At 63.6% G+C, this 53,750-nt stretch carries 61 protein-coding genes (1 of these 61 running past the window's edge); 36 read left to right on the top strand and 25 right to left on the bottom strand.

Annotation, left to right across the window (positions count from 1 at the left end; translation table 11 throughout):
* Together GOX53_RS15850 and GOX53_RS15845 are read left to right on the top strand one after the other, a co-directional pair.
* On the top strand, positions 1 to 3,143 hold the 3' portion of the coding sequence (locus GOX53_RS15850) for a chromosome segregation SMC family protein (protein ID WP_171177989.1). The gene continues 313 nt to the left of window position 1, outside the view; 3,143 of the gene's 3,456 nt are visible here — the last part of the coding sequence; the start codon falls outside the window, past its left edge; the stop codon is at positions 3,141 to 3,143.
* A 156-nt stretch (positions 3,144 to 3,299) separates the two neighbouring features.
* Positions 3,300 to 3,659 (top strand): hypothetical protein, encoded by a 360-nt coding sequence (locus GOX53_RS15845; protein ID WP_171177987.1) that lies wholly within the window; start codon positions 3,300 to 3,302, stop codon positions 3,657 to 3,659.
* A gap of 130 nt (positions 3,660 to 3,789) precedes the next feature.
* Here GOX53_RS15845 and GOX53_RS15840 read toward each other — a convergent pair whose 3' ends face one another.
* From GOX53_RS15840 to GOX53_RS15830, 3 genes are read right to left on the bottom strand one after another with little or no spacing between them, the layout of a single operon-like run.
* Positions 3,790 to 4,962, bottom strand: a complete 1,173-nt coding sequence (locus GOX53_RS15840; protein WP_171177985.1) for a lytic murein transglycosylase — start codon at positions 4,960 to 4,962, stop codon at positions 3,790 to 3,792.
* Positions 4,963 to 4,987: 25 nt separating this feature from the next.
* On the bottom strand, positions 4,988 to 5,908 hold the full coding sequence (gene cbiB, locus GOX53_RS15835; RefSeq protein WP_171177984.1) for an adenosylcobinamide-phosphate synthase CbiB: 921 nt from the start codon (positions 5,906 to 5,908) through the stop codon (positions 4,988 to 4,990).
* Entirely contained in the window at positions 5,905 to 6,882 is a 978-nt protein-coding gene (locus GOX53_RS15830) for a threonine-phosphate decarboxylase (protein WP_254446587.1), read from the bottom strand. The genes cbiB and GOX53_RS15830 overlap by 4 nt, the downstream gene beginning before the upstream one ends.
* Positions 6,883 to 7,075: 193 nt before the next feature.
* Here GOX53_RS15830 and GOX53_RS15825 point away from each other — a divergent pair, with 193 nt between their 5' ends.
* Complete coding sequence (locus GOX53_RS15825; RefSeq protein ID WP_171177982.1) at positions 7,076 to 7,462, top strand: response regulator transcription factor; 387 nt, start codon at positions 7,076 to 7,078, stop codon at positions 7,460 to 7,462.
* Here GOX53_RS15825 and GOX53_RS15820 read toward each other — a convergent pair.
* The gene (locus GOX53_RS15820) at positions 7,420 to 8,409 is read right to left on the bottom strand and encodes a glutathione S-transferase family protein (RefSeq protein WP_171177981.1); all 990 of its coding nucleotides are present in this window, start codon (positions 8,407 to 8,409) and stop codon (positions 7,420 to 7,422) included. The genes GOX53_RS15825 and GOX53_RS15820 overlap by 43 nt on opposite strands.
* A 215-nt stretch (positions 8,410 to 8,624) precedes the next feature.
* Between GOX53_RS15820 and GOX53_RS15815 the strand changes: the two genes are divergently transcribed.
* A complete protein-coding gene (locus tag GOX53_RS15815) occupies positions 8,625 to 8,975 on the top strand; it encodes a hypothetical protein (RefSeq protein ID WP_171177979.1) in 351 nt (116 codons plus the stop codon).
* Between the two features lie 111 nt (positions 8,976 to 9,086).
* Here the strand turns inward: GOX53_RS15815 and GOX53_RS15810 are convergent, their stop codons facing one another.
* Both GOX53_RS15810 and GOX53_RS15805 read right to left on the bottom strand, forming a co-directional pair.
* Positions 9,087 to 9,614: a murein L,D-transpeptidase family protein gene (locus tag GOX53_RS15810; RefSeq protein ID WP_171177977.1), complete on the bottom strand. Its 528-nt coding sequence runs from the start codon at positions 9,612 to 9,614 to the stop codon at positions 9,087 to 9,089.
* Positions 9,615 to 9,618: 4 nt separating this feature from the next.
* Positions 9,619 to 10,791, bottom strand: coding sequence for a MalY/PatB family protein (locus GOX53_RS15805; protein WP_171177975.1), 1,173 nt, complete (start codon positions 10,789 to 10,791; stop codon positions 9,619 to 9,621).
* 98 nt (positions 10,792 to 10,889) lie between these two features.
* Here GOX53_RS15805 and def (GOX53_RS15800) point away from each other — a divergent pair, with 98 nt between their 5' ends.
* Genes def (GOX53_RS15800) through GOX53_RS15775 form a run of 6 tightly spaced genes read left to right on the top strand, consistent with a single transcriptional unit; the run spans position 10,890 to position 13,851 of the window.
* Positions 10,890 to 11,408 (top strand): peptide deformylase, encoded by a 519-nt coding sequence (gene def, locus GOX53_RS15800; RefSeq protein WP_171177973.1) that lies wholly within the window; start codon positions 10,890 to 10,892, stop codon positions 11,406 to 11,408.
* Positions 11,405 to 11,902 carry a peptide deformylase gene (gene def, locus GOX53_RS15795; RefSeq protein ID WP_171177971.1) on the top strand — a complete coding sequence of 166 codons (498 nt, stop codon included), beginning with the start codon at positions 11,405 to 11,407 and terminating at the stop codon, positions 11,900 to 11,902. The genes def (GOX53_RS15800) and def (GOX53_RS15795) overlap by 4 nt, the downstream gene beginning before the upstream one ends.
* The gene (def, locus tag GOX53_RS15790; protein ID WP_171177970.1) at positions 11,899 to 12,393 is read left to right on the top strand and encodes a peptide deformylase; all 495 of its coding nucleotides are present in this window, start codon (positions 11,899 to 11,901) and stop codon (positions 12,391 to 12,393) included. The genes def (GOX53_RS15795) and def (GOX53_RS15790) overlap by 4 nt, the downstream gene beginning before the upstream one ends.
* Positions 12,394 to 12,453: 60 nt before the next feature.
* Complete coding sequence (gene fmt, locus GOX53_RS15785; RefSeq protein ID WP_171177968.1) at positions 12,454 to 13,359, top strand: methionyl-tRNA formyltransferase; 906 nt, start codon at positions 12,454 to 12,456, stop codon at positions 13,357 to 13,359.
* A 14-nt stretch (positions 13,360 to 13,373) separates the two neighbouring features.
* On the top strand, positions 13,374 to 13,610 hold the full coding sequence (locus GOX53_RS15780) for a hypothetical protein (protein WP_171177966.1): 237 nt from the start codon (positions 13,374 to 13,376) through the stop codon (positions 13,608 to 13,610).
* Position 13,611: 1 nt separating this feature from the next.
* Positions 13,612 to 13,851: a GlsB/YeaQ/YmgE family stress response membrane protein gene (locus GOX53_RS15775; protein WP_171177965.1), complete on the top strand. Its 240-nt coding sequence runs from the start codon at positions 13,612 to 13,614 to the stop codon at positions 13,849 to 13,851.
* A 2-nt stretch (positions 13,852 to 13,853) separates the two neighbouring features.
* Here the strand turns inward: GOX53_RS15775 and GOX53_RS15770 are convergent, their stop codons facing one another.
* The 5 genes from GOX53_RS15770 to GOX53_RS15750 all read right to left on the bottom strand — a co-directional run bounded on the left by GOX53_RS15770 (position 13,854) and on the right by GOX53_RS15750 (position 17,273).
* The gene (locus GOX53_RS15770; protein ID WP_171177963.1) at positions 13,854 to 14,483 is read right to left on the bottom strand and encodes a trimeric intracellular cation channel family protein; all 630 of its coding nucleotides are present in this window, start codon (positions 14,481 to 14,483) and stop codon (positions 13,854 to 13,856) included.
* A complete protein-coding gene (rnhA, locus tag GOX53_RS15765) occupies positions 14,480 to 14,947 on the bottom strand; it encodes a ribonuclease HI (RefSeq protein WP_171177961.1) in 468 nt (155 codons plus the stop codon). Before rnhA ends, GOX53_RS15770 begins: the two co-directional genes overlap by 4 nt.
* Entirely contained in the window at positions 14,940 to 15,533 is a 594-nt protein-coding gene (locus GOX53_RS15760; RefSeq protein WP_171177959.1) for a bifunctional 2-polyprenyl-6-hydroxyphenol methylase/3-demethylubiquinol 3-O-methyltransferase UbiG, read from the bottom strand. The genes rnhA and GOX53_RS15760 overlap by 8 nt, the downstream gene beginning before the upstream one ends.
* A complete protein-coding gene (ispH, locus tag GOX53_RS15755) occupies positions 15,530 to 16,480 on the bottom strand; it encodes a 4-hydroxy-3-methylbut-2-enyl diphosphate reductase (RefSeq protein WP_171177958.1) in 951 nt (316 codons plus the stop codon). Before ispH ends, GOX53_RS15760 begins: the two co-directional genes overlap by 4 nt.
* 217 nt (positions 16,481 to 16,697) lie before the next feature.
* Positions 16,698 to 17,273, bottom strand: coding sequence for an NYN domain-containing protein (locus GOX53_RS15750; RefSeq protein WP_171177957.1), 576 nt, complete (start codon positions 17,271 to 17,273; stop codon positions 16,698 to 16,700).
* Positions 17,274 to 17,410: 137 nt separating this feature from the next.
* On the opposite strand from GOX53_RS15750, the gene folK reads away from it, so the two are divergent.
* The 11 genes from folK to rnc all read left to right on the top strand — a co-directional run bounded on the left by folK (position 17,411) and on the right by rnc (position 26,293).
* Positions 17,411 to 17,980, top strand: a complete 570-nt coding sequence (gene folK / locus GOX53_RS15745; protein ID WP_171177956.1) for a 2-amino-4-hydroxy-6-hydroxymethyldihydropteridine diphosphokinase — start codon at positions 17,411 to 17,413, stop codon at positions 17,978 to 17,980.
* 93 nt (positions 17,981 to 18,073) lie between these two features.
* A complete protein-coding gene (gene rpoZ / locus GOX53_RS15740; RefSeq protein WP_171177955.1) occupies positions 18,074 to 18,427 on the top strand; it encodes a DNA-directed RNA polymerase subunit omega in 354 nt (117 codons plus the stop codon).
* Between the two features lie 26 nt (positions 18,428 to 18,453).
* Complete coding sequence (locus GOX53_RS15735) at positions 18,454 to 20,586, top strand: bifunctional (p)ppGpp synthetase/guanosine-3',5'-bis(diphosphate) 3'-pyrophosphohydrolase (RefSeq protein WP_171177954.1); 2,133 nt, start codon at positions 18,454 to 18,456, stop codon at positions 20,584 to 20,586.
* A gap of 31 nt (positions 20,587 to 20,617) precedes the next feature.
* Entirely contained in the window at positions 20,618 to 21,316 is a 699-nt protein-coding gene (locus GOX53_RS15730; protein ID WP_171177953.1) for a DUF2062 domain-containing protein, read from the top strand.
* Positions 21,309 to 22,055 (top strand): pyridoxine 5'-phosphate synthase, encoded by a 747-nt coding sequence (locus tag GOX53_RS15725; RefSeq protein WP_171177952.1) that lies wholly within the window; start codon positions 21,309 to 21,311, stop codon positions 22,053 to 22,055. The genes GOX53_RS15730 and GOX53_RS15725 overlap by 8 nt, the downstream gene beginning before the upstream one ends.
* A gap of 39 nt (positions 22,056 to 22,094) precedes the next feature.
* Positions 22,095 to 22,529 carry an ABZJ_00895 family protein gene (locus GOX53_RS15720; protein ID WP_171177951.1) on the top strand — a complete coding sequence of 145 codons (435 nt, stop codon included), beginning with the start codon at positions 22,095 to 22,097 and terminating at the stop codon, positions 22,527 to 22,529.
* Positions 22,530 to 22,628: 99 nt separating this feature from the next.
* Positions 22,629 to 23,249, top strand: coding sequence for a LysE family transporter (locus tag GOX53_RS15715; RefSeq protein ID WP_171177950.1), 621 nt, complete (start codon positions 22,629 to 22,631; stop codon positions 23,247 to 23,249).
* 108 nt (positions 23,250 to 23,357) lie between these two features.
* Positions 23,358 to 24,185 carry a hypothetical protein gene (locus GOX53_RS15710; protein WP_171177948.1) on the top strand — a complete coding sequence of 276 codons (828 nt, stop codon included), beginning with the start codon at positions 23,358 to 23,360 and terminating at the stop codon, positions 24,183 to 24,185.
* A gap of 109 nt (positions 24,186 to 24,294) precedes the next feature.
* The gene (gene acpS, locus GOX53_RS15705; RefSeq protein ID WP_171177947.1) at positions 24,295 to 24,708 is read left to right on the top strand and encodes a holo-ACP synthase; all 414 of its coding nucleotides are present in this window, start codon (positions 24,295 to 24,297) and stop codon (positions 24,706 to 24,708) included.
* 74 nt (positions 24,709 to 24,782) lie between these two features.
* Complete coding sequence (gene lepB, locus GOX53_RS15700) at positions 24,783 to 25,619, top strand: signal peptidase I (RefSeq protein WP_171177945.1); 837 nt, start codon at positions 24,783 to 24,785, stop codon at positions 25,617 to 25,619.
* A complete protein-coding gene (gene rnc / locus GOX53_RS15695; protein WP_171177943.1) occupies positions 25,616 to 26,293 on the top strand; it encodes a ribonuclease III in 678 nt (225 codons plus the stop codon). Before lepB ends, rnc begins: the two co-directional genes overlap by 4 nt.
* A 92-nt stretch (positions 26,294 to 26,385) precedes the next feature.
* On the opposite strand, the gene GOX53_RS15690 is transcribed toward rnc, so the two are convergent.
* Positions 26,386 to 27,768: a multicopper oxidase family protein gene (locus tag GOX53_RS15690; RefSeq protein ID WP_171177941.1), complete on the bottom strand. Its 1,383-nt coding sequence runs from the start codon at positions 27,766 to 27,768 to the stop codon at positions 26,386 to 26,388.
* Between the two features lie 177 nt (positions 27,769 to 27,945).
* Here GOX53_RS15690 and era point away from each other — a divergent pair, with 177 nt between their 5' ends.
* The 3 genes from era to recO all read left to right on the top strand — a co-directional run bounded on the left by era (position 27,946) and on the right by recO (position 30,566).
* On the top strand, positions 27,946 to 28,854 hold the full coding sequence (era, locus tag GOX53_RS15685) for a GTPase Era (protein ID WP_171177939.1): 909 nt from the start codon (positions 27,946 to 27,948) through the stop codon (positions 28,852 to 28,854).
* The gene (locus tag GOX53_RS15680; RefSeq protein ID WP_171177937.1) at positions 28,851 to 29,180 is read left to right on the top strand and encodes a DUF1491 family protein; all 330 of its coding nucleotides are present in this window, start codon (positions 28,851 to 28,853) and stop codon (positions 29,178 to 29,180) included. Before era ends, GOX53_RS15680 begins: the two co-directional genes overlap by 4 nt.
* A gap of 660 nt (positions 29,181 to 29,840) precedes the next feature.
* Positions 29,841 to 30,566 carry a DNA repair protein RecO gene (gene recO / locus GOX53_RS15675; RefSeq protein WP_171177935.1) on the top strand — a complete coding sequence of 242 codons (726 nt, stop codon included), beginning with the start codon at positions 29,841 to 29,843 and terminating at the stop codon, positions 30,564 to 30,566.
* Here the strand turns inward: recO and GOX53_RS15670 are convergent.
* The 3 genes from GOX53_RS15670 to GOX53_RS15660 all read right to left on the bottom strand — a co-directional run bounded on the left by GOX53_RS15670 (position 30,550) and on the right by GOX53_RS15660 (position 33,852).
* Positions 30,550 to 30,942 (bottom strand): META domain-containing protein, encoded by a 393-nt coding sequence (locus tag GOX53_RS15670; RefSeq protein WP_171177933.1) that lies wholly within the window; start codon positions 30,940 to 30,942, stop codon positions 30,550 to 30,552. The genes recO and GOX53_RS15670 overlap by 17 nt on opposite strands.
* Entirely contained in the window at positions 30,942 to 31,796 is an 855-nt protein-coding gene (locus GOX53_RS15665; protein WP_171177931.1) for an SDR family NAD(P)-dependent oxidoreductase, read from the bottom strand. The genes GOX53_RS15670 and GOX53_RS15665 overlap by 1 nt, the downstream gene beginning before the upstream one ends.
* A 364-nt stretch (positions 31,797 to 32,160) precedes the next feature.
* On the bottom strand, positions 32,161 to 33,852 hold the full coding sequence (locus tag GOX53_RS15660; protein WP_171177929.1) for an acyl-CoA dehydrogenase family protein: 1,692 nt from the start codon (positions 33,850 to 33,852) through the stop codon (positions 32,161 to 32,163).
* A gap of 143 nt (positions 33,853 to 33,995) precedes the next feature.
* Between GOX53_RS15660 and GOX53_RS15655 the strand changes: the two genes are divergently transcribed.
* On the top strand, positions 33,996 to 34,760 hold the full coding sequence (locus GOX53_RS15655) for a sulfite exporter TauE/SafE family protein (protein ID WP_171177927.1): 765 nt from the start codon (positions 33,996 to 33,998) through the stop codon (positions 34,758 to 34,760).
* A gap of 4 nt (positions 34,761 to 34,764) precedes the next feature.
* Here the strand turns inward: GOX53_RS15655 and GOX53_RS15650 are convergent, their stop codons facing one another.
* The 3 genes from GOX53_RS15650 to GOX53_RS15640 all read right to left on the bottom strand — a co-directional run bounded on the left by GOX53_RS15650 (position 34,765) and on the right by GOX53_RS15640 (position 37,615).
* A complete protein-coding gene (locus tag GOX53_RS15650) occupies positions 34,765 to 35,307 on the bottom strand; it encodes a hypothetical protein (RefSeq protein WP_171177925.1) in 543 nt (180 codons plus the stop codon).
* Positions 35,308 to 35,336: 29 nt separating this feature from the next.
* Complete coding sequence (locus GOX53_RS15645; protein WP_171177922.1) at positions 35,337 to 35,630, bottom strand: hypothetical protein; 294 nt, start codon at positions 35,628 to 35,630, stop codon at positions 35,337 to 35,339.
* 386 nt (positions 35,631 to 36,016) lie between these two features.
* The gene (locus GOX53_RS15640) at positions 36,017 to 37,615 is read right to left on the bottom strand and encodes a phosphoenolpyruvate carboxykinase (RefSeq protein ID WP_171177921.1); all 1,599 of its coding nucleotides are present in this window, start codon (positions 37,613 to 37,615) and stop codon (positions 36,017 to 36,019) included.
* A 348-nt stretch (positions 37,616 to 37,963) separates the two neighbouring features.
* Between GOX53_RS15640 and GOX53_RS15635 the strand changes: the two genes are divergently transcribed.
* The 7 genes from GOX53_RS15635 to GOX53_RS15605 are packed head-to-tail and all read left to right on the top strand — an operon-like array spanning position 37,964 to position 43,370.
* Positions 37,964 to 38,668 carry a response regulator transcription factor gene (locus tag GOX53_RS15635; RefSeq protein WP_171177920.1) on the top strand — a complete coding sequence of 235 codons (705 nt, stop codon included), beginning with the start codon at positions 37,964 to 37,966 and terminating at the stop codon, positions 38,666 to 38,668.
* Positions 38,669 to 38,704: 36 nt separating this feature from the next.
* Positions 38,705 to 40,414 carry a sensor histidine kinase gene (locus GOX53_RS15630; RefSeq protein WP_171177919.1) on the top strand — a complete coding sequence of 570 codons (1,710 nt, stop codon included), beginning with the start codon at positions 38,705 to 38,707 and terminating at the stop codon, positions 40,412 to 40,414.
* Positions 40,415 to 40,465: 51 nt separating this feature from the next.
* Positions 40,466 to 40,888, top strand: coding sequence for an HPr kinase/phosphorylase (locus tag GOX53_RS15625; RefSeq protein ID WP_371810327.1), 423 nt, complete (start codon positions 40,466 to 40,468; stop codon positions 40,886 to 40,888).
* A complete protein-coding gene (gene rapZ / locus GOX53_RS15620; protein ID WP_171177918.1) occupies positions 40,885 to 41,766 on the top strand; it encodes an RNase adapter RapZ in 882 nt (293 codons plus the stop codon). Before GOX53_RS15625 ends, rapZ begins: the two co-directional genes overlap by 4 nt.
* Positions 41,763 to 42,155, top strand: coding sequence for a PTS sugar transporter subunit IIA (locus tag GOX53_RS15615; protein ID WP_171177917.1), 393 nt, complete (start codon positions 41,763 to 41,765; stop codon positions 42,153 to 42,155). The genes rapZ and GOX53_RS15615 overlap by 4 nt, the downstream gene beginning before the upstream one ends.
* 17 nt (positions 42,156 to 42,172) lie before the next feature.
* The gene (locus tag GOX53_RS15610; protein ID WP_171178198.1) at positions 42,173 to 42,442 is read left to right on the top strand and encodes an HPr family phosphocarrier protein; all 270 of its coding nucleotides are present in this window, start codon (positions 42,173 to 42,175) and stop codon (positions 42,440 to 42,442) included.
* A 40-nt stretch (positions 42,443 to 42,482) separates the two neighbouring features.
* Complete coding sequence (locus tag GOX53_RS15605; protein WP_171177916.1) at positions 42,483 to 43,370, top strand: lysophospholipid acyltransferase family protein; 888 nt, start codon at positions 42,483 to 42,485, stop codon at positions 43,368 to 43,370.
* Between the two features lie 136 nt (positions 43,371 to 43,506).
* Here the strand turns inward: GOX53_RS15605 and GOX53_RS15600 are convergent, their stop codons facing one another.
* On the bottom strand, positions 43,507 to 44,382 hold the full coding sequence (locus GOX53_RS15600; RefSeq protein ID WP_171177915.1) for a 3-hydroxybutyryl-CoA dehydrogenase: 876 nt from the start codon (positions 44,380 to 44,382) through the stop codon (positions 43,507 to 43,509).
* A 154-nt stretch (positions 44,383 to 44,536) separates the two neighbouring features.
* On the opposite strand from GOX53_RS15600, the gene GOX53_RS15595 reads away from it, so the two are divergent.
* Positions 44,537 to 45,364 carry a DUF6473 family protein gene (locus GOX53_RS15595; RefSeq protein WP_254446586.1) on the top strand — a complete coding sequence of 276 codons (828 nt, stop codon included), beginning with the start codon at positions 44,537 to 44,539 and terminating at the stop codon, positions 45,362 to 45,364.
* Between the two features lie 66 nt (positions 45,365 to 45,430).
* On the opposite strand, the gene GOX53_RS15590 is transcribed toward GOX53_RS15595, so the two are convergent.
* Both GOX53_RS15590 and GOX53_RS15585 read right to left on the bottom strand, forming a co-directional pair.
* Positions 45,431 to 46,357 carry an electron transfer flavoprotein subunit alpha/FixB family protein gene (locus tag GOX53_RS15590; RefSeq protein ID WP_171177913.1) on the bottom strand — a complete coding sequence of 309 codons (927 nt, stop codon included), beginning with the start codon at positions 46,355 to 46,357 and terminating at the stop codon, positions 45,431 to 45,433.
* Positions 46,357 to 47,115, bottom strand: a complete 759-nt coding sequence (locus GOX53_RS15585) for an electron transfer flavoprotein subunit beta/FixA family protein (protein WP_171177911.1) — start codon at positions 47,113 to 47,115, stop codon at positions 46,357 to 46,359. Before GOX53_RS15585 ends, GOX53_RS15590 begins: the two co-directional genes overlap by 1 nt.
* Positions 47,116 to 47,323: 208 nt before the next feature.
* Here GOX53_RS15585 and GOX53_RS15580 point away from each other — a divergent pair, with 208 nt between their 5' ends.
* Positions 47,324 to 47,695, top strand: coding sequence for a VOC family protein (locus GOX53_RS15580; protein ID WP_171177909.1), 372 nt, complete (start codon positions 47,324 to 47,326; stop codon positions 47,693 to 47,695).
* Positions 47,696 to 47,841: 146 nt separating this feature from the next.
* Here the strand turns inward: GOX53_RS15580 and GOX53_RS15575 are convergent, their stop codons facing one another.
* The 4 genes from GOX53_RS15575 to GOX53_RS15560 form a co-directional block, all read right to left on the bottom strand.
* Complete coding sequence (locus GOX53_RS15575) at positions 47,842 to 48,414, bottom strand: cob(I)yrinic acid a,c-diamide adenosyltransferase (protein ID WP_171177907.1); 573 nt, start codon at positions 48,412 to 48,414, stop codon at positions 47,842 to 47,844.
* 3 nt (positions 48,415 to 48,417) lie between these two features.
* Positions 48,418 to 48,618 (bottom strand): twin transmembrane helix small protein, encoded by a 201-nt coding sequence (locus GOX53_RS15570; protein WP_171177905.1) that lies wholly within the window; start codon positions 48,616 to 48,618, stop codon positions 48,418 to 48,420.
* Between the two features lie 91 nt (positions 48,619 to 48,709).
* The gene (locus tag GOX53_RS15565) at positions 48,710 to 49,537 is read right to left on the bottom strand and encodes an SDR family NAD(P)-dependent oxidoreductase (RefSeq protein WP_171177903.1); all 828 of its coding nucleotides are present in this window, start codon (positions 49,535 to 49,537) and stop codon (positions 48,710 to 48,712) included.
* Between the two features lie 69 nt (positions 49,538 to 49,606).
* The gene (locus GOX53_RS15560; RefSeq protein ID WP_254446585.1) at positions 49,607 to 50,239 is read right to left on the bottom strand and encodes an SH3 domain-containing protein; all 633 of its coding nucleotides are present in this window, start codon (positions 50,237 to 50,239) and stop codon (positions 49,607 to 49,609) included.
* Positions 50,240 to 50,440: 201 nt separating this feature from the next.
* On the opposite strand from GOX53_RS15560, the gene GOX53_RS15555 reads away from it, so the two are divergent.
* Positions 50,441 to 52,786, top strand: coding sequence for a DNA topoisomerase IV subunit A (locus tag GOX53_RS15555; RefSeq protein WP_171177901.1), 2,346 nt, complete (start codon positions 50,441 to 50,443; stop codon positions 52,784 to 52,786).
* 203 nt (positions 52,787 to 52,989) lie between these two features.
* Positions 52,990 to 53,586: a hypothetical protein gene (locus tag GOX53_RS15550; RefSeq protein WP_171177899.1), complete on the top strand. Its 597-nt coding sequence runs from the start codon at positions 52,990 to 52,992 to the stop codon at positions 53,584 to 53,586.
* Positions 53,587 to 53,750 lie beyond the last annotated feature (164 nt).

Raw genomic sequence — 53,750 nt, 5'->3', positions numbered from 1 at the left:
GGCGGATCACCCGCGACGTGGGCAGCGCCTACAAGACCAACGGCAAGGATGTGCGGGCCCGCGACATCCAGATGCTGTTTGCCGACGCCTCGACCGGGGCGCATTCCCCGGCGCTGGTGCGGCAGGGGCAGATTGCCGAACTGATCAACGCCAAACCCAAGGCGCGCCGCCGTATTCTGGAAGAGGCGGCGGGGATCTCGGGCCTCTATCAGCGGCGGCACGAGGCCGAACTGAAACTCAAGGGCACCGAAACCAACCTGACCCGCGTCGATGACGTGCTGGAACAGCTGGGTGCGCAACTGGCGCAACTGGCCCGGCAGGCCCGTCAGGCGGCACGCTATCGCGAGATCGGCGAACAACTGCGGCAGGCCGAAGGCATGCTGCTCTACCGCCGCTGGAAAGAGGCCGACATGGCCCGCCAGCTGGCCGAGGACAAGCTGCGCGAGCGCATCACCGAAGCCTCCCGCGCCGAGGCCGAGGCGCGTCAGGCCGAGGCGCTGCGTATCAAGGCGGACGAAACCCTGCCACCGCTGCGTGAGGAAGAGGCCATTGCGGCAGCGGTGCTGCAGCGCCTGCAGGTGCAGCGCGATGCGCTCGACGATCAGGAGGCGCGCGCGCGCCAGACCATCACCACGCTCACGGCCCGGATCGAACAGCTGGGCCGCGATATCGACCGCGAGACCGGGCTGAACCGGGACGCCGGCGAGACCATCGAGCGGCTGGAATGGGAGGCGCGCGAGCTGGCCAAGGCCGCCGAAGGCCATGACGACCGGCTGGCCGAGGCCGCCGAGATCTCCCATGACGCGGCTGGGGTGCTGCGCGACCGTGAAGAGCACCTGTCGCAGGTCACCGAGGATGTGGCGCGGCTGGTCGCCCGGCACCAGTCGGCGCAGCGTCTGGTCGAAGACAACCGCAAGACGCTGGCCCGGTCCGAGGGTGAAGAGGAAAAGGCCCGCACCGCCGTGGACGAGGCCCGCAGCACCGTGACCCGTGCGGGCGAGGCGTTCGAGGTGGCGCAGGAGGCCGAGGAAGAGGCCCGCGAAGCCGCCGAAGCCGCCGAAGAGGCGCTGGCCGCCGCCGACGAGCTGCGCAACGATACGCAGGCGCGCGAGGCCGAGGCGCGGGCACAGCGCTCGGAGGCCGAGGGCGAGTTGGGCGCGCTCCGCGCCGAGACGACGGCGCTGGCCAAGCTGGTCGAGCGCGACACCGCCGAGGGCGGGCAGGTGCTGGATCTGATGCGGGTCGAGCCGGGCTTTGAAAAGGCACTGGGCGCCGCGCTGGCCGATGATCTGCGGGCGCCGCTGGTCGAAGGGGATGGCCCCTCGGGCTGGATACAGGTGCCTGGCTATGACGCGGATCAACCCTTGCCCGAGGGCGCGAACCCGCTGGCGCTGCATGTGTCGGGTCCTGACCGCCTGAGCCGCCGGATCGCCCAGATCGGCGTGGTCGAGGCGGATGATGGCGCGCGCTTGCAGGCGCAGTTGGAACCGGGGCAGCGGCTGGTGTCGCGGTCCGGTGATCTCTGGCGCTGGGACGGGTTCCGCGCCTGGGCCGAGGACGCGCCGAGCGCCGCCGCGCTGCGGCTGGAACAGCTCAACCGGCTTGAGGCGCTCAAGCAGGAACTGGCGCAGGCCGAAGCGCAGGCCGACGGCGCCCGCGCCGCGCATGAGGCGCTGTCGCAGCAGCTTGCGGATGTGACCGGAGCCGACCGACGCGCCCGCGAGGCCCGCCGTGCCGCCGATCAGAGCGTGGCCGAGACTGCGCGCGCACTCAGCCGGGCCGAGGCGGATCGTAACTTGGCGCAGGGCAGGCTGGAAACCTTGTCCTTGGCGGTCGAGCGCCACAAGGAAGACGCCATGGCCGCCCGAGTGCAGCTGCGCGAGGCCGAGGGCGCACTGGCCGGCCTTGGCGATCTCGACAATGCCCGCGCGCAGGCCGAGGACATCAAGCAAACCGTCGAGGCGGCGCGGATCACCATGCTGACCCACCGTTCGTCCCATGACGAGTTGCGGCGCGAGGGCGAGGCGCGGACCCGCCGCTCGCAGGAGGTAACCAAGGATCTGAGCGGCTGGCGGCACCGGCTTGAAACCGCAGGCAAGCGGATCTCGGAACTGGCCGAGCGCAAGGCATCCTCGCAGGAGGAACTGACCGAAGCGATGGCAGTGCCGGGCGAGATTGCTGAGTCCCGCGAGGAGCTGAACGAACAGGTCGAGGCCGCCGAGGCCCGCCGCGCCGAGGCCGCCGACCATCTGGCCGAGGCCGAGACCGGGCAGCGCGCGGCTATTCTCGCTGAGCGGGAAGCCGAGCGCGTGGCCTCAGAGGCGCGCGAGGCGCGTGCTGCCGCCGAGGCGCGCACCGAAGCGGCCCGCGAAAGCGTGGTGGCTGCCGCCGAACGGATCGCCGAAGATCAGCAGCTTACGCCCAACCAACTCCTGAACCAGCTCGACGTGGATCCCGACCGGATGCCCGCCGCCGATGCGCTGGAGGCCGAGGTCAACCGGCACAAACGCCAGCGCGACGCGATGGGCGCCGTCAACCTGCGCGCCGAAGAGGATTCGCGCGAGGTGCAGGAAGAATTCGATGCGCTGAGCTCGGAAAAGGCCGACCTGGAAGAAGCGGTGAAGGCTCTGCGCAGCGGCATCGCCAGCCTCAACCGCGAAGGGCGTGAGCGGCTGCTGACCGCATTCGAGCAGGTGAATTCGAACTTCGCCATGCTGTTCAAGCACCTCTTCGGCGGCGGGGAGGCCAATCTGGTCATGGTCGAAAGCGACGACCCGCTGGATGCGGGGCTGGAGATCATGTGCCAGCCACCGGGCAAGAAGCTCTCGACCCTCAGCCTGCTGTCGGGCGGCGAGCAGACCCTGACCGCCATGGCGCTGATCTTTGCTGTGTTCCTGGCCAATCCGGCACCGATCTGTGTGCTGGACGAGGTAGACGCGCCGCTCGATGACGCCAACGTGACCCGGTTCTGCGACCTGCTGGACGAGATGTGCCGCCAGACCGACACCCGCTTCCTGATCATCACTCACCACGCGGTGACGATGGCGCGGATGGATCGGCTGTTCGGCGTGACCATGCAGGAACAGGGCGTCAGCCAACTGGTCTCGGTCGACCTCAAGAAAGCCGAGGCGATGGTGGCCTAAAGCGCAACCCGAAAAGTGGGAACCGGTTTTCGGATCAAACTACGCGGTACCAAAAATGGACAGAGCGGTACCTTCGATGCAGATCTATCTGTCGCCGCTCCACCCTCTCACCGCAACGTGACTGCATGTTTTCCGTGTCTCAGCTAGGCTCGGCCCATGCGACGCTACCTGATCCCCGCCCTGTGCCTTGCAACGCCTCTTGCCGCAGCCGATTGGTCCCTTCGTCAAGACGACGTACCGCTCAGCCGCGCCGAGTTGGAGGCGCTCGAAGGGCGGACCTTGACGTTCTACGATGACGGCCAGTCCAGATACCTGGCCGATGGCGCCTATACCTACACCTACTCGGCCAAGAACGGGGGCGGGACCGCCTTCGGCACCTATCGCATTGCCGAGGATGGCAGCATATGCACCGAGTTCCAAAACGGGTTCAGCCGCTGCGATCTCTATGTGCACAGCGGCGAACGGCTGATCCTGATCAACGAAAAGGGTGAACGTTTTCCGGTGCGGCCGGAGTGACGGGAAAAGCCGCTTGCAAGCGGCTTAAGCGGTTTCGAAACCGCTTGAAACAAGGCGTTTCGAAACGCCTTGTCAGCGGTGGCGACCGCAGCGCGATGTGTTAGATCGCGGATTTCCGGATATCTCGTGCCTAGAGACGGTTGAGCAGTTCCGCGGTCGGCCACGCATCCGCAGGCAGACCCAGCCGCACTTGTTCCGCCTGCACGGCGGCACGGGTTCCGGCGCCGAGGATGCCGTCGATCTTGCCCACATCGTGCCCGCGCGCTTGCAGTTTGCTTTGCAGCTGTTTCATCTGTTGCCCCGATAGTCCCTGCGCCGGGCGGCCCGCGTCATAGACCTGTGCCCCTTCCAGCCGGGTGGCGAAATAGGCGGCGGTCAGCACGTAGACAAAGCTCTGGTTCCACTCGAAATACACATTGAAATTCGGATAGGCGAGGAAAGCCGGGCCTGTATGCCCTTGCGGCAGGATCAGCGAGGCCTGCATCTCGCCCGACGGCAGATCGCCAGCGCGGGGACGCACTCCCATCCCCTGCCATTCCGAAACCGTCAGGCTGCGGGCCGGGCCGGAAAGAGACCAGTCCAGCGCGTCCGGCACTACTACTTCCTGAAGCCAGGGCTGACCTGCCTGCCAGCCCAGCCCGGACAGCATCTTGGCACCGGACATCAGGGCATCGGGGGCCGAGCTTTTCAGCGACACCTTGCCGTCGCCATCCGCGTCCACCCCGTTTTCCAGAATGTCGCGGGGCAGCATCTGCACCATGCCGATCTCGCCCGCCCAGGCGCCGGTCGTGCGCGCGGGATCGAAACCGCCCTGCTCGTACAGCTCCAGCGCGGCAAAGATCTGGGGCCGGAACAGCTCGGGCCTGCGGCAGTCATGGGCCAGCGTCACCAGCGCGTTGCGGGTGTTGAAGTCGCCCTGAAACGCGCCGTAATCGGTCTCAAACGCCCAAAAGGCCAGCAGCACACCGCGCGAGATGCCGTATTCCGCTTCGATCCGGTCAAAGACGGCGTCGTATTTCTGCGCCATCGCGCGGCCCCGGTCGATCCGGTTCTGTGAGATCAGGTGGCGGGAAAAATCGATGAACGGTTTCTGGAACACGCCCTGTGCCCGATCCGCCCTGAGCACCTTGGCGTCCTGGCTCACGCCTTTGAAAAAGGTATTAACAGCCGCCGTGTCATGACCCTTGGCAACAGCCTCGGCCTTGAGGCCCTTCACGAAACTCTGAAAGCCGCCGCCGCACTCCGCAAGGGCAGGCGAGGCGATCAGCAGGGAGGCAGCTATTTGGCAGGCAAGGCGTATCATGGTGAGCAATCCGATCTGGGAAAGGTCAAGGTATCAGTGACAGGGCCAGCCCCGCAATCACCAGCCCGAGCGTCAGGGCCCAGACCTGCCAGAGCATAGCGATAGCGCGCTCTATTTCATGCGGGCCAATGTCCTTGCGGGCCGCTTCGTTGACCCAGGCAAGGTGGCGGATCTGGCCGTGATAACTGCGCGGCCCGGCGAGGGCCACGTTCAGCGCACGGGCCATGGCGGCTTCGGGCCAGCCGGCATTGGGCGAGATATGGCGTCGCGCATCCTCGACGATGCCGCGCCAGCGGGCGAAGCTGTTCGACAGAACCATGATCATCAGGCCGGTCAGCCGCGCGGGGACCAGGTTCAGCAAGTCGTCGAGCCGGGCCGCGGCCCAGCCGAACTCGGCATATTTCTCGTTGCGATAGCCGATCATGCTGTCGGCGGTGTTGACGGTCTTATAGAGCAGCAGGCCGGGCAGACCGCCGATCAGGAACCAAAAGGCCGGGGCGATCACCCCGTCGCTCAGGTTTTCCGAGGCGCTTTCGATGGCCGACCGGGCAACCTGCGCCTCATCCATCGCGGAGGTATCGCGCGAAACGACGCGCGCGACCATCCGGCGCCCATCGGGCAGCGAAACACGCAGCGCCTCGGCCACGTTGCGCACATGGGTCACCAGTGATTTCTGAGCGAGCAGCACGGCGCAACAGAGAACCTCGACCACCGGCCCGAGCCAACCAAGAACGGTGCCGAGAACCACCGCTCCCAGACTCAGCAGCAAGGTTACCCCGACCCCCTTCAGCCGCTTGCTCGTACCCGTGTTTAGCCGCCGGTCCAATGCGCCGATGACATTGCCGATCATGACCGCCGGATGGCGGATGCGGGACCAGAGCCAGTCGGGTTCGCCCAATACTGCATCGAGCACCATCGCGACGGCGAGCATAAGCGCGGTGCTCACAGGGCGCTCTCCAGCCGGTCCCATCCTCGGGCTGGGGGCAGGCCGAGGCGCAGGAAGTGGTCGGAATAGGGAAAGACCCGGCTCCAGATATGCGCGCGTGCAAGGCGGGATTGCCACGCGGCGGCATCCTCGACACGGTAGAGGCGGAACAGGGTCGTACCGCCTGACAGCTCGGCGCCTTTCGCGGTCAGCAGACTATCCAGCCGTGCGGCATCGGCGGCCAGCCGGGTGCGGATCTGCTCGGCCCAGCCGTGATCCAGCAGCGCCTGCGTGCCGATCCGCAGGGCGGGGCCCGAGACCGCCCAAGGACCAGTCAGGTCGTTCAGCCGGGCGATGATCTCGGGCCGCGCAATGGCAAAGCCCAGCCGCAGCCCGGCGAGGCCCCAGAACTTGCCAAAGCTTTTCAGCACCACCGTTCCGGGCCGCCCGGCCAGACGGATCAGCGAGGCATCGGGCGTCACGTCGCAAAAGCTCTCGTCGATCGCCGTCAACGGGGCCGAGGCATCGGTGGCGGTCCACAGCCGGCCATCTGGATTGTTGGGATGGACCAGAACCCGCGCCTCGGCCGGGCCAGTGCTCTGCACCGACCAGCCGTGGGCCGAAAAGGCAGCGGCGTGTTCGTTGTAGGTCGGGGGCGTGATTTCGACCGTGCCTGCGGGGGCTAATGCGGGTATCCGCGCGATAAGGGCCGAGGCACCCGGTGCGGGCAGGATCGCCGCGCCTTCGGGCACCGACCAAAAGCTGCGGGCGGCGGCCACCAAAGCCTCGAACGTGCCGTGATCGGGCAGTTCTGTCCAATCGGAGTGCGCCAGATCTCCGATTGGATAGGGGTGCGGGTTTATGCCCGTGGACAGGTCGATCCACTCCGAACGGGCACCGCCAAACAGGCGCATCGCCCCGTCCAGCCCGCCGCCATGATCACGGCGCGCGCGGGGGTCGATCGAATCCATTTGCATGTCGAGCACATCGGTCATTTGCGGTCTTTTGCGGGAAGTTCCCCTTGCTTGTACACCCGCTTCCGGCGAATTTTTGCCGATAGCGTCCGCAAATCCACCTGTTTTCAAGGCGTTTGGGCCGGCGTTAACCGTTTGTTAAGCAAATAGCCGGATCACGAGACTACGGGGGACGGCACCATAAAAACGCTCACAGTGCCGAGGTTGTCGCAAAATGAAGGTTCTGATCGTAGAAAGCAACCCGGAGCTGGGCCGGGTCTGGCAGCGCCATCTGGAACGTCAGGGCGCCGAGGTCACGCTGGTCACTTCGCAGGAAGCGGCCATACTTGCCCTCTATGGCACCGCGTTCGAGATCCTGGTGCTGGACCTGGTTCTGGATCAGGGCAGCGCGCTGGCAGTTGCCGATTTCGCCAGCTACCGCCGCCCCGAGGCGCGGGTGATTTTCGTCACCAACACCACCTTCTTTTCAGACGGTTCGATCTTTGCCCACAGCTCGAACGCCTGCGCCTATGTGCAAAGCGGCACGCCGCCCGAGGATCTGGCGGCGATGGTCGAACACTACGCGGCGGGGCGCAGATCGCGTCCGTGCGGCTCTAGATAATCCAGTTCCGGGTTCACCGGGATGATCCGGTGCGGGTTGATGCTGTCATGGCTGTAGTGATAGTGGCGCACGATATGGTGCATGTTCACCGTCTGCGCGACGCCCGGCCACTGATACAGCTCGCGAGTAAAGGCCCAGAGGTTCGGATAATCGATCAGCCGCCTGCGGTTGCACTTGAAATGCAGGTGATAGACCGGGTCGAAGCGGATCAGGGTGGTAAACAGCCGCCAGTCGGCCTCGGTCACGCGCTCGCCCATCAGATAGCGGTTCTGTGACAACCGCTGTTCCAGCCAGTCCAGTGTTTCGAACAGGGGATGCACGGCGGCGTCATAAGCCTCCTGACTGGTGGCAAAACCGCATTTGTAGACACCGTTGTTGACGGTGGAATAGATGCGGGCATTCACCTCTTCGATCGCGTCGCGCATCGGCTCGGGCCAGTAATCGTCGGTATTGCCGGTGATCCCGTCGAAGGCCGCGTTGAACATACGGATGATTTCCGAGCTTTCGTTCGACACGATGGTCTCGCGCTCGGTGTCCCACAGGATCGGCACGGTCACGCGGCCGGAATAGGCAGGATCGGCCTTGGTATAGACCTGATGCGCGCGGGTCAGGCCATAAAGCCGGTCGCCGGTGGCGCCTTGGTCGTCGGTCTCGAACGTCCAGCCTTCGGTCAGCATGTCGGGATGCACGACCGAAACGCCGATATGTTCCGTCAGCCCCTTGAGCTCACGAAAGATCAGGGTGCGATGCGCCCAGGGGCAGGCAAGGCTGACGTAAAGGTGATAGCGCCCCGAGGCGGCGGTGAACCCGCCCTGTCCCGAGGGGCCGGGCGCGCCGTCCGGCGTGATCCAGTTGCGGAACTGCGCCGCCGAGCGTTTGAACGCGCCGCCGGTGGTTTTGGTGTCATACCAGGTGTCGTGCCATGTGCCGTCTACAAGCAGGCCCATTTCGGGGATCCTCCGCTAACTCGTTGGGTCAGAGAATAGGGCTTGCCCGCCCGTCTGCCCAGCGGTCGGGCCCGCGCAACATGTCTGCGTTTGCGCACAGCACCAGCGGAGGTTTCTCGCCGATCAACACACTGTTCCCACAGTGTTCACAAAAGCTTTGTTGGATTTTTGCAAAACCTGCTGCAAACTGTTTGCGTTTTAGGGGGTATGTATTGATGACGACGTTTATTACCGAAGAAATGCGCGAGGAATTGATTGCCGCGCGATTCGCAGCCTTGAAGAAAACCAGCCGCCTTCGCGTGGAAGCGGGTTCCGAATACCATCGCGTTTTGCGGGCGTGGAGCAATGGTTTCGCTGTCGAGGCTGAGACAACGCCGCGTTTGCGCGGGCTGGTCGATCTCTATGACGGGGCCAACCATCTGTGCCAGTGCCTGATCGTCGCCGCCGAAGAGGAAGACGGCGAGATGCGTTATGAATTCAAGCGCAACACCGCCGCCGCCGACAAGGCGCCGCTGGACTACTATCGCGCGCCGGATGCGCCGGTCGCGCTGTTGGGTAAGGACTAGAGCGGGTCGCGTTTGACCAAAATTGTGGACCCGAAGGCATCGGCGAGGCAGCGTTTGCGAAGCACAACGCGTTCGCCGGTGCTGGAGGATGCGATTTAACGCGACCCGCTTTTAGGGCCGAATTTCGACCGTCGTGCCGATGGGCGTCAGGCTCCAGAGGCGGGCGATCTCTTCGTTCGATACCGCGATACAACCTGCGGTCCAGTCGCCGGGCAGGGTTAGGGCGGTTATCCCGTTGGGTTGGCCGTGGATGAAGATATCCCCACCCGGATCGACGCCTGCCGCCTTGGCGCGGGCGATGTCCTCGGGCTTGGGATAGTCGATGCCCAGTGACAGGTGAAACGCGCTTTGCGGATTGCGGCGGTCGATGGTGAAGACACCCTCGGGCGTCTTGCCGTCACCCTCCCGGGCCTTGTCTCCGTCAGGCGCAAACCCCAGCGAAATATCGGTAGTCATCACCACCGCACCCTCAAGCGTGGCGGTCAGGCGGCGGGCGGATTTCTCGATCAGGATGTGATCGACCCGCTCGGCCTCCGGCGCCATGGGCGGGGCCAGAGGGCGCGGGCCATAGCGCTGCCAACCGACCCAGGCGGCCCCCGCCGCCAGGATCAGGACCAGCAGAATGGCCGTGCGGCGCATGGGCCTACTGCAGATCGCCAAAGGCCGATTTCAGCCGCGCACAGGCCTCTTCCACCCGGGCACGCTGGGTGCCCAGATTGAACCGCAGGAAGTTCTCGCCCCCGGTGCCAAAAGTGCGGCCATGGTTGGCGGCGATCCTGGCGGTCTGCTCGACGCGGTTGGTGAACTCGGCCCGCTCCATCCCGGTGCCCGAGAAATCGACCCAGGCGAGATAGGTGGACTCGAGTTTCATCGAATTCAGCCCCGGAACCTCCGCAATCGCGGCGTCAAAAAGCTGCCGATTGCCATCCAGATACGCGACCTGCGCATCCACCCACTCCGCCCCTTCCGGCGAATAGGCGGCGGCGGTGGCGAACTGCCCGACCGAGTTCGGAGCAAGGCTCAGCGCCGACATCCGTGCCCGGAACCGTGCCCGCAGATCGGGGTCGGGGATGATCACCTGCCCGGTATGCAGACCGGCGATGTTGAAGGTCTTGGAGGGCGCGGTCAGCATCAGCAGCCGGTCGGTGATCTCGGGGACCGCGTTCGGCATCGGGATATGAGTATGCCCGGAGAAAACCAGATCGTGATGGATCTCGTCCGACAGCAGCAACAGGTCATGCCGTTTGGCGAAATCGGCCACCCCCTGCAACTCGGCCTGCGACCAGACCCGCCCGCCCGGATTATGCGGCGAGCACAGGATGACCATCTTTTCCGACCCGGTCATCTGCGCATCCCAGGCGTCGAAATCCAGCTCGTACCGGCCCTCGTCGTTGATCATCTGGCACTCGACCACCTCGCGGCCCGCATTGCGGATCACCTTGGCAAAGGCGTGATAGACCGGCGTGAACAAAACGATTCCGTCGCCCGGCTGAGTATACGCGTCCAGACACATTCCCACCCCGTTGACCAGCCCGGTCGTGGTGAAGATCGCGTCGGCCTCGACCTCCCAGTTGTGGCGGGTCTTCATCCACCACTGGATCGCGCCTTTGTAGACCTCGTCGCAGTTCACATAACCAAACACCCCGTCATCGGCCAGATTGCGGATCTTGTTCAGCACCACATCCGGCGCCCGGAAATCGGTATCGGCAACCCACATCGCCAGACCGGTATCGGAGGGCACACCATAAAGGTCCTCCATCCCGTCCCACTTGTTGCAATGGGTGCCGCGGCGGTCGATGAGGTCGTCAAAGCTCATGAGGGTCTCCTGCATTCGTCGCAGCGCAAGCTAACTTGAATCCGGGCAGGCGCAAGGGGGGCGTTGCGGCGGGCGGGGCAATGGCCTAAATCAGCCCCATGAAACGCAATATCCTGATCCACCCCGATCCCCGCCTGAAAAAGGTCTGCGCGCCGGTGACCGACCTCACCGACGAGCTGCGCAAGCTGGCCGATGACATGCTGGAGACGATGTATGACGCGCCGGGCATCGGTCTGGCGGCGCCGCAGATCGGGGTGCTGGACCGGCTGATCGTGCTGGACTGCATGAAGGAAGAAGGCGATACGCCGCGCCCTCTGGTGATGTTCAACCCCGAGGTCCTCTCGGCCTCGGACGAAACCAATGTCTACGAAGAGGGCTGCCTGTCGATCCCTGACCAATATGCCGAAGTGACCCGCCCCAAAGTGGTCGAGGTCGCGTGGATGGACCGCGACGGCAACGCACAGCGCGAGACTTTTGATGGGCTCTGGTCCACCTGCGTGCAGCACGAGATCGACCACCTGAACGGCAAGCTGTTCATCGACTACCTCAAGCCGCTCAGGCGCCAGCTGATCACCCGCAAGATGCAGAAGCTCAAGCGCGAGAAGGCCCGTTTGTGAGCGCCCTGCCGATCCTGACATGGCCCGACCCCCGGCTGTCGCAGAAATGCGAGCCCGTGGCGGGCGAGGTGCCGCAGGACCTGATCCGGGACATGTTCGACACCATGTATGCCGCGCAGGGCAGGGGCCTCGCGGCGCCGCAGGTGGGTGTCATGCGGCGGTTCTTCGTGATGGATTGCGGCTGGAAACAGGGCGAGCCCGCGCCGATGGCCATGATTAATCCGGTGATCATGGCCGCCGAACGGGTGCCGGAGGTGATGGAAGAGGGCTGTCTCTCGATCCCCGGCATCATGGTCGTGGTCGAACGCCCCAAGGCGGTCACCGTGCAATGGACCGCGCCCGAGGGCGACATTCACATGGCCGATTTCGACGGGTTCGAGGCGCGCTGTATCCAGCACGAATTCGATCATCTGAACGGGGTGGTGACGCTCGATCTTCTCGACGCAGATGCCCGCCGTGCCGCCGAGGCCGAGTACATGGAGACCCAGAGATGACCGTGCGCCCCTGCCTGCCCTGGCCGGACAAACGGCTGAAAACCCGCGCCGAAGAGGTGGACGAGATCACCGACGAGATCCGCGCGATCTGGGACGACATGATCGACACGATGGAGGCGATGCCGGGCGTGGGCCTTGCCGCGCCGCAGATCGGCGTGATGCTGCGGCTGGCGGTGGTGGATGGCTCGACCGAGCGGGGCCGGGCGGTGCGGCTGGCCAACCCCGAAATCCTGCACAGCTCGATCGAGCTGCGCGAGCATGACGAGGCCAGCCCGAACCTGCCCGGCGTTTCGGCCAAAATCAAACGCCCGCGTGCGGTGACGGTGCGCTTCGTCAACGAACAGGGCATGGTGGACCGGCGCGACTTTGTGGGGATCGAGGCGACCTCCATGCAGCATCAGATCGACCATCTGAACGGGCGGATGTATTTCGACAACCTCTCGAAAGTGAAGCGCGACATGTTGCTGCGCAAGGCGAAGAAACTGGGGTAATCGGGGCGTAGGCCGGGCTTCAGCCCGGCACTCCCGGAGCGGCAAACAACGGAGCGGATGATGCGCGTAATCTTCATGGGAACGCCCGACTTCTCGGTCCCGGTGCTCGATGCGCTGGTCGAGGCCGGGCATGAGATCGCCGCCGTCTACTGCCAGCCGCCGCGCCCGGCGGGGCGGGGCAAGAAAGACCGCCCGACACCGGTCCATGCGCGGGCCGAGGCGCTGGGGCTTCAGATCCGCCGCCCGGCCTCGCTGAAATCGGAGGTGGAACAGCAGGCCTTCGCAGCACTCAACGCTGACGTGGCGGTGGTCGTGGCCTATGGGCTGATCCTGCCGCAGGCCATCCTCGACGCGCCGGCGCAGGGGTGCCTCAACATCCACGCCAGCCTGCTGCCGCGCTGGCGCGGCGCGGCACCGATCCACCGCGCGATCATGGCGGGCGATGCCGAAACCGGCGTTTGCATCATGCAAATGGAGGCGGGGCTCGACACCGGCCCCGTTCTGCTGCGGCAGGCAACGCCGATCCGGGCCGAAGAGACTACCGCGGAACTGCATGACCGTCTGTCACAGATGGGCGCAGAATTGATTGTCGAGGTGCTGTCCCGCCTGCCCGAGCTCGAAGCGCACCCGCAACCGCAGGAGGGCGTCACCTACGCCGCCAAGATCGACAAGGCCGAGGCGCGGGTGGACTGGACCCGCCCGGCGGTCGAGGTCGACCGGCAGATCCGGGGCCTGTCCCCGTTTCCCGGCGCATGGACCGAGATCAACGGCGAACGGATAAAGCTGCTGGCCTCACGGCTGGCAGAGGGGCAGGGCGCGCCGGGCCAAGTGCTGGATGACGACCTGACCGTGGCCTGTGGCAAAGGCGCGGTCGAACTCCTCCGCTTGCAACGGGCGGGCAAAGGCGCGCAGGATGGGGACGTGTTTCTGCGCGGTTGGCCCGTGCCGAAGGACACCCGGCTCTGAAAGGAAAGGTTTCGATGTTCTTGGTTCTGATGGGCACGGTGGTGATCGCAGGGATCGTCGGATACGTCTCCGAGAAAACGGGGTTCACCCATAACGGATACCTGCCGTCGATCATCATCTGCGTGGGTGGGGCCTTCCTGTTCTATTTCGCGCGGATCATGTTCGGGATCGGCTTTGGCTCACCGGGGATGAACGCCATCCTCTCCTCCATCGGCGCGCTGATCATCGTGCCGACCCATTGGAGGAAATGACATGCCCGTCGTCGCCCTTATCATCATCGGTGCCGCCGCCGGGTTTCTGGCCACAAGGCTGATGCGGATCGAGGCCGACATTCCGACCACCATGCTGATCGGCATCGTGGGTGCCCTGATCGGCGGCCTGATCCTGCGGACCCTGTTGGCGGTGATGGGGGCGCTTTCGGGCTTCGTCGGCGCGGTTCTGGGGGCGCTGCTGGTGATCTGGCTGTGGCAGACCTACATCCGCAGACGGTAGCCCTACGGCCTGTGGCGCGGCGGGCGGCTTTTGTAGACCGGCAATTGCCAGCCAAACAGCAGTGATCCCGCGCGCAGCACCCAGCAGGCCAGCGCGCCGATCCCCAGCGCAGGCAGCCCCGCCAGACCCAGCCCCGAGGCCAGCACCGCCGCAACCGCACCGACAAAGGCGCAGGAGGCATAAAGCTCGCCCTGTTTCAGAACCAGCGGCACCTCGTTGCAGACCACATCGCGCATCAGCCCGCCCAGACAGCCGGTCGCCATGCCCATCAGCACCACGACCACTGGCGGCTGGTTCAGCGCCAGTGCCGCGCCGCTCCCGGCGGCGACGGAGATCGACAGCGCGAAACTGTCCAGCCACACCAGCCAGCGATAGCGGCTTTCGACCAGATGTGCGGTGAAAAACACCAGCACCGCCGCCGCTACGGCGATCAGGATGTAGGTGGGCTGGCCGACCCAGAACACCGGGTGCCGGTCCAGCAGCAGATCCCGCACCGTGCCGCCGCCCACCGCCGTCAGGCAGGCGATGAAGGCAAAGCCCACCAGATCCAGCTGCGCCCGGCTCGCCACCAGCGCCCCGGTCAGCGCGAACACCAGAACCGAGGCATAGTCCAGCAGCGCCAGTGCGCTCACGCCTGCGCCTTCTTTGGCTTGAAGGGTTTCATCCCGGCCCGCGCCAGCTCATCCGCGCGCTCGTTCTCGGGGTGGCCCGCATGGCCCTTGACCCATTCCCAGGTCACATCATGGCGGCGCTGGGCCTCGTCCAGCCGCTGCCACAGCTCCACATTCTTGACCGGCTTCTTGTTCGAGGTCTTCCAGCCGTTCTTCTTCCAGCCAAAAATCCACCCGGTCACGCCGTTCTTTACATAGGCGCTGTCGGTGACCACGGTGATCTTGGAGGGCCGCTCCAGCGTCTCCAGCGCGTTGATGGCGGCCAGCAGCTCCATCCGGTTGTTGGTGGTCTCGGCCTCGCCGCCGTTGAGTTCACGCTCCTTGACCACGGTCTCACCGTCCTTCGCGCGCAGCAGCACGCCCCAGCCGCCGGGGCCGGGATTGCCGGAACAGGCGCCATCGGTATAGGCAAACAGCTCAGGCATGGGCGGCCACCGCGATCCAGTCAGAGACGGAGCCGTCAAGGCCCGGCCCTCTGCCGCGGCGCTGGCCGGTGATGGTGAAACCGGCCTCGGTCAGATGGGTGCGCAATTCGTCCTCGCTGTAATAGGTGTAGTAGCGGCCCAGCCGGTCGGGGCCCTCGCCGCTGCCAAGCTTCATGCCGATGAAAAAGGCGCCACCCGGTTTCAGGGCCTTGTGCAGCGCCGCCAGATGGCGGGGAAAGTCGACGCGCGGGGCATGCAGCAGGCTGAAATTGGCCCAGATGCTGTCATAGATCTGCTCACCGGCAATGTCGTCGAACACCGCCTGCCGGGCGGTCACGCCGGGGTGGCGATCCGCCAGCGCCACCATCTCGGCCGAGGCGTCCGTGGCCTCAACCACCAGCCCTGCCTGCGCCATCACCGCCGCCGAGGTGCCGGGGCCACAGCCCAGATCCAGCACCCGCCCGCCCGCAGGCACGGCGGCCAGAAAGGCGCTCAGATGCGGGTCGTCGGCATTCTGATCGTCTGTCAGGGTCGCGTATTCGGCCGCGCGTTCGTCATAGACGCGGATCGTTGCGTCGTCGCTCATGCGAGTTCTCGCAACACACGCGGCACCTTGAATTCCACATTCTCGGTCGCGGTCTCGACCACCTCGACCGTGACGTCGAACCGCTCGCGGAAGGCGTCGATCACCTCGTTCACCAGCACCTCGGGCGCCGAGGCCCCTGCGGTGATGGCAACGCTGCCGATCCCCTCAAGCGCGCGCCAGTCGATATTGTCTGCCCGCTGCACCAGCTGGGCGTATTGGCACCCGGCTTTTGACGCGACCTCGACCAGACGCCGTGAATTCGACGAGTTGGGCGCCCCAACCACCAGCAGCGCGTCGGCATTCGGCGCCACGGTCTTCACCGCCTCCTGCCGGTTGGTGGTGGCGTAGCAGATATCTTCCTTATGCGGGCCGACGATCCGGGGGAACCGGTCCTGCAGCGCGGCCACGATATCCTTGGTGTCATCCACCGACAGCGTGGTCTGGGTGACAAAGGCCAGTTTGTCGGGGTCGCGCACCTCGACGGTGGCCACGTCGGCGACGGTTTCGACCAACAGCACCTCACCATCCGGCAGCTGCCCCATGGTGCCGACGGTCTCGGGATGCCCCTTGTGGCCGATCATGATCATCTGCAGCCCCGCATCGGCATGGCGCTGCGCCTCGATATGGACCTTGGATACCAGCGGGCAGGTGGCATCCACATACACCATCTCGCGGCGCGCGGCCTCGGCAGGGACGGATTTTGGCACGCCATGGGCGGAGAAGATCACCGGTCGGTCGTTGGGGCAATCCTCCAGCTCTTCGACAAACACCGCGCCCTTGTCGCGCAGCCCGTCCACCACGAATTTGTTGTGCACGATCTCATGACGCACATAGACCGGCGCGCCCCATTTCTCGAGCGCCATCTCGACGATCTTGATCGCCCGGTCCACGCCCGCGCAGAATCCGCGCGGGGCAGCAAGGTAGAGTGTCAGCGGCGGCTTGGTCATGTCGGCATCTCCTTACCCCGGACAGGTAAGGCTTTCGGGGCGATTGGTCCAGAGAGCGCGGGCCTTGTCACGCAACTGACATGCAGCCCGGTTAAACGGAGGGCGATTTCAGAACGAGCCCATAGTTAAAGAAGCGCGGTCGGAATCATCTGATCCCGACCGCGTCTTACCTTTCGGCGGCCTGCAATCCGGTCCCGATCGGGCCGGTCGGCGTCCCTTACTTTCCGCCAGCGGCGGCCAGGCTCCGGGGCTCGGCCGGGATGTCGCGCGGCGGGCGCCCGATCACTTCGCGCAGCTCTTCCAGCTCGATGAAGTTGTCGGCCTGACGACGCAGATCGTCAGAAATCATCGGCGGCTGGCTGCGGATGGTCGAAACCACCGACACGCGCACGCCCTGACGCTGGAGGCTTGCCACCAGCGGGCGGAAATCTCCGTCGCCCGAGAACAGGACGATATGATCGACACGCGGCGCCAGCTCCATGGCGTCCACGGTCAGTTCGATGTCCATATTGCCCTTGACCTTCCGACGCCCCATGCTGTCGGTGTATTCCTTCGCGGGCTTGGTCACCATGGTGAAGCCGTTGTAGTGCAGCCAATCCACCAGCGGGCGGATCGGAGAATACTCGTCGTTTTCAAGAAGCGCTGTATAGTAAAACGCCCGAAGCAGTTTTCCGCGGCGCATGAATTCCTGCCGCAACAACTTATAGTCGATGTCAAAGCCAAGAGCCTTTGCAGCGGCGTAAAGATTCGAGCCATCGATGAACAGCGCTAGCCGTTCGTCCTTATAAAACATAAAATTTTTCCTTCCGGTATGCCCCCTCCGCCGCGTCTTCCGTGAGTGAGTGATAAAAAATGGGCGGAACGGTGTACCTAATTTAGGAGAATTGTGATCTATCGCAAGTATTGTCTGTGCACAATTTGGTGGGAAAAATGACCGGAAAACCCGCAAAAGTGCTGTTGGCTGCGGGTGCCAACCTGCCTTTTGGCGAAAATTGCCCAAAGCTTACCCTACGGCATGCTGTGTTTGCGCTATCACAGGCAGACGTAGTGATTCGCGCCGTCAGCCGGTTCTTTTCCACGCCCTGCTTTCCTGCCGACGCCGGGCCGGATTATGTTAACGCGGCCTTTGAGGTCGAGACCGAGGCCGATCCCGAAACGCTCCTGCAAATGCTGCACCAGATCGAACACACGTTCGGGCGCGCGCGGGCGCAGCGCTGGGGGATGCGGACGCTGGATCTGGATGTGGTCGCCTGGCAAAACCGGGTGCTGCCGGACCGGGCCGAATATGACCGCTGGCAGAGCTTGCCGCCCGAGCGGCAGATCAAGGCCACGCCCGACCGCTTGATCCTGCCGCATCCGCGCCTTCAGGACCGTGCCTTCGTCCTCGTGCCGCTGGCGGATATCGCGCCCGACTGGCGGCATCCGGTGCTCGGCCAGACGGTACGCGAGATGCTGGCGGCGCTGCCTGACGAGGATGTGAGCGCCGTCACACCGCTCTGAATGCTGCAGTGCAGGCATTTCGCGCTTGTCAAGGCGCGGAATCACGCTTAGATAATCCCCTTCTGGACACGGTTTCATATTGGAGAGCGCCTGATGGCCCGCGTGACGGTAGAAGATTGCGTAGACAAGGTTCCGAACCGGTTTGAGCTGGTGATGCTGGCGGCACACCGCGCGCGCGAGATTTCGGCGGGCGGAGCACTGACCGTGGATCGCGACAACGACAAGAACCCGGTCGTGTCGCTGCGCGAGATCGCCGATGAAACCCAGAGCGCCGATGAACTGCGCGAGCGTCTGATCGAGGCCAACCAGACCCAGATCGAGGTCGATGAGCCCGAAGAGGATCAGATGGCCCTGCTGATGGGCGCTGAAACGGACAAGCCCGCTGACGACGACATGTCCGAAGAAAAGCTGCTGCGCGCGCTTATGGAGGCTCAGGGTCAGGGGTAACCCCTGCGCATAGGGATGCGGACCGGATGATTTCAGCAGAAGACCTAATTGCGCTGGTCCGCAACTACAATCCGAAAACCAACACAGACCGCCTCTCCCGGGCCTACGAGTTCGGCGAGCGCATGCATGACGGGCAGTTCCGTCATTCCGGTGAGCCCTACTTCACCCATCCCGTCGCCGTCGCCGCCATCCTGACCGAGCAGCGGCTGGACGACGCCACCATCATCACCGCGCTGCTGCATGACACCATCGAGGACACCAAGGCCTCATACGGGCATGTGGCCGATCTGTTCGGGGACGAGGTCGCCAAGCTGGTCGATGGTGTGACCAAGCTGACCAACCTGCAGCTCTCCAGCCGCGAGACCAAACAGGCCGAGAACTTCCGCAAGCTGTTCATGGCCATGTCCAAGGACCTGCGGGTGATTCTGGTCAAGCTCGCCGACCGCCTGCACAACATGCGCACGATCAAGGCGATGCGCCCGGAAAAGCAGGTGGTCAAGGCGCGCGAGACGATGGATATCTACGCGCCGCTCGCGGGCCGCATGGGGATGCAGTGGATGCGCGAGGAGCTGGAAGACCTCGCTTTCCGCGTGTTGAACCCCGAAGGCCGCCAGTCGATCATCCGCCGCTTCATCACCCTGCAACGCGAAACCGGCGACGTGATCCACCGCATCACCGGCGATATGCGCCACGAGTTGGAAAAGGCGGGCATCGACGCCGAGGTGTTCGGCCGCGCCAAGAAACCCTATTCGATCTGGCGCAAGATGCAGGAAAAGGATCAGGGCTTTTCCCGCCTCTCCGACATCTACGGCTTCCGCATCATCACCGGGTCCGAGGAAGACTGCTACCGCACCCTCGGCGCCATCCACCAGCGCTGGCGCGCGGTGCCCGGGCGGTTCAAGGACTATATCAGCCAGCCGAAATCGAACGGCTACCGCTCGATCCACACCACCGTGTCGGGTCGCGATGGCAAACGGGTCGAGGTGCAGATCCGCACCCGCCAGATGCATGACGTGGCCGAAACCGGCGTGGCGGCGCACTGGTCCTACCGCGACGGCGTGCGCTCGGAAAACCCCTTTGCGGTCGACCCCGCCAAATGGATCGCCAACCTGACCGAACAGTTCGACAGCGAAGAGGATCACGAGGATTTCCTCGAGGCCGTGAAGCTTGAGATGTATTCGGACCAGGTGTTCTGCTTCACGCCCAAGGGCGATGTGGTCAAGCTGCCGCGCGGGGCGACGCCGATCGACTTTGCCTATGCCATCCACACCCGCATCGGCCATGCCTGCGTGGGCGCCAAGGTGGACGGCATCCGGGTGCCGCTCTGGACCCGGCTGAAGAACGGACAGTCGGTGGATGTCATCACCGCCGACGGCCAGACCCCGCAGGTCACCTGGCTTGAGATCGCGGTCACCGGCAAGGCCCGCACCGCCATCCGCCGCGCCCTGCGCGAGGTGGACCGCGAACGCTTCATCAAACTCGGCCAGGAACTCGCCCGCGCCGGGTTCGAACATGTCGGCCGCAAGGCCACCGACAAGGCGCTCGATACCGCCGCCAAGCACCTGCGCCTCAAGAACCGGGACGAGTTGCTGGCCCGGCTCGGCAGCGCCGAGCTGACCGCGCATGACGTGGTCGAGGCGGTCTATCCCGAACTGACCAAGGACGAGGGCGACGCCATCCCAATGCGCCGCGCGGTGATCGGCCTGGAACCGGGGCAGAAGTTCGAACGCGCACCCTGCTGCCAGCCGCTGCCGGGCGAACGCATCGTCGGTATCACCTATCGCGGCAAGGGCGTGGTGGTGCATTCCATCGACTGCGACCGGCTGAGCGAGTTCGAAGATCAGCTGGAACGCTGGGTGGACCTGCACTGGCACTCGGGCACGCACCCTGCGGTCTACGGGGCCACGCTGGACATGACCATCGGCAACGATGCCGGCGTACTGGGGCGCATTTGCACATTGATCGGTGAGAAAAAGGCCAATATCTCGAATCTGGAATTCGTGGATCGGAAACCGGACTTTTACCGACTTTTGATCAATGTCGAGCTGCGCGATATCGAGCAATTGCATTCGCTCATGCTTATGTTGGAGGCGGAAAGCGACGTAGCCGCCGTCGAACGGCACAGGGAAAAAGCCCGGGCAAGCGCCGCGGCAAGCTGAAGGCCGGAAGGCAGGGAAAGGACGATCAGGAGTGGTTTTCAAGCGCCGAGACCGACGCTCGCCTGTCCAGATCGTCTGGGATTTCATCTATCCGCGTGGAGGCTGGACGCGGGCCTTTCACTACGTCAAGCACCGGGTGCGCCGCCTGCCGGATTCGCCGGAACGGATCGCGCGTGGCATCGGCGTCGGCGTGTTTGCCTCGTTCACCCCGTTCTACGGGATGCATTTCGTGGTCGCCGCGGTTCTGGCGCGGCTCTTCAACGGCAATTTGCTGTCCGCGCTCAGCGGCACGTTTTTCGGCAACCCGCTCACCTATGTGCCGATCGGCGTGGTCTGCCTGCAAACCGGGCATTTCCTGCTGGGAACCGAGTTTGACGAGGATGACACGCAGGGCCTGATGGGCAAGTTCGGCGATGCGCTGGGCGACCTCAAGGACAACTTCATCGCCCTGTTCACCGCGCGCGATGCCGACTGGCATGGGCTGGGCGTCTTCTACGACGACGTATTCTTTCCTTATCTGGTGGGCGGCATCATCCCAGGGATCGTCGCGGGCGTGGTGTGCTGCTACCTCAGCCTGCCGGTGACCCGCACCTACCAGCAGCGCCGCCGCGCCAAGATCAAGGCCAAGTTCGAAGAAATCAAACGCCTGGCCGAGGCCAAGGCTGCCGTTTCCGAAACAAAACCTCTAGGCTCGCCGCAAAGACTGGAAAAGGATTCGAGCGATGTCTGATACCCATCTGCGATTGGGCGTGAATATCGACCACGTGGCGACCGTGCGGAATGCCCGGGGCGGGGCCTATCCGGACCCGCTGCGCGCCGCCAGGATCGCCGAAGAAGCAGGCGCCGACGGGATCACCGCGCATCTGCGCGAAGACCGCCGCCACATCTCGGACGCCGATATCGACGGGTTGATGGAGGTGTTGTCCGTGCCGCTGAATTTCGAGATGGCGGCGACGGATGAGATGCAGAAAATCGCCCTGCGCCACAAGCCGCACGCGGTCTGTATCGTGCCGGAAAAGCGCGAGGAACGGACCACCGAAGGCGGGCTGGAGGTCGCGCGCGAGGAAAACCGGCTGGCCCATTTCATCGCTCCCCTGCGCGAGGCCGGATGCCGGGTATCCATCTTCATCGCCGCCGACATGAAACAGATCGAGGCCGCCCACCGCATCGGCGCCGAAGTGATCGAGTTGCACACCGGCGCCTATTGCGACGCACATTCCGAAGGCCGCCTCGAAGAGCGCGACCGCGAGCTTGAGGCCCTGCGCGAGATGTCGACATTTGCCCATTCGCTGGGGCTCGAGGTGCATGCAGGCCACGGCCTGACCTATGACACCGTACAGCCGGTCGCGGCCTTCCCCGAGGTGCGCGAGCTGAACATCGGCCACTTCCTGATCGGCGAGGCGATCTTTCGCGGCCTGACACCGGCAATTGCCGAGATGCGCCGGCTGATGGACGCGGCGCGGGCATAGGTCAAGGTATCAACAATCCAGACAATCGGAGTTCATGCCGTGGGTTCCAGCATACTCAGGTTTTCCTTCGTGTTCATCGCCACCAGCGTTGCGATTCCGATTGTGATCCTTGCGGTCCAGCTTCTGCTGGGGATCAACCTGTCCAGCTCGGCCGTCGGGTTTATCCCCTTCATGACCGCCGCGATGACCGAGGGGCAGAGATACGTCAAGGAGTTCGGCGATTTGCCCAGCAAGCGGGAAATGTGGTTGGCCGCCGTGTTGATGGGGTGGGTCGGGATGACCTTGTCTTTCATCGTGGGGGGAGTGCTTCTGGTCATATCGCCGGAGCTTTTCACCGAGATGAGGCAGCTTCCGATTGCGTTCTGGTTGTTCGGGTTTGTCATCGTTCTGATCGTGGCGATACTGATGTGTCGCGGGGCAGTTGGTGTAGGCGCCCGCTCGCAGCTCAAGCAAGTTCGGCGTGGACGGGGATAGGACAATGATGGACGAGCGTACTGGTACAACATTGCACTGCGATATCGCGCGCAAGGGAAGGGTCCTAACCGCTATCTGCCCGATCTGCGGGTGTCCTTCATGACCGACCTGCTCATCCCGCTGCCCGTCATTTTGGTGGGCTGGGCGCTGGCCGGAGGCAGCCCCGGCCCCGCGACGCTGGCCATTTCAAGCACATCGATGGCCCATGGTCGCGGCGCTGGCGTGGCCCTGGCCACCGGCGTGGTCGCCGGATCGGCGGTGTGGGGTATCGCTGCCGGGCTGGGTTTCTCCGCGCTCATGATGGCCAATGCCTGGCTGTTCGAGCTGGTCCGCATCGCCGGCGCCGGGTACCTGTTCTATCTCGCGGCCAGGTCGCTCCGCTCGGCCTGGGTCGGCGGCACGGTCACCCCGGCCGCCGCCCCGCGCCGGGCTTTCTTTGCCAAGGGGCTGACCCTGCACCTGACCAACCCCAAGGCCATCCTCGCCTGGGGCTCGATCTACGCCATCGCTCTGGCCCCGGCGGCGGGCGCCCTGTCGGTCTGGTCGCTTTTTGCCGCCCTGACCTCGGTCTCGATAACGGTGTTCATCGGATACGCGCTGCTGTTCTCGGCCCCGCCCATCGCCCGCGCCTATGCCCGCGCAAAGCGCTGGTTCGACCTGGCGTTCGGCGTTCTGTTCGGCGCTGCATCCCTCACACTGCTGACGGCGCGATTGTCGTAACCGCAGGCCCCGGCCCCTCACTTCACGGTGAAGTGAGAGCCTCCGCGTTGCCGCCGCCAGGGACCAGATGCCATCCTCGGCCCTGTTCAACAGCCGGAGGGACCTTCGATGTTTGCACGTATACTTGTTTCCCTTTTTCTTGTTGCTGCCGGAACCGCTGCCATCGCTCAGGACGCTCAGCGCGAGCTGATCCCGGTCAAGGGCGACGTCTACCTGTTCCGCAACAACTTCCACCAATCCCTGATCGTGGCCACGCCCGAGGGCACGGTCCGCGTCGACCCGATCAATGCCGAGGCGAGCGCGTGGCTCACCGAAAACCTGGGCCAGATCACCGATCAGCCGGTCACCCATCTGATCTATTCGCACAGCCATCTCGACCACGCCTCGGGTGGCAGCGTCCATGACGGCGCGCAGGTCATCGCTCACGAAAACGCGCCCGATGCCATCGACGGGGTGTCCCCGGACGTGCGCGTGGGCGACAGTCACACGCTTGAGCTGGGGGGCAAGACGCTTGAGCTGACCTATCTCGGCCCGGGCCATGGCGTGGATATGCTGGCCGTTGTCGTGCGCCCCGAAAACGTGGGCTTCATCGTCGATGTCGCAGCCCCCAGAAGGATGCCGTTCCGCACCATGCGCGGGGCAAATCTCGACCACTGGATGGAGCAGATCAAGGCCGCCATGGCGCTGGATTTCGAGATCTTTGCCCCCGGTCACGGCCCGATCGGCGTTCATGGCGATCTGGCCGATCATCTGGGTTATTTCGAGGCGCTGCGGGCCGGGGTTCTCGAAGGGCTCAATGCCGGAAAGTCGGTTGAGGAGCTTCAGGCGGAACTCACGCTCGATGCCTACAAGGACTGGGGCCAATACGGTGCCTGGCGGGCGCAGAACATCCAGGGCATGGCCAGCTACCTCACCAGCGCGGGGATCGCCAACTGACATAGCCCGGCGGCGGGTCTCTGGTTGAAACGGCCCGTCCCACCGGCATCGCCTTGCCATGCCGGGCGGTTTCGCGTTGATTGTGCGCACAGATTCCAATGGGGGCCGCATGATTTTGGGCATTGGCACCGACCTCGCCAATATCGAGCGCATTCAGGGCACGCTCGACCGCTTCGGCAACCGGTTCCGCAACCGGGTCTTCACCGACATCGAACAGCGCAAGGCCGAGCGCCGCGCCGACACGGCGGGCACCTATGCCAAGCGCTGGGCGGCAAAAGAGGCGTGTTCCAAGGCGCTGGGCACCGGGCTGCGCATGGGCATCGCGTGGAAGGATATGGCGGTCTCCAACCTGCGCACCGGCCAGCCCGTCATGCATGTCACCGGCTGGGCCGCCGAGCGTCTGGCCGAGATGACGCCCGAAGGGCATGAGGCGATCATCCACGTCACCCTGACCGACGATCACCCCTGGGCGCAGGCCTTCGTGGTGATCGAGGCGCGGCCGGTTCACGAAGGCGCCGCGTGACCTTGACTCGCCCCAACCCGCCCCGCATGTAGCACGCAACCTGACCCAAACCCGACCGAGGACTGGAGACCTGCATGGCCGAGCAAGCCAAAACCGGAAACGCCGTCTGGGAGACGATCAAGACCGTCTTCTATGCCCTGCTGATCGCGGGCGTTTTCCGCACGCTGTTCTTTCAGCCCTTCTGGATCCCGTCCGGGTCGATGAAACAGACCCTGCTGATCGGGGATTTCCTGTTCGTCAATAAGATGGCCTATGGCTATTCCTACGCCTCCTGTCCCAGCCTGATCATCCCTAGCTTCGGTCTCAATATCGATGCCGAGGATGTCTGCGGCTGGATGAAGGGCGACAACACCCGCGTTCTGGGTGGCGAGCCCGAACGCGGTGACGTGGTGGTCTTTCGCCACCCGGTCACCGGACGCGACTATATCAAGCGGCTGATCGGTCTGCCGGGCGACAAGATCCAGGTCAAGGACGGGGTGCTGCAGATCGACGGCCAGGCGGTCGAATTGCAGGATGACGGCGTCTTTGAAGAGATCGCCGCTCCGCAGGGCCCGCAGCGCCTGCGCCCGCGCTGCGAAAACGGGCCGGTCGGCACCGGCGGTGTCTGCCAGAAATCGCGCCAGATCGAGACGCTGCCCAACGGCGTCTCGCACGAAATCCTGAATATCGGCAACCAGTCCTCGGATCACACCGGCATCTACGTGGTGCCCGAGGGGCATTATTTCTTCATGGGTGACAACCGCGATAACTCTGCCGACAGCCGCCTGCCGCAGCCTGCGGGCGGGGTCGGGTTCGTGCCTTACGAGAACCTGATCGGCCGCGCCGACCGCATCATGTTCTCGTCCGCGGGCCGGTCGATGTTCTTCTTCTGGACATGGCGCGGCGATCGCTTCTTCAAGGGGGTCGAGTGAAGCTCTCGACCGAGATAAAGGCGTTTCAGCAGCGAATCGGGTACGAGTTCGCGCGCCCCGAACTGCTGATCCGCGCGCTCACCCACGGCTCGGTTTCCTCGGCCACCCGGCCCGACAACCAGCGGCTGGAGTTTCTGGGCGACCGGGTGCTGGGGCTGGTGATGGCCACGGCGCTTCTGGAGCATGACAAGAAAGCCACCGAGGGCCAGCTGGCGCCGCGTTTCAACGCGCTGGTGCGCAAGGAGACCTGCGCTGATGTGGCCCGCCAGATCGATTTGGGCGCGGTGCTCAAGCTGGGCCGGTCCGAGATGATGTCGGGCGGGCGGCGCAAGCAGGCGCTGCTGGGCGACGCGATGGAGGCGGTGATCGCCGCCGTCTACCGCGACGCCGGATTCGAGGCGGCGCGGTACATGATCCTGCGGCTCTGGGGGGACCGTATCCTCAAGGTCGAAACCGACGCCCGCGACCCCAAGACCGCGCTGCAGGAATGGGCGCAGGCGCGCGGGCAGAAGCCGCCCTCTTATGTCGAGGTATCGCGCAGCGGTCCCGACCACGCGCCGGTTTTCACCATCGCGGCGCGGCTGCAGGACGGGGTCGAGGCGCAGGCCACCGCCGGATCCAAGCGGCAGGCCGAACAGGCCGCCGCCAAGGCGCTGCTGTCCCAACTGTCCTGACATTCGAACCGGGCCAAGCCGCTTGAAAGCGGCTTAAGCGGTTTCAAACCGCTTGCAAGGCGTTTGCAAACGCCTTGTTCGCAGTGACCTGATCAGGTCACGTGAATATAGCCGGTCAGCCCGGTTTTCTGATGCTCGATCACGTGGCAGTGGAAGGCCCAGTCGCCCGGATTGTCCGCAACCAGTGCGATCTCGGCCACCTCGTCCTTGAGCAGCAACATGGTGTCCGTCAACAGCGGCGGCAGCTTGCGCAGGTTCGACCGGATCGGCACAAAGGCCAGCCCGTGCAGGTGGATCGGGTGCAGGTTGGGAGATTCGTTGCGCAGGCGCAGGACATAGCTTTTGCCCCGCTCCAGCGTGGCCAGCGGCCCCACATTATCCGCCGCGTCTCCGGCCCAGGGTGTGCGGTTGATCGACCAGAAACTGTATCCCATCGAACCGCAGAACCCATCATTTGGCGGCCCGCCCTCGGGCGTCCAGCCAAAGACGAAATCATGCACCTCGGCATTGGTCAGATCGGGCCGGGCCACCGGATTGGTGGTCAGCGGCTTCAGCTCGCGCAGGTCGCGGCCAAGGCTCTGGTCGGTGGCGCGCAGACGGGCCATGACGCGCGATCCGCGGCCCGGAAGTTCGGCCAGCAGTTCGACGCTCTGCCCCTCTGCACCCGGCGTCGCCACCGCGAAATCGACGCGCTGGCCGGGGCCCACTAGTAGAGGCTCATCCTTGCCGGGCATCGGCAGCTCGACCTCGACCGGATGACCGTCCCAGGCGATGATCCGCGCCTCTGCCCCGCCCAGATGCAGCTTGTAGATCCGGGTCGTATCGCTGTTGACCACCCGCAGGCGCACCAGCCCTCCGGCGGCGTGATCATAGCCCGGTGCGTCCAGCCAGTTGGCGGTCAGCACATTCCCGAACGTTCCGCCGCGCGCCGCCCCGCGCGCGGTGAAGGCGGGAAGGAACGTGCCCTCCTCGTCCAGCCGGAAATCGCGCAGGTTGATCACCTGTTCGCTGTCGAACCCGGGGTCCTCGGCCTCGGCAATCACCATCACCCCGGTTAGACCATGCGCCATCTGCGCCATGGTCATGCAATGCGGGTGGTACCAGTAGGTGCCCGCGTCGGGCGGGGTGAATTCATACTCGAACGTCTCGCCCTCGGCGATGGGCATCTGGGTCAGGTAGGGCACCCCGTCCATGGCGTTGTCGATGCGCATCCCGTGCCAATGCATCGCGGTGTAATCCGGCATCGTATTGCGCACGCGCAGCCGCATCGCCTCGCCCTGACGGCCATAGAGAACCGGTGGCGGCGCATCGGGGCTCAGGCTGACCATCCCCTCGGTCGGACGGTCCCGGAAGGTGAAACTGGCGGGCTGGATGACCAGCTCCTGCGCAGCCCCGGACTGCGCCCGCGTCAGACCGGCCAGCCCAAGCGCGCCGGCGGACGCTCCGCAGCCCAGCAGAAAATCGCGACGTTTCATGATGTGCCTCTTGCTGTTGAAAAGTTGGGAGGCCTGGCGGACAAGCTGGGTGCGCCCGGGGCCCGGATGCCATGACCGGGCACCGGGGCGCAACGCGCCGGATCGCCGCAATTGCCCTCTGGTCGGCGCGGGCAAACTCCTGTAGGGGACTGCATCTGCAAACAGGACCTGAACAAGATGACCACACGCGCCGGATTCATCGCTCTGATCGGAGAGCCCAATGCGGGCAAATCGACCCTGCTGAACCGCATGGTCGGGGCCAAGGTCTCGATCGTGACGCACAAGGTGCAGACCACCCGCGCCCGCATTCGCGGCGTGGCGATGGAGGGCGACGCGCAGCTGGTCTTTGTCGACACGCCGGGCCTTTTCAAACCGCGCCGCCGGCTGGACCGCGCCATGGTGGCGGCGGCCTGGGGCGGGGCGGCGGATGCCGATATCGTCGTGCTGATGGTCGAGGCCCATCGCGGCATCACCGAAGGCGTCGAACGCATCCTCGAAGGGCTGGACGAGATCGGGCAGGGCCGCACCGTCGCGCTGGCCATCAACAAGATCGACAAGGTGCAGTCCGAGGCGCTGCTGGGTCTGACCAAAGAGCTGAACGACCGCTACGACTTTGCCGAGACCTTCATGATCTCGGCCGAGCGCGGCCACGGTGCCGACGACCTGCGCACATGGCTCGCGGGCCAGCTTCCCGAGGGCCCGTGGCTCTACCCCGAGGATCAGATCGCCGATTTGCCCATGCGCATGATCGCGGCCGAGATGACTCGCGAAAAGCTGACCCTGCGCCTGCATCAGGAACTGCCCTATCAAATGACCGTCGAAACCGAGAGCTGGCAAGAGCGCAAGGACGGCTCGGCCCGGGTCGATCAGGTGATCTATGTGGTGCGCGACGGGCACAAGGGCATCGTGCTGGGCAAGCGCGGCGAGACCATCAAGGCGGTCAGCCAGGCCGCCCGCGCCGAGCTTGAGGAATTTCTGGACCGCAAGGTGCACCTGTTCCTGCAGGTCAAGGTGCGGCCCAACTGGCTGGAGGAATCCGAGCGTTATTCCGAAATGGGGCTCGACTTCAAAGACGGAAACGCATGACCCGGCTGACCGCCGATTTCTGGGTGCAGGCCTACCTGGCCCGGCTGCGGTTTCAGGAAATCCCGGCCTTTGTCGTGGCCCATGGCGACGACACGGCGGGCGCGGTGCTGGTCAAGCTCAACACGCTGGACGGACAGGCGGTCGCTTTCCAGCGCAGTTTCGACCTGATGAGCGGTGAGCGGAAATGGATCGAACTTTCCAGCGGCCCCGAGGCGGACGTGGACGCAGCCATCCAGCGCCAGCGCGGCTTTGACCCCGACCTCTGGGTGATCGAGGTCGAGGACCGGCAGGGACGGCACCTGTTGGGCGAGAGCGGGCTTGAGTAGTGGCTCAGCAAGACGAAATCGAGGATCGCGAAAAGACTTCTCCGGATGGCAGATAGGTCGTGAACTGGAAAGTTCCGCCGAGGTCGAAAAATCTCCGTGTGTTTTTGTCGCTACACAGGTCTTTTCTGACAGACTCAGTCAGTTGTTGTTCGGCTGTGCGACCAGCCTTAGTGGGTGCGGTCCGGATACGTTCTGGCACATTGACGCCGACGGCGACAGTCTTACCGTCCGTTTTCGCGTCTCGGATCGAAATTCCGTGCTGACCGACCTTGCCAACTTGCTTGTTGTATCCCGCAGTTGCCAGCGTTGCGAACGAACATAGCTCATTTCCGCCGCAGCCTTCGATTATTTCCCGGGCCTCCTCACGGCTTGGTCCTTGGGGTGTGCAAGCGGCAGCAAGTAACAAAACAAAAACTCCGGACCCAAGACGTGAAAGCATTAAACTATCTCCAAACTCTGATGCGGCTCATTTTGTTCTCGCCGCTCAGCTTGTGGTTCTGACACGACCGACGGTTGAACGAAATAGGTGTCGAACCCTAACTTGTTATGGGTTTCGCCTGTGGCATTTTTGCAGCCCGCCGACTATGCCATAAAAAGATGTGACATGATCTGCGCTACCTACGCCCGACTGGTCTAGTAAGCTGAAAGGGAACATTTCTTATGGACTGGCGCGATCACGGCATACTCTTGACCTCTCGCCGCCATGGCGAAACCGCTGCCATCATCGAGGTGTTCACTGAAGAACATGGCCGTCACGCAGGCGTGGTGCGCGGCGGCACCAGCCGCAAGATCGCCCCGATCCTGCAACCGGGCGCGCAGCTCGACGTGATCTGGCGCGCCCGGCTTGAGGAGCATATCGGCACCTTTCAGGTCGAGCCCCTGCGCTCCCGCGCGGCGGCGGCGTTTTCCGGGCGGCTGGCGCTGGCCGGGCTGAATGCGGTGGTGGCGCTGCTGTCGTTCTGCCTGCCCGAGCGTGAGCCGCATCCCGGCATCTACAAACAAACCGAGCGGCTCATGGACCTGCTGGGGCAGGACGAGATCTGGCCGCTGGCCTATCTCAACTGGGAACTGGCGCTGCTGGAGGAATTGGGCTTCGGGCTGGACCTGTCCGTCTGCGCGGTGACCGGCGCGACCGAGGGGCTGGTCCATGTCTCGCCCAGATCGGGGCGTGCGGTGACCGCCGAGGGGGCAGGTGAGTGGGCCGACCGGATGCTGCCCCTGCCGCCCTGCCTGCGCGGCAAAGGCCCCGCGCCGGATGCCGAGATCGCGCAGGGCTTCGAGACCACCGGTTACTTTCTGGACCACCGCGTCGCACCCGCACTGGGGCACCGGCCTCTGCCCGAGGCGCGGGGGCGGTTCGTGGACCTGTTCACTCGGCGGCTTTGAACACCATCTCGTTGCCCGCCTCGTTGCGCAGCACCAGAACATCGCCCGAAACCTCGGATTGCGTCATGACCATCAGCGCCGCGAAATAGGTGCCCTCGGCCTCAAGTTCGGGGCAGGCGGCACGGGTGGCGATCAGGTCCTTGACCTCGAACCACGGATAGGGCGCATCCAGCGTCCCGGAATAGCTGTTGCACGGGGCCTTGCCCGCGATCTGGCCGGGTTCGGGGAGGGTCAGGGTCACGTTGGCCCCAAGCGGTCGGCCATCGATCTCCTGCAAGGTCCAGACGCGATCCGCCGCTCCGTAGGCCGCAACGGTCTCGTCGCCGCCACACTGGAACAGCGCCATCAGCGGCAGGATCGGCAACAGGCGCAGCATCAGCCCTTGCCGCGCCCGGCGGCCTCGTATGCGGCGAACGCCTCGGCGTAGTCTGGATGCCACCGCGACAGAGGCGGGCGGTTTTCGATCACGTCCGCCGCGGCCCAGGCGGCGCGCAGGCGGTCGCGGGTCTCATCCACATCGTTGTCGGGACACAGGATATAGAAATCCCCCTCGGCCATGCGCGCGATGAAGTGATCGACGGTCTGCGCGCTGGTCCATGCTGCGGCGGGCTTTTCCGGCATGAACGCGGCGATCATGCCGGTATAGGTGAACCCGGGCACAAACAGATGAACCGAGATCGGTGCCCCGGCCTCGCGCAACTCATGGGCCAGTTGCTCGCTCAGCACCTTGATCGCCGCCTTGGTCACATTGTAGCCGGGGTTGCCGGGCGGGGTCGTGATCCCCTGTTTTGATCCGGTGTTGATCACCACTGCGGGCCGGTTCGCAGCGATCATGCGCGGCACAAACGCGTGCACACCGCGCAAAACACCCATCAGATTCACATCCAGCATCTGCTGCCAGTGTTCCATCTGGTCCCAGGCGGTGGTGCGCCGCCCGATCCCGGCATTGTTCATCAGCACTGCCACCGGCCCCATGGCAAAGGCCCGATCCGCCAGCGCCGCGATATCGGCATCGCTGGTGACATCGGTCGGAACGCCGATGACCTGTGCTCCGTCGGAGGCAGCGGCGCCGATCTCGGCCACCGCCCCGTCCAGCTGCTCTCCCGGCAGGTCCGCCAGAATCACGCTCAAACCGGCCTCGGCGAACCGCTGCGCCGCCACCCGCCCGACACCGCTGGCCGCCCCGGTGACCACCGCAACGCCGCCTTCCTTGATCGCCTGTTCATACATGGCCGAGCCTTTCCTGAATGCACTTGTTCCGGTCGAATGAGTTCTCGGTGAGTTTATCCGGATTTGCCCGGAGTGTTGAGCCCTTCGGGTCCGCACACGTGAGAGTGACCAAAGCCTGCGTGACGGGCGTGGCGGCACGACATGCATGTCGAACTGAACCCCCGGCGCGAGAATTCCCTCATCCAATTTTCGACGTCGCGATCCGCATGATAAGGCGGGTTGTGTCGGCTGGCTCCGGGCGCCTGCACGTTTCGTACAATTCGGACAACCCGCCCTCAGAACCTTGTACAAATCGCCATAACAGAAAAAGACCCGGCACATGGCCGGGTCAGTTGGGGAATGAGTCCCGAGGAAAAATTCTCTCTCAGCCGAGCAGCCGCCGCGCGATGACCTGCGCCTGAATCTCCGCTGCACCTTCGAAGATGTTGAGGATGCGGGCATCGCACAGCACGCGGGAGATCTTGTATTCCAGCGCAAAGCCGTTGCCGCCATGGATCTGCAACCCGTTGTCTGCTGCCGCCCAGGCCACACGCGCACCCAGCAGCTTCGCCATCCCGGCCTCAAGATCGCAGCGCTGGCCGTGATCCTTTTCCCAGGCCGAGAAATAGGTCAGCTGCCGCGCGATCATGATTTCGACCGCCATCATCGCCAGCTTGCCCGACACGCGCGGGAAGTTGATCAGCGCCTTACCAAACTGCTTGCGCTCTTGCGCGTACTGCATGGCGATATCCAGCGCGCATTGCGCCACGCCGATGGCGCGGGCGGCGGTCTGGATGCGGGCGGACTCGAAGGTTTCCATCAGCTGCTTGAAGCCTTTGCCCTCTTCGCCGCCCAGCAGGTTCTCGCCCTTGACGTGAAAGCTGTCAAAGCCCAGTTCGTATTCCTTCATGCCGCGATAGCCCAGCACCTCGATCTCGCCGCCGGTCATGCCGGGGGTGGGGAAGGGATCGTCGTCCGTTCCGGGCGTCTTTTCGGCAAGGAACATGGACAGGCCTCGGTGATCGCTGGTGTCCGGATTGGTCCGCGCCAGCAGGGTCATCACATGGGTCCGCGCCGCATGGGTGATCCAGGTCTTGTTGCCGGTGACCGTGTAGTCGCCGTTCGCATCCTTCACCGCGCGGGTGCGTAGCGAGCCCAGGTCCGAGCCGGTGTTGGGCTCGGTAAACACGGCGGTGGGCAGAATCTCGGCACTGGCGATCTTGGGCAGCCAGTTGGCTTTCTGCTCATCGGTGCCACCCGCGATGATCAACTCGGCGGCAATCTCGGACCGCGTGCCCAGCGAGCCCACGCCGATATAGCCGCGCGACAGCTCCTCGGACACCACGCACATCGAAGCCTTGGACAGGCCGAATCCGCCGAATTCCTCGGGGATGGTCAGGCCGAACACGCCCATCTCGGCCAGTTCCTCGATGATCTCGATCGGGATCAACTCGTCGTTCAGGTGCCAGTCATGGGCGTTCGGCTCGACCCTTTCGACCGCATAGCGGCGGAACTGGTCACGGATCATCTCCAGCTCTTCGTCCAGACCGGAGGTGCCGAACATGGTGGCACCGGCCTGCGCCTCCATCAGTTCGACCAGACGGGTGCGCGCGGCCTGGGTGTTACCGCCCTGGGTCAGCGTCATGACAGCGGGCTCCATCAGCGCGCGCATGTCGTCCTGGGACAGACCCAGATCCTGCAGGCGCACCACTTCGCCCTGGTTCATCTGGATGCCGCCGTAGATCTGCCAGAGGTATTCTCCGAACGCGATCTGCAACAGCAACTGTTCCATCTCGCCGAACTTGCCATCCGCATTCAGCGCCTCGGCCCAGCGCTGCATCTGCTGCAGCGACTGGTGGTAGGTGGCCAGCCAGGACAGGCCGTGGGCGGCGGTCTGGTTCGCCTCGATCAGCGCGCCCGAGACCCGGCCATCGGCGCTGACCGTCGCGCGCACCGCCTCGCGGGCGCGTTCGAATACCGTCTCGACCGGGGCAAGCGCCGCGCTGGTCAGGCTCAGGAGATCGGGCAAAATCACAGGCTTGGTCATCGTTGTCAGGTCCTGTCCGTCATGGGCCATGAATCACGTCCTCTCGTAGGTCGCTTGGTCATATCATTTTGCACGTGCAGCGCAACATAAATACGCAGAAACCTTGTAATTGGTTCTAAAATTACGCGGCGAATTTTGCAGTGCAGCACCGAATTCCGGTGTTAAGAAGGGGCATGACCCTGTTTTCGCTTCTTTCTCCTGTCGAGCTGGTACTGGCTTTCGCGATTGCGGTGCTGGCGGGATTGGTCAAGGGGATGGTGGGGTTTGCCATGCCGACGATCTTCATCTCGGGCCTCAGCACGGTGCTGCCACCGGACTTGGCGCTGGCCGGGCTTATCTTCCCCACGCTGATCACAAACGGCATTCAGGCCCTGCGGCAGGGCACAGCCGCCGCGATGGCGTCGATCCGGCGGTTTCGGGTGTTCTTGCTGGCGGGCTTTGTCTGCCTGCTGATCGGCGCGCAGCTTGTGGCGCGGGTTGAGGTCTCGACGTTTCTGTTTCTGATCGGTGCGCCGATGGCGGTCTTCGCCATCATCCAGCTGTTGGGCATCCGACTGCCGCTGAGCGGAGGATCATTGCGTGTCGAGGCCGGGGCCGGGGCGCTCGCCGGATTTGTGGGGGGCATGTCCGGCGTCTGGGGGCCGCCGACGGTGGCGTATCTGACCGCGCTCGAAACGCCAAAGCAGGACCAGATCCGCATTCAGGGCGTGGTCTACGGCCTGGGCGCGGTCGCGTTGGTTGCAGCGCATCTCAGTTCGGGGGTGCTGCGGGCCGAAACGGTCCCGTTTTCACTGCTGCTGATCGGCCCGGCGCTGTTGGGCATGTGGGTCGGGTTGAAACTGCAGGATCGGATCGATCAGGCCACGTTCCGCAAGGTGACGCTGATCGTGCTGCTGGTCGCTGCCCTGAACCTGTTGCGGCGCAGCCTGCTGGGCTAGCGGCTCACTCCCGCGCCCGGGCCATGCGGAACGCAAACAGCAACCCCAGCATCAGGAAGAACAGGCCGAATATGTCCCCGATCAGATAGGCGACATATTCCTCGATGGTGCTGCCAAAGGCGATATTGGTCAGGCCGGACATCAGGACCGAGATGACCACACCGGCGATCATGACGCAGCTCCAGCACGGCGTGCGGTCGGGATCAGGAAACAGATTCCAGCCCAGCAGCTTGAAGGCGTAGAACACCGCTGGCGCGGTGGAGACGGCAAAGAAGATGGCGGTAAGCCGGCTGGTCAGGAACACGTCCCACCCGCCCACATAGGCAAACACGATGAACACCCCCGGCAGCAAGGCAAACACCGCGCGCCAGCCCAACAGCCACGCGGTCAGAACCCGCACCCCGTGGGGCAGGAAAAGCAGGCTCGCCCGGCTGGGATACTCGGGAAAAAACACGTTCTGAAGCGGCATCAGCACTTCGAACGTGAACAGGAAAGCGGCGATATACGCGAGGGAGGCGAGACAGGTCTCGGAAATCCAGGCGGGCAACGGCTTACCCGTCGCGGCGCCCGAAGCGCCTAGCTTTGCGGATCATGAACGATGTACCGCCCTCTGTTCGCTGTCTCGCTCTGCGACAGATACCCCTTGTTCACCAGCGACTTGAGCGCGCGGAAAAATGTCGGGCGCGAGACGCTTTGCAACAGGGTATGCTCGATCAGACCAAAGGTCCGCACCTCGACCCCGGCCGCGGATATCTCACCGGCCGCGTAGTAAATATCGCGCTCAACCGGAGACAGGTCTTCCAGGCCCAGCGTGCGCTCCATGCTCTGCATCAGCCTGCGTAATTCCGCGAGTTTCGAGATTTCAGTCATTCCGTTACCAGTCTTTATCGAGAGCTTGGGCGCCATACCAGTGAGACCATAAAGCCGCAGGTTCGCGAGAATACTCGGAAGTATTCTGTCTCATGTTGACACATCTCTCTGATTTCATACAGTGGATTCCTTAATTAGGCTGCATCAATTGCGTGAGTGAGTGAGTAAGCATTCCGCAGCCCAAAAGCCCTTTCAGCATAAGCCCGGCGTTTCGGCGCCGGGCATTTTGTGTTTTATGTAAGCGCGGACACTATTGGGTGCTTTTCTTTCAGGCAACGGTTTTTTGACCGGCTCTTACGTCAACTTAACGCGAAAACTCCGTTACCGGCCGCAAAGAAAAACCCCCCGGCAGGGCCGGAGGGTTATCCGAACTCCAAAAGACGGGATCAGCCGATTGCGACGGCTTTGACGTCCTCGTCGATGAACGGCAGGTACTGCTCGAAATTGTCGGCAAACATCTGCACCAGCTTGGCCGCCTGCCTGTCGAACGCTTCCTGATCGTCCCAGGTCCTGCGCGGGTCCAGCAGCACTTCGGCCACACCGGGGACCGAGACCGGAACATCGAACCCGAAATTGGCGTCCTTGCGGAACTCGGCCTCGGCCAGCGACCCGTCCAGCGCGGCGGTCAACAGGGCACGGGTAGCGCGGATCGGCATCCGCGAGCCCACGCCATAGGCGCCGCCGGTCCAGCCGGTGTTGACCAGCCAGCAGGTGGCTCCGTGCTGGGCGATCTTTTCGCGCAGCAGATTGCCGTATTCCTCGGGGCGGCGTGGCATGAACGGCGCGCCGAAACAGGTCGAGAAGGTGGGCTGCGGCTCGGTGATGCCCCGCTCGGTGCCCGCCACTTTCGAGGTGAAGCCGGACAGGAAGTGATACATCGCCTGTGCCGGTGTCAGCCGCGCGATCGGGGGCAGAACGCCGAACGCATCGCAGGTCAGCATGATGATGTTCTTGGGATGCCCGCCCAGCGCCGATTTGGACGCGTTCGAGATGTATTCCAGCGGATAGGCACAGCGCATGTTCGCGGTCAGCGAGTCGTCGTTGAAATCCAGTTCCTTGGTGTCCGCGTCGAACACCATGTTCTCGATCACGGTGCCGAACTTCGACGTCGTGGCATAGATCTCGGGTTCGGCTTCCTGGCTGAGGTTGATGGTCTTGGCATAGCAGCCGCCTTCGAAATTGAAGGTGCCGCGATCCGACCAGCCATGTTCGTCATCCCCGATCAGCGTGCGCTCGGGATCGGCGGACAGCGTGGTCTTGCCGGTGCCCGACAGGCCGAAGAACACGGCGGTGTCAACCGGGTTGCCGGTGGCGTGGTTGGCCGAGCAGTGCATCGGCATGACGCCTCTTTCCGGCAACATGTAGTTGAGCAGCGTGAACACCGACTTCTTGTTCTCGCCCGCATATTCGGTGCCGCCGATCAGGATCAGCTTTTTGTCAAAGTTCAGCGCGATGACCGTCTCGGACCGGCAATCGTGCTTCTTGGGGTCCGCACGGAAACTGGGGCTGTTGATGACGGTGAAATCCGCCACGAACTCGTCCAGGTCCTCGCGGTCGGGACGGCGCAGCAGGTGGCGGATGAACAGGTTGTGCCAGGCAAACTCGGTCACCATCCGCACATTGATCGAATAGGTGGGATCGGCGCCGCCCACCAGATCTTGCACGAAGAAATCGCGGCCCTTCATGTGCTTGAGCATGTCGGCGTGAAGCGCATCGAACCCCTTGGGGCTCATCGCGGCATTGGCATCCCACCAGATTGAATCCTTTACACTGTCGGTCTTGACGATGTGCTTGTCCTTTGGCGACCTGCCAGTAAATTTTCCTGTGGAAACCAGAAACGCGCCGCCATTGCCCAGCGTGCCTTCGCCCCGCTTGAGTGCCTCTTCGATCAGCGCCGGTTCCATGAAGTTGTAATAGACATTTCCCAGACCCTCGATGCCCTGATCTTCGAGGCGGAATTGCGGGTTAACCCGTCCAGATGTCATGCGTATTCTCTCCTATGGCGGCGCCGGCCGTTAAAGGTCCGTTGGCGCTCTTGGGGCAGTTGTCCGGCAGCTAGCGGGCCGGTGAGCGTGGTCTTATCATGGTCGTTCGGGGCATGAACAGGACGGTTTGGCGCAGTTAGCGCAACCAAGCTCAGGTTTAGCGCAACCATGAAATTCGTGGTTATTCCAAGGGCATGGATTCAATTCACGGTAGGCTTCTTCTGTTGCAATCAGCGCAGCAGTTGTGGGGCGAATCGCAGATATGGATTGATTCGCAACGCTAAAAAGGCGATGAATGAAGAAAAATAAGCATTAACGTAGTAATGAGCAGCAATAGGGGCATTGCGGATGTCAAGAATTGCATTGGTGGACGATGATCGAAACATCCTGACGTCGGTTTCGATGACGCTCGAGGCCGAGGGGTTCGAGGTCGAGACCTACAATGACGGTCAGGCCGCGCTGGACGCTTTCAACAAGAAATTACCGGACATGGCGGTTCTGGACATCAAGATGCCCAGGATGGACGGCATGGATCTGTTGCAGCGTCTGCGGCAGAAAACCCAGATGCCGGTGATCTTCCTGACGTCGAAGGATGACGAGATCGACGAGGTTCTGGGCCTGCGCATGGGCGCCGACGACTATGTGAAAAAGCCGTTTTCCCAACGCCTTCTAGTCGAACGCATCCGCGCGCTTCTGCGCCGGCAGGAGGCCGGGACGGAAGATGCCGCAAACAATGGCGGCGGCGAGACAAAGGTCATGGAGCGCGGCCATCTGCGCATGGACCCGCTGCGGCACGCCGTCAGCTGGAAGGGTGTGGACGTTTCGCTGACGGTGACCGAATTCCTGCTTCTTCAGGCGCTTGCCCAGCGGCCCGGTTTCGTCAAGAGCCGCGACCAGTTGATGGATGTCGCCTATGATGATCAGGTCTATGTGGACGATCGCACCATCGACAGCCATATCAAGCGCCTGCGCAAGAAGATGCGCACGGCGGACTCTGATTTCTCGGCCATCGAGACGCTGTATGGCATAGGTTACAGGTATAACGAGGAATAACCGCCCCCCATAGGGCGGAGGTTAAAAGGGGGTCTGGTGCGCGATACCGGATCAGTGAACAACCCGCGCGACGGGGATGTCGTTCTTGGTGATGACTGGGTCATTCCTGAGGATGTGATGTCCTCCGAGCTGCAGGTGAAGCGTGCGCGGCGCAATCTGTTTGCCCTGCGCGGGTCACCGCTGGCGCGCAAGATCATCACCTTCAACCTGATCGCCCTGATCATCCTGGTCGCGGGCATCCTCTATCTCGACGATTCCCGCAAAGGCGAAGTGCTGCAGAGGGCCAGCGCCCTGGTCAGCGAAACCGAACTTGTCAGCAACGTGTTCGAGGCTCAGATCAGGGGCACGGATCCGGTCGATCTGGCCGCCAGTGTCGATCTGGATATCGAGGCCACGCTGGCCGGATTGAGCCTCAGGGACGGGGTTGAGGTCTTTGTGTTCAACCAGTCAGGCGCGCTGGCGGGATGGGCGCGCGGCAGCAGCCAGGTCCCGGAAATCTCTTCGTTCCGCCGCCCGGATGTGGGCAGAACGCTTATCAGCGACGGGCTGAACGCGGTCTGGACCGGGGTGTCTTCGGTGTTCAGCGGCTCGGCGCTCCGGTTGTCGCCAGCGCTTGCGGATCAGGTGGGCGCCTTGGTTCCGGCGGCGATAGAGCGCGGCGCTCAGGTGCAGGTGCTCAACGATGCGGTGGGCGATACCGTCATCGTGGCCGCCACACCCGTGCTGCAGGGCGACATCCCGATTGGCGTGGTCGCCATGGCCGGTCCGGCAGGTGAAATCGAAGCGCTGGCCCGGCAGGAACAGGAGCGCATTCTGCAGATGTTCATCGTCGCCCTGCTGGTTTCGGTCGGGCTGAGCCTTGTGTTGGCCTCGACAATCGCGAACCCGCTGGCCGATCTGGCCGCGGCGGCGGAGCTTGGCAATGACCGCAAGACCCAGCAGATCAATCCGGGCCGCATTCGCATCCCTGACCTGACGGCGCGCCCGGACGAAATCGGCCGCCTGAGCCGGGCACTGCGTGGCATGGTCTCGGCGCTTTACAACCGGATTGATGGGAACGAACAGTTCGCGGCGGATGTGGCGCATGAGATCAAGAACCCTCTCGCCAGTCTGCAATCGGCGGTTGGTACTCTGCGCGTGGTCAAGCGTGACGATCAGCGCGACAAGCTGCTGAACGTGATCGAACACGACGTGCGCCGCCTCGACCGGCTGGTCAGCGACATCTCGAACGCGTCGCGGCTGGATGCGGAACTGGTGAAAGAGGACGAACAAGCCTTCGACCTGCTGGAAATGCTCGGCAATCTGGGCCAGTTCCTGGGCGAGGATGCGCGGTCCAAGGGGATCGACTACATCACCGACATGCCCTCGGGACCCATCGTTATCACCGGGCTGGAGGCGCGGCTGGCGCAGGTGTTCGTCAACCTGATCACGAATGCCACCTCGTTCTGCGAGGAAGGCGATGCGATCCGCGTTTGGGTGCGGCAGCGGGCAAACCGCGTTTTGGTGGTTGTCGAAGACACCGGCCCCGGCATCCCGGACGAAGCACTGGCCAAGATTTTCAAGCGCTTTTATTCTCAGCGCCCGGCCGAGCATTTCGGGAACAATTCGGGCCTTGGTCTGGCTATCTCGAAACAAATCGTCGAAGCGCATGGCGGCGTGATCTGGGCCGAGAACATCCGCCCGACCGAAGCCGACATCACCTCGGACCCGCTGGGCGCGCGCTTCGTCGTAGGCCTGCCGGTCTGAACCGTGGGCCCGCGCGCCCTGTCCTCAGCAATCGATTGCGATACAGCCATAGTGCACGCAAGCTGCGTGTGCGTCGCGGGCAAGGGCCTGTTAATCGCCGGAGCTTCGGGAACCGGGAAATCCGCTCTGGCGCTGGCGATGATGGGCTATGGTGCCGATCTGGTCGCCGATGATCGGGTCGAGCTGAGTACGGATGGCAAGCAGGTCATGGCCCGCGCGCCCGAAGCGATAACGGGTCTGATCGAGGCGCGCGGTGTGGGCCTGTTGCGCGCCACCGCAGTTGACCCTGTGCCGCTGTCCTATGTGGTCGATCTGGACAGAACCGAAGATGCCCGCCTGCCCGAGTGGCACAAAACCCGCCTCCTGAGGCAATCTGTTCCCTTGCTTCGCGCGGTTCAGGGCCCACATTTTGCGGCGTCTCTGGTTCAACTTCTCAAGGCAGGGCGCGTCAGCCCCGAATGGCCCACCGCATGAGCACGCAACGACGCATCGTACTGGTCACCGGCCCCTCGGGCGCCGGACGTTCGACCGCGATCCACGTCCTTGAAGATCTGGGGTTCGAGGCCATCGACAACCTGCCCATGGGCCTGCTCAGCCCATTGCTCGACGCGCCCGACGCACAACGGCCAATGGCGTTGGGCATTGACGCCCGCAACCGGGATTTCTCCACCAACGGCTTTCTGGAACTGGTGGCGCATCTCAGCCGGATCGAGCATCTGGACCTGACCACGCTTTATCTTGATTGCAGCGAAGAGGTGCTGCTGCGCCGGTTCTCGGAAACCCGGCGGCGCCACCCGATGGCACAAGGCGCCAGCCCGCAGGCAGGAATCCGGCAGGAAAAGGAGTTGCTGCAGCCGATTCGCGAAGTGGCCGATACGCTGATTGACACCACCGCCCTGAACGTGCACCAGCTGCGCGAAGAGGTCGAACGCTGGTTTGCGCCCGAAGAGGGGCGGCATCTGGCGGTGTCCATCGAATCCTTTTCCTACAAGCGCGGCCTGCCGCGCGGGCTGGACATGGTGTTCGACTGCCGGTTTCTGGCCAACCCCTATTGGAAGCCCGAACTGCGCATGGCAGACGGGCGCAACCGCGACGTGGCCGAATATGTCCGCGCCGATCCGAATTATTTGCCCTTTTTCGACCGCGTGGTGGACCTGCTGCGGATGCTTCTTCCCGCCTACCGGGCCGAAGGAAAGGCGCATCTTTCGGTGGCCTTCGGGTGTACCGGCGGGCAACACCGGTCGGTGGCCCTGGCCGAGGCGGTCGCAAAGGCCCTTGCAGAGGAAGGGCAGCGGGTGTCAATTAGGCACCGCGAAGTGGAACGTCGCTCAGCTGATATGAGGCCGGATTGATCGGGATAGTGATCGTAGCGCATGGCGGGCTGGCCCAGGAATACCTGGCCGCGATGCAGCATGTTGTTGGCCAGCAGCCCGGACTGGCGGCCGTCGCCATCGAGGCGGACCATGACCGCGATGCCAAACAGCAGGAAATCTGCGCTGCCGCCGATGAGGTCGATAACGGCGACGGCGTTGTGGTTGTTACCGATCTGTTCGGAGGAAGCCCCTCGAACCTGAGTTTGCGGGCCTGCGCGCCGCCCGACCGTCGGATTCTCTACGGCGCGAATCTGCCGATGCTGATCAAGCTGGCCAAGAGCCGACATCTTCCGGTTGCAGAGGCTGTACGCTATGCCATGGAGGCGGGCAGGAAGTACATTAACGCACAGAATGTGACGCTTGAATGACACCGAACAGATTGAAAATGGTCAACCGAAGCCTGAAAATCATCAACGAGAAGGGCTTGCATGCCCGCGCCTCGGCCAAGCTCGTTGAAGTGGTCGAAGGGTTTGACGCGACGGCAGAGGTCTCGAAGGACGGGCTTTCGGCATCGGGCGACAGCATTATGGGCCTTTTGATGTTGGCAGCGTCGCGCGGAACCACTATTGACGTCGAGACGTCCGGCCCGGATGCTGAGGCGTTGGCGGAAGCGTTGGAGACTCTGGTGAACGACAAGTTCGGCGAAGGATTCTGAGCGCACCGCCACTGTGACGCGAAGAACGGGAAGACCAAGTTTGGCGGAAACCGCTCACGATAACAAGGCAGGCCCGGTGGTCGGTGACGCCGCCCCTCAGGGCGAGATTTACGACCGCCGTACGCTGACCTACGCGAATTCCTTCGATGACCGCTGGACGGCGACCGCGATCCGCACCATCGAGTGGCTGACCGGCAAGCTGACCATCCTGCGCATGGTCAACCGCTTTGAAAAGCAGAATGAGCTGTATCGCGGCCAGAAGTTCTGGGGTGGTGCGCTCAAGATCATGGGCATCGACCTGCTGACCCCGGCCGAACAGATTGCGCGCATTCCCAAAGAGGGCCCGGTCGTGGTGGTTGCCAACCACCCGCACGGCATGGTCGACGGCATGATCCTTGCCGAACTGATCGGGCGCACGCGGCAGGATTACCGCATCCTCACCCGTTCGGTTCTGACCGGCCTGGACGAGGCCGCCACGTCATTCATGATCCCGGTGCCCTTTCCGCATGATCCCGATGCCCAGCGCAAGATGGTCGACATGCGCGCCAAGGCCATGGCGCATCTGAAAGAGGGCGGCGTGGTGGCGCTGTTCCCTTCGGGTGTGGTGATGTCATCCGACAGCTGGTGGGGTCCGCCCATCGAGCGGGAATGGAACGTGTTCACGGCCCAGATGATCCGCCGCTCGCGGGCGCAGGTGGTGCCGATCTACTTCCCCGGCCGGAACTCGCGCGCCTATCAGATCGCCAATCAGCTCTCACCGATCCTGCGGCAGGGGCTGTTGCTGCACGAGATCGTACGGTCGTGCAAAAAGCCGCAGGCGCCCGTTATTGGTGATCCTGTGTCGGAGCAGGACATGGAGATGCTGGAGCGCGATCCGCGCGGCTTTATGGCCTGGCTGCGCGAACACACGCTGTCGCTGCGCAGCTGACGGGGCAGTTCCCAAATTGAGCGCCTTCGGCGCGCTCGTTTCCTGATTTGGTGCCTTTGGTTGTCGTCGGACGTCAGGGAAGGGGCCCGCATGTTGCAGGCCCGGGGATTTGCGTATTTTCAGCGAGAAGAAGCGATCAGCGCGTGGGCACCGGAACCTCGCCGCGATAGTCGTAGAAGCCGCGCTCGGTCTTGCGGCCCAGCCAGCCGGCCTCGACATATTTCGTTAGCAGCGGGCAGGGCCGGTACTTGGTGTCCGCCAGCCCGTCATGCAGCACGTTCATGATCGCCAGACACGTGTCCAGCCCGATGAAGTCGGCCAGTTCCAGCGGCCCCATCGGGTGGTTGGCGCCCAGCTTCATCGACTGGTCGATGGACTGGACACTGCCGACACCTTCGTAAAGCGTATAGACCGCCTCGTTGATCATCGGCATCAGGATGCGGTTGACGATGAAGGCCGGGAAATCCTCGGCGCTGGCGGCGGTCTTGCCCAGCTTGTCCACGACCGTTTTGCAGGCGTTATACGTGTCCTCGTCGGTGGCGATGCCACGGATCAGTTCGACCAGTTGCATCACCGGCACCGGGTTCATGAAGTGAAACCCCATGAACCGCTCGGGCCGGTCGGTGCGGCTGGCCAGGCGGGTGATCGAGATCGACGAGGTGTTCGAGGTCAGGATCGTATGCGGCAGCAGGTGCGGCTGGAGGTCTTCAAAGATCGCCTGCTTGATCGCCTCGCGCTCGGTCGCGGCCTCGATGACCAGATCGGTCTGGCCCAGTTCGGGCAGGTTCAGGGTTGTTGTGATGCGCCCCAGCGCGGTCTGCATTTGCGCGTCCGTGATCTTGCCGCGTGAGGCTTGGCGCGCCATGTTGGCCTCGATCGTCCCGATGGCCTGATCCAGGGCTTCCTGGCTGACATCGGTCAGCAGCACGTCATAGTCCGCCAGCGCCATCACATGAGCGATCCCGTTGCCCATCTGGCCTGCGCCGATCACTCCGACCTTTTGTATGTCCATTGCTTTGATGCCTTTTCTCGCGGGTTGCCGGGACATTACCGGCAGGTCGGGGGCGGCGGCAAGGGGCGGGGTCGGGTCGGATTTGCTTCAAATGCGCGCATTAGCGAAATCACAAGCATTGCGGCGGCAACATGGCGGCGAAAGGGTGCGTGACATGAGTTATTGCAAGCCGGGCCCGGACGGGCCAGAGGAGCCGGTGTGCCGTTACGGGGCGTCGAAACTGTTGTTTCGGGGGCCGAGGCGGGCGCTTGATGCGCCTTATGTCGCCTGTATCGGTGGGACGGACACCTTTGGCCGGTTCGTGGAGAATCCGTTTCCGGCGGTACTGGATGACCGGCTGGGGATGACCTGCGTCAATCTCGGCAGCGTCAGTTGCGGGTTGGAGGCGATGGCGCAGGATCCCGAACTGATGCACATGGCGCAGGAGGCCGAGCGGTGCGTGATCCAGTTAACCGGGGCGCATAACCTCTCGAACAGGCTCTACCGGGTGCATCCCCGTCGCAATGACCGGTTTCTGGAGCCGTCCGAGTTTCTGACCCGGCTCTACCCCGAGGTGGATTTTACCGAGTTCCATTTCACCCGACACTTGTTGGCCCACCTGCTGGCCCTGTCGGATGAGCGCTTCACCGAAGTGTGCGAGGAACTGCGCCGGGCCTGGATCGACCGGATGCATCATCTGCTGGCCGGGTTGGAACACCCCGCCGTGCTGCTCTGGTTGCAATATGAGGGGCCGCTGGCCGAAGAGCAGGGTGGCGATCTGGGGCCCGAGCCCTTTCTGGTGGATGCCGGGATGGTGGCCGCGTTGCAGGATCTGTGTGCCGTCGCGATCGAGATACCGGTGCGGGCGTCCGGCGATTCAGATGAGCTGGGGGACATGCTGTTCGGTACGATGCAGCAGCCTGTGGCGGAACACATGATCGGGCCGGTGACGCATCACGCGATTGCCGAACGAATCTGCAAAACACTGCTGGATCTGGATTAAAAAAGGCCCGCCGATTGGGCGGGCCCTGGATTTTCTGCGTAGGCCGGGCTTCAGCCCGGCTTGGCATTACAGTTTCTCGGTCAGTTCCGGCACGGCCTGGAACAGATCCGCGACCAGTCCGAAATCGGCAACCTGGAAGATCGGTGCCTCTTCGTCCTTGTTGATTGCAACGATCACCTTGGAGTCCTTCATGCCTGCCAGGTGCTGGATCGCGCCCGAAATGCCGACGGCGACATAGAGATCGGGGGCAACGACTTTACCGGTCTGACCCACCTGCCAGTCATTCGGAGCATAGCCCGAATCCACGGCGGCACGCGAGGCGCCAACGGCGGCACCCAGCTTGTCGGCCAGACCTTCGATCAGCTTGAAATCCTCTTCCGAGCCGACGCCACGGCCGCCCGACACTACTGCACCAGCCGAGGTCAGCTCGGGGCGGTCACTCTCGGCCACCTTGTCCTCGACCCATTCCGACAGGCCCGGATTGTTGCCGACCGAGATGGTCTCGACCGGGGCCGAGCCGCCTTCGCCTGCCGCGTCAAAGCTGGCGGTGCGGATGGTGACGACTTTCTTGGCGTCGGAGGATTTCACGGTCTGGATCGCGTTGCCCGCATAGATCGGACGCTCGAAGGTCGAGCCATCGACCACGCCCGAGGCATCCGAGATCACCATCACGTCCAGCAGGGCCGCAACGCGCGGCATCACGTTCTTGGCGTCGGTGGTCGCAGGTGCAACGATGTGCTCGTACCCATCGGCCAGACCCACGATCAGCGCAGCAGTCGATTCCGCCAGACGGTGACCCAGCGAGGCGTCCTCGGCGACCAGAACCTTGGACACGCCGTCGATCTTGGCAGCGGCTTCACCAGCAGCAGCGGCAGAACCGCCTGCGGCCAGAACGGTCACGTCACCCAGACCTTTGACGGCGGTTACGGCCTTGGCGGTCGCGTCCATGAACAGCTCACCACTATTGACCTCGGCAAGAAGAAGTACAGCCATTACACAGCCCCCGCTTCTTTGAGTTTCTCGACCAGCTCGTCGACCGAGCCCACGATGATACCCGCGGCACGTGCCGGCGGCTCTTCGGTCTTGACGACTTCCAGACGCGGAGTGACGTCGACGCCGTAATCGGCGGCGGTTTTTTCATCCAGCGGCTTTTTCTTCGCCTTCATGATGTTGGGCAGCGACGCATAGCGCGGCTCGTTCAGGCGCAGGTCGACGGTCACGATGGTCGGCATCTTGACTGAGATGGTCTGCAACCCGCCATCCACTTCGCGGGTGATCTTGGCGCTGTCGCCTTCAATGTCCAGCTCCGAGGCAAAGGTGCCCTGGCTCCAGCCCAGCAGGGCCGACAGCATCTGGCCGGTGGCGTTCATGTCGTTGTCGATCGCCTGCTTGCCCGCCAGAACGATGCCGGGCTGCTCTTCCTCGACCACCTTGGCCAGGATCTTGGCAACCGCCAGCGGCTCGATGTCCTGATGCACGTCATCGGCGGCCACAACCAGAATGGCGCGGTCGGCGCCCATGGCCAGCGCGGTGCGCAGGGTTTCCTGGCTCTGCTTCACGCCGATCGAAACGGCCACGACCTCATCGGCCTTGCCGGCCTCTTTCAGGCGGATCGCCTCTTCCACCGCGATCTCGTCGAACGGGTTCATCGACATTTTCACATTGGCGAGATCAACTCCGCTCCCGTCCGCCTTCACGCGAACCTTCACGTTGTAGTCGATCACGCGCTTGACAGGCACAAGTACCTTCATTTTTGCGTATGCTCCTTACAAAAACGGCAAGCCGCGTCGCGACTCCACCAATGCTCTCGCCGCGCTTGATAGCCGGTCAGGGCGACTCGCAACAGGGCAAAATCGTCACGTCATGGTCCCGGGACGTCGCGTTTCAGCGATTTGCAGCGGATCGGGGTGGGGAATGCTAGGCTCGGCGCCATGGATTCCTTCAAAAAAGGTGGCGCAGATGGAAAAGGTTCTGGGATTTGGCGGCTTCTTCTTTCGGGCCGAAGATACAGCCGGGCTGGCCGAATGGTACTGTCGGCACCTCGGGATCGATCTGGTTCCCAAGGACTATGACACGCCTTGCTGGCAGCAAGAGGCGGGCGAGACGGTGTTTGCGCCGTTCGACAAGGTGACCGAGTATTTCGGGAACAAGGAAAAGCAGTTCATGCTGAACTTCCGGGTGCGTGATCTTGAGGCCATGATTGCGCAACTTGAGTCCGCGGGGATCGAGGTGAGGCGCGATCCGGACTCGCCATATCCCAATGGCAGCTTTGCATGGCTCAACGACCCGGAAGGGAACCCGATTGAATTGTGGGAGCCGGTGGCGCGTTGAAATCGTGCTTGCCGCGTGAACAACATTCAGCGTTTGACTGAATGCTCAGTGGCTGATTGCACCAATGATCTTTGCTTAATTCGACACCCGGGGCTCCGCCCTTCCGGGGGCCGGACTGTCCACTGGACAGTCCGCCGCTGACTTTGTCAGCGGTTCGCCCCCGGAACCCACAAGACGTCGTCCTTGCCGCCGTTATTGGCGACCCGCGCGGCGACGAAGAACCAGTCGCTGAGGCGGTTGAGATAGGTCACCGCCGCCACGTTCACCGGCTCCATATTGGTCAGTTCCACCGCCAGCCGTTCGGCCCGGCGCGAAACGGTGCGGCACACATGCAGATGTGCGGCCAGCGGCGCACCGCCGGGCAGGATGAAGCTGCGCAGCGGTTCGAGATCCGCGTTCATCGTGTCGATCTCGGCCTCAAGCCGCTCGATCTGGGCCGGGGCCATGCGCAGGGGCGGATAGTCGGCCTCGGCATCCTTGTCCATGTCGGGGCGGCAGAGATCGGCGCCCAGATCGAACAGGTCGTTCTGGATGCGCGACAGGGCTGCATCCATCTCTCCCTCGGCCTCCAGCCGCGCAACGCCGACGAATGAGTTCAACTCGTCCACCGTGCCATAGGCCGTCACGCGGCCCGAGTATTTTGCCACCCGCTCGCCATTGCCCAGGGCGGTTTTGCCACTGTCACCGGTGCGGGTGTAAATCTTGTTGAGAACAACCATCCGTCAGCCTCCCATCCCGCGCAACGCGACGTAGAGCACGATCAGCACCACGGCGATGAACTGGAACAGCAGCCGCAGCCGCATCATCTTGTTGCCATACTTGGCGTTGAACTCCCCGCCCTTGGCGAAGCCGCCGATACCGATGACCAGAACGGCGACGACAGCCGCCATGGCCAGAAGCAAGACCAGAAGAAGAAGGTCCATAAAGCCCTCGTTCACGTTGTAGGTTGCGTTGGACCTGATCTAGCGGCGCGGCGCGCAAAAGCGAACCGCTAATTTCGTCTCGGACCCAGGATCAGACCCGCGACAGGATGCTGTCGATCACGCCGGTCGGCAGGATGCGGCGCAGATACCCCGCAATATACGTGGGGGTCGTGATATAGTAACGCGAGCGGGGACGGCGGGCCTCGACCGCATGCGCCAGCTTGTCGGTCACTGCCGAGGGCGGGAGTTCGAACCTGTCCGGCCCCGAATCCTCGTAAAGTCTTTTGAGCAGGGAGTTTTCGTATTTCTCGCGCAGCGCCGAGTTTTCCCAGTCGATGAAGCGCTCAAAGATCGGGATCGCCTTTTCCCGCAGTTTCGAGGTGACCGGGCCGGGCTCGATCAGGATGACCTTGATGCCGGTGTCGCGCAGCTCAAGCCGCAGCGTGTCGGTCAGCCCCTCGATGGCGTATTTGGTGGCCACATAGGCGCCGCGCCAGGGAAAGGCGATGAAACCCAGGATCGACGAGTTCTGAACGATTCGCCCATGTCCCTGCGCCCGCATCACGGGAATCACCTGCCGGGTCAGTTCGTGCCAGCCAAAGACATTGGTCTCGAAAATATGGCGCAGACCCTCGGTGGGCACATCCTCGACCGCGCCGGGCAGACCGTGGGCGCCGTTGTTAAACAGCGCATCCAGCGTGCCGCCGGTGGCCTCAAGCACTTCGGCCAGACCGGTGCGGATGCTTTCGGCGTCGGTATAGTCGATGCGGGGGCTCTCAAACCCCTGCGCTCGCAGCCGGTCACAATCGCGCTGCTGCCGGCAAGAGGCAAAGACGCGCCAGCCGCGTGCGCGCATCCCATGCGCCGCGTCCAGCCCGATGCCCGACGAACAGCCGGTAATGAGAATGGATTTCTGCATGTCGATCCCAAAGATAGTCCCTGCACATTGCTATTGCGGGGCATGGTGCAGGGCAACGAGGGCCCGACGTCAGTTTGCCTTTTTGCTGATGAGCGAGGCGGAAATCCATCCGACCTGTTGTTCCGGCAACACACGCAGGCGCAGCCAGCCGGTGCCGGAATCGTCCATGATCTCGACCTTGTGGCCGATATTGAGCCGCGCGATCACCGGATAGATGGTGCCCGGCCCGTCGCGCATGTTCACGCGGGTGCCCATGACCTCTCGGATATCCGGCTGAGGTTCGACGACTGCCGCCGGTTCGGCGGCAGGTTCCGTGGCCACCGCCGTTTGTTGCAGCGCCGCGCCGCCCTGTTCCAGCGAGGCCAGCGTGATGCTGCCGGCGTTCTCGTCAAACAACGTAAGCCCGCTGCTCAGCCCCGAGGCCGCTTGCGCGAGGCGGGCAATGCCTTCCTCCTGACTGATGGACGGCTCGGCAGGCTCGGGCTGGGCTCTAACTTCCGTAGCCACTTCGATGGCGTCTTTTGCCACCAGCGTTTCGGCGTTGACGGTGACCGGCGCCGGCGTCACTTTCGGTGGCGCCGCCTTTGCGACACGCTCCGCTTTGGGCGCACGCACACCACGTGGCTCAAAATCGGCACCGCCGCTCATTTCATAGAAAACCAGGCCGAGAAAGGCGAAGGAAACAACAATAATACGCTTCATGGCGTATCCCCCCGGATAATCGTACTAAGAAAGCACTTCGCAGAATCTAACGATGAGATGTTACCATAGGCCGGGCCCCAAGTCGAAAAACGGGGAAAAACCGCATCTTGCCTCCCCGTTGTTGCAAAAGGCTAACTTGTCCCCAGCAAAATGCGCGTTGCTCGCTTTACCCGCGCGCCCGGTCGGCGTATCACATCATCTATGAATGATATCGTGGATGACCCCAACATGAAGGTCCCTGAAGGCGGTGGCGAGGTGGCAGAACCGCTGCGCCGGGCGATTGGTGAGCGCTATCTGACCTATGCGCTTTCCACCATCATGCACCGGGCACTGCCGGATGCGCGGGATGGCCTGAAACCGGTGCACCGGCGAATCCTCTACGCCATGCGTGAGTTGCGACTCAGTTCCGGGGGCGGATTCCGCAAATCGGCCAAAATCTCGGGCGACGTGATGGGTAACTACCACCCGCACGGCGATGCGGCGATCTATGACGCGATGGCGCGTCTGGCGCAGGATTTCAACGTCCGCTACCCGCTGGTGGACGGGCAGGGCAACTTCGGCAATATCGACGGCGACAACCCGGCGGCCTCGCGCTACACCGAGGCGCGGATGACCATCGTGGCCGAAGCGCTGCTGGAGGGTCTGAACGAGGACGCCGTCGATTTCCGCGACAATTACGACGGCACGCTGACCGAACCGGTCGTGCTGCCCGCACAATTCCCGAACCTGCTGGCCAATGGCTCCAGCGGCATCGCCGTTGGTATGGCAACCAACATCCCGCCGCATAACATTGCCGAGCTGTGTGACGCCTGCCTGCATCTGATCAAGACGCCGGACGCGCGTGACGACACGCTGCTGAACTACGTGCCCGGTCCGGATTTCCCCACCGGCGGCGTCATCGTCGAACCACCCGAGAATATCGCACAGGCCTATCGCACCGGGCGCGGGTCTTTCCGGCTGCGCTGCAAATACGATGTCGAGGACCTGGGCCGCGGCCAGTGGCAGATCGTCGTCACCGAAATCCCCTATCAGGTGCAGAAATCCAAGCTGATCGAAAAGATCGCCGAGCTGATCCAGACCAAGAAGATCCCGATCCTCGCCGATGTGCGTGACGAATCCGCCGACGACATCCGTCTGATCCTTGAGCCGCGCTCCAAGAACGTGGATCCGGACGTCCTGATGAACACGCTCTACCGCAACTCGGATCTCGAGGTGCGGTTCTCGCTCAACATGAACGTGCTGATCGACGGGGTGACGCCCAAGGTCTGCTCGATGAAAGAGGTGCTGCGGGCCTTCCTCGATCACCGGCAAGAGGTGCTGCTGCGCCGCTCGCGCCACCGTCTGGGCAAGATCGACCACCGGCTCGAGGTGCTCGAAGGGTTCATCGTCGCCTTCCTCAACCTCGACCGGGTGATCGACATCATCCGTTATGATGACGATCCCAAGGCGGCCCTGATGCGCGAGGAATGGGGCATCACCCATGTCCGCGCCACCAGCGAGGCCGACTACGTCTCACCCGCACCGGGCGAGGGCGAACTCAGCGAGGTTCAGGTCGACGCCATCCTCAACATGCGCCTGCGCAGCCTGCGCCGCCTCGAAGAGATGGAACTGGTCCGCGAGCGCGACGCGCTGATGGTGGAGCGCGCCAATCTCGAAGACCTGCTCGCCGACGAGGGCCTGCAATGGGCCAAGATTGCCGAGCAGCTTAAGGAGACCAGGAAAACCTTCGGCAAGAACTACGAGGGCGGCGCCCGCCGCACCCGGTTTGCCGAGGCGGGCGAGGTCGAAGAGGTGCCGCTCGAGGCGATGATCGACCGCGAGCCGATCACCGTGGTCTGTTCGCAGATGGGCTGGATCAGGGCGATGACCGGCCATATCGATCTGACCCGCGAGCTGAAGTTCAAGGACGGCGACGGCCCGCGTTTCATCTTCCACGCCGAAACCACCGACCGGTTGCTGGTCTTTGCCTCGAACGGGCGGTTCTACACGGTCAGCGCCGCCAACCTGCCCGGCGGGCGGGGCATGGGCGAGCCGCTGCGCCTGATGGTGGACCTGCCGAACGAGGCACAGATCGTCGATATCCTGATCCACAAGCCGGGCCGCAAGCTGCTGGTCGCCTCCGATGCGGGCAACGGCTTTGTGGTGCCCGAAGAGGACGTGGTGGCCCAGACCCGGACCGGCAAACAGGTGCTGAACGTCAAGGGCGACGAACAGGCGCTGATCTGCAAACCGGTCGCGGGCGATCACGTGGCGGTGGTGTCGCAGAACGGCAAGTTCCTGGTCTTCCCGGTCGCCGAACTGCCCGAGATGACGCGTGGTAAAGGCGTGCGGCTGCAGAAATACAACATGGCGCGCGGCAAGCAGGGCGCGCTGGAGCTGGATGGCGGCCTGTCGGACGTGACCACCTTCAATCTGGAAGAGGGGCTGAAATGGTCCATGGGCGGCGACAAGACCCGGCATGAAACCGACCTGTCGCAATGGCTGTCCAAGCGCGCCAGCGTGGGCAAGCGTCCGCCTTACGGCTTCCCCCGCGACTACAAGTTCTAAAGCGTTTCGGGGAATACCTGAAACATCGTTATCGCCAATGCCTCGAGAGCGCGAAGCGCGGCAGGATATTGGCGATTCAAATGTTTCCCGAAACGCTATAGTGACCGCGCCGCAGCGGTCCGGGGATTTCCGCCGATGCGGCTTGGCACGGGCCGCGTCGGTGCGGTACATCCTCTGAAACCGAGGCATATCGAGAAAAAACGATGATCCGTATTCTGACCCTGCTGACCGGCCTTGCCCTGCTTGGGGCCTGCACCCAGACCCAAGTGAACGAGGCCCCCGAAGATCTGGGCGCCTTCAAGCTGCGTGTGAACTACGCCTATGCCGAAAAGGCGGTGCAGGGCCCGGTGTCGCGCGATGCCACGCCGGACGAATGGACCGCTGCCATCCAGAACGCGGTGGATGTCCGGCTGGGCCGGTACGAGGGGTCGCAGGAAATCGATATCGGCATCAGCCTCGAAGGTTACATGCTGGCCCCGCCCGGCGTGCCGGTGCTGTTCTCGCCGAAAAGCACCGCCATCGTTCTGGTGAACGTCTATGATGTCGCGCAAAAGGAATACCTAGCCAAGGCACATCAGATCCAGGTTCTGGAAGACACCACCAGCGAAAGCGCTGTGGTGGGTTCCGGCCATGCGCGAACCCGCGAAGAGCAGATGGCCGGGCTGGCCCTGAAGGTGGCCGACCGGGTCGAAGAGTGGTTTGCCGAGGAACACAAGAAAAACGGCTGGTTCGACCCCCGGCCCGATGCCTCCACCACCTTGCAGGACGGAGCAGTCACGCAGAATCCGGCGCAGAGCTAACGCTTTGATACAGGATGTGCTTGATTTTCCCCTTTGAACCAAATATTCCGCGCGCGCAGATACAAACCGGGACCAAGGGTCCCCCAAACCGCAAAAGGGCGCCTGAGGAATGGCAAAGGAAAAGTTTGAGCGTACGAAACCGCACGTGAACATTGGCACGGTTG

Origin of the sequence: Ruegeria sp. HKCCD8929, from assembly GCF_013031405.1 — a bacterium.
In the GTDB taxonomy this organism is placed as follows: Bacteria; Pseudomonadota; Alphaproteobacteria; order Rhodobacterales; family Rhodobacteraceae; genus Ruegeria.
This window is presented reverse-complemented; position numbering and strand designations above follow the sequence as displayed.

What these genes read in the sequence shown, in the direction of transcription:
- GOX53_RS15845 (WP_171177987.1), top strand. Translation starts at nt 3,300, where the DNA reads ATGCGACGCTACCTGATCCCCGCCCTGTGCCTTGCAACGCCTCTTGCC.
- GOX53_RS15840 (WP_171177985.1), bottom strand. Translation starts at nt 4,962, where the DNA reads ATGATACGCCTTGCCTGCCAAATAGCTGCCTCCCTGCTGATCGCCTCG.
- GOX53_RS15830 (WP_254446587.1), bottom strand. Translation starts at nt 6,882, where the DNA reads ATGACCGATGTGCTCGACATGCAAATGGATTCGATCGACCCCCGCGCG.
- GOX53_RS15825 (WP_171177982.1), top strand. Translation starts at nt 7,076, where the DNA reads ATGAAGGTTCTGATCGTAGAAAGCAACCCGGAGCTGGGCCGGGTCTGG.
- GOX53_RS15820 (WP_171177981.1), bottom strand. Translation starts at nt 8,409, where the DNA reads ATGGGCCTGCTTGTAGACGGCACATGGCACGACACCTGGTATGACACC.
- GOX53_RS15815 (WP_171177979.1), top strand. Translation starts at nt 8,625, where the DNA reads ATGACGACGTTTATTACCGAAGAAATGCGCGAGGAATTGATTGCCGCG.
- GOX53_RS15810 (WP_171177977.1), bottom strand. Translation starts at nt 9,614, where the DNA reads ATGCGCCGCACGGCCATTCTGCTGGTCCTGATCCTGGCGGCGGGGGCC.
- GOX53_RS15805 (WP_171177975.1), bottom strand. Translation starts at nt 10,791, where the DNA reads ATGAGCTTTGACGACCTCATCGACCGCCGCGGCACCCATTGCAACAAG.
- def (WP_171177973.1), top strand. Translation starts at nt 10,890, where the DNA reads ATGAAACGCAATATCCTGATCCACCCCGATCCCCGCCTGAAAAAGGTC.
- def (WP_171177970.1), top strand. Translation starts at nt 11,899, where the DNA reads ATGACCGTGCGCCCCTGCCTGCCCTGGCCGGACAAACGGCTGAAAACC.
- fmt (WP_171177968.1), top strand. Translation starts at nt 12,454, where the DNA reads ATGCGCGTAATCTTCATGGGAACGCCCGACTTCTCGGTCCCGGTGCTC.
- GOX53_RS15780 (WP_171177966.1), top strand. Translation starts at nt 13,374, where the DNA reads ATGTTCTTGGTTCTGATGGGCACGGTGGTGATCGCAGGGATCGTCGGA.
- GOX53_RS15775 (WP_171177965.1), top strand. Translation starts at nt 13,612, where the DNA reads ATGCCCGTCGTCGCCCTTATCATCATCGGTGCCGCCGCCGGGTTTCTG.
- rnhA (WP_171177961.1), bottom strand. Translation starts at nt 14,947, where the DNA reads ATGCCTGAGCTGTTTGCCTATACCGATGGCGCCTGTTCCGGCAATCCC.
- GOX53_RS15760 (WP_171177959.1), bottom strand. Translation starts at nt 15,533, where the DNA reads ATGAGCGACGACGCAACGATCCGCGTCTATGACGAACGCGCGGCCGAA.
- ispH (WP_171177958.1), bottom strand. Translation starts at nt 16,480, where the DNA reads ATGACCAAGCCGCCGCTGACACTCTACCTTGCTGCCCCGCGCGGATTC.
- GOX53_RS15750 (WP_171177957.1), bottom strand. Translation starts at nt 17,273, where the DNA reads ATGTTTTATAAGGACGAACGGCTAGCGCTGTTCATCGATGGCTCGAAT.
- folK (WP_171177956.1), top strand. Translation starts at nt 17,411, where the DNA reads ATGACCGGAAAACCCGCAAAAGTGCTGTTGGCTGCGGGTGCCAACCTG.
- rpoZ (WP_171177955.1), top strand. Translation starts at nt 18,074, where the DNA reads ATGGCCCGCGTGACGGTAGAAGATTGCGTAGACAAGGTTCCGAACCGG.
- GOX53_RS15735 (WP_171177954.1), top strand. Translation starts at nt 18,454, where the DNA reads ATGATTTCAGCAGAAGACCTAATTGCGCTGGTCCGCAACTACAATCCG.
- GOX53_RS15725 (WP_171177952.1), top strand. Translation starts at nt 21,309, where the DNA reads ATGTCTGATACCCATCTGCGATTGGGCGTGAATATCGACCACGTGGCG.
- GOX53_RS15715 (WP_171177950.1), top strand. Translation starts at nt 22,629, where the DNA reads ATGACCGACCTGCTCATCCCGCTGCCCGTCATTTTGGTGGGCTGGGCG.
- GOX53_RS15710 (WP_171177948.1), top strand. Translation starts at nt 23,358, where the DNA reads ATGTTTGCACGTATACTTGTTTCCCTTTTTCTTGTTGCTGCCGGAACC.
- acpS (WP_171177947.1), top strand. Translation starts at nt 24,295, where the DNA reads ATGATTTTGGGCATTGGCACCGACCTCGCCAATATCGAGCGCATTCAG.
- lepB (WP_171177945.1), top strand. Translation starts at nt 24,783, where the DNA reads ATGGCCGAGCAAGCCAAAACCGGAAACGCCGTCTGGGAGACGATCAAG.
- GOX53_RS15690 (WP_171177941.1), bottom strand. Translation starts at nt 27,768, where the DNA reads ATGAAACGTCGCGATTTTCTGCTGGGCTGCGGAGCGTCCGCCGGCGCG.
- era (WP_171177939.1), top strand. Translation starts at nt 27,946, where the DNA reads ATGACCACACGCGCCGGATTCATCGCTCTGATCGGAGAGCCCAATGCG.
- GOX53_RS15680 (WP_171177937.1), top strand. Translation starts at nt 28,851, where the DNA reads ATGACCCGGCTGACCGCCGATTTCTGGGTGCAGGCCTACCTGGCCCGG.
- recO (WP_171177935.1), top strand. Translation starts at nt 29,841, where the DNA reads ATGGACTGGCGCGATCACGGCATACTCTTGACCTCTCGCCGCCATGGC.
- GOX53_RS15670 (WP_171177933.1), bottom strand. Translation starts at nt 30,942, where the DNA reads ATGCTGCGCCTGTTGCCGATCCTGCCGCTGATGGCGCTGTTCCAGTGT.
- GOX53_RS15665 (WP_171177931.1), bottom strand. Translation starts at nt 31,796, where the DNA reads ATGTATGAACAGGCGATCAAGGAAGGCGGCGTTGCGGTGGTCACCGGG.
- GOX53_RS15660 (WP_171177929.1), bottom strand. Translation starts at nt 33,852, where the DNA reads ATGGCCCATGACGGACAGGACCTGACAACGATGACCAAGCCTGTGATT.
- GOX53_RS15655 (WP_171177927.1), top strand. Translation starts at nt 33,996, where the DNA reads ATGACCCTGTTTTCGCTTCTTTCTCCTGTCGAGCTGGTACTGGCTTTC.
- GOX53_RS15645 (WP_171177922.1), bottom strand. Translation starts at nt 35,630, where the DNA reads ATGACTGAAATCTCGAAACTCGCGGAATTACGCAGGCTGATGCAGAGC.
- GOX53_RS15640 (WP_171177921.1), bottom strand. Translation starts at nt 37,615, where the DNA reads ATGACATCTGGACGGGTTAACCCGCAATTCCGCCTCGAAGATCAGGGC.
- GOX53_RS15635 (WP_171177920.1), top strand. Translation starts at nt 37,964, where the DNA reads ATGTCAAGAATTGCATTGGTGGACGATGATCGAAACATCCTGACGTCG.
- rapZ (WP_171177918.1), top strand. Translation starts at nt 40,885, where the DNA reads ATGAGCACGCAACGACGCATCGTACTGGTCACCGGCCCCTCGGGCGCC.
- GOX53_RS15610 (WP_171178198.1), top strand. Translation starts at nt 42,173, where the DNA reads ATGGTCAACCGAAGCCTGAAAATCATCAACGAGAAGGGCTTGCATGCC.
- GOX53_RS15600 (WP_171177915.1), bottom strand. Translation starts at nt 44,382, where the DNA reads ATGGACATACAAAAGGTCGGAGTGATCGGCGCAGGCCAGATGGGCAAC.
- GOX53_RS15595 (WP_254446586.1), top strand. Translation starts at nt 44,537, where the DNA reads ATGAGTTATTGCAAGCCGGGCCCGGACGGGCCAGAGGAGCCGGTGTGC.
- GOX53_RS15590 (WP_171177913.1), bottom strand. Translation starts at nt 46,357, where the DNA reads ATGGCTGTACTTCTTCTTGCCGAGGTCAATAGTGGTGAGCTGTTCATG.
- GOX53_RS15585 (WP_171177911.1), bottom strand. Translation starts at nt 47,115, where the DNA reads ATGAAGGTACTTGTGCCTGTCAAGCGCGTGATCGACTACAACGTGAAG.
- GOX53_RS15580 (WP_171177909.1), top strand. Translation starts at nt 47,324, where the DNA reads ATGGAAAAGGTTCTGGGATTTGGCGGCTTCTTCTTTCGGGCCGAAGAT.
- GOX53_RS15575 (WP_171177907.1), bottom strand. Translation starts at nt 48,414, where the DNA reads ATGGTTGTTCTCAACAAGATTTACACCCGCACCGGTGACAGTGGCAAA.
- GOX53_RS15570 (WP_171177905.1), bottom strand. Translation starts at nt 48,618, where the DNA reads ATGGACCTTCTTCTTCTGGTCTTGCTTCTGGCCATGGCGGCTGTCGTC.
- GOX53_RS15565 (WP_171177903.1), bottom strand. Translation starts at nt 49,537, where the DNA reads ATGCAGAAATCCATTCTCATTACCGGCTGTTCGTCGGGCATCGGGCTG.
- GOX53_RS15560 (WP_254446585.1), bottom strand. Translation starts at nt 50,239, where the DNA reads ATGAAGCGTATTATTGTTGTTTCCTTCGCCTTTCTCGGCCTGGTTTTC.
- GOX53_RS15555 (WP_171177901.1), top strand. Translation starts at nt 50,441, where the DNA reads ATGAATGATATCGTGGATGACCCCAACATGAAGGTCCCTGAAGGCGGT.
- GOX53_RS15550 (WP_171177899.1), top strand. Translation starts at nt 52,990, where the DNA reads ATGATCCGTATTCTGACCCTGCTGACCGGCCTTGCCCTGCTTGGGGCC.